The organism is Streptomyces polyrhachis, from assembly GCF_042663125.1.
GTDB lineage: Bacteria > Actinomycetota > Actinomycetes > Streptomycetales > Streptomycetaceae > Streptomyces > Streptomyces polyrhachii.
In genome coordinates this window covers 1-57,249 of record NZ_JBHSZO010000025.1, presented here as the reverse complement: position 1 = coordinate 57,249, position 57,249 = coordinate 1, and the positions used below count along the sequence as shown (strand labels likewise).

The window sequence follows — 57,249 nt, the reverse complement described above, 5'->3', positions numbered from 1 at the left end:
GGGCCGCGAGCGCTTCGCCGGGCACTTCACCGACCTCGCCGCCGCCCTCAGCGCCCCCTTCTCCCGCGACGCCCCCGAGGCCGAGCGCTTCGCCGCCGGCCTCTACGGACTGGCCGCGCTGGGCCGCGCCGACGGCGCCGCCCTGCGGCACGCCCTGCGCTCCCGCGGCGCCCTGCGCCTGCTGGAGGCCGCCTGCCGCGCCCCCGGCAGCGGACGCCTCGTCCAGGAGGCCCGACCGGTCGACCTGCTCGCCGCGATGGACCAACTCGCCGCCGCGCTGCGCCCGCTGTCGCTGCCCTGGTACGGGCGCGGCGCCCTGGCGGACGCGGACCTCTGCCACGCCCTCTCCGGCGGCACGGCCGCCCTGCCCGGCCTCCTCGCCCGCCACTTCCACGGCACCCCGCTGCTGGTCACGGAGTACGGCGTCCGGCTGCGCCGCCACTACCTCGCCCCCGACCCCGCCGTCCCCAGCGCCCCGGCGCGGGCGCTGGGTGCCGGCTTCGAGCGGCTGCTCGCGGGCGAGCTGTGCCGCCGGGCCGACCTGCTCACCCCCGGCAACGCCCACGCCCGCCGCTGGCAGCGCCGCCTCGGCGCGCCCGCCGCGCGCCAGCGCACGGTCTACCCGGGCATGGAGGCCGAGCGCTTCGCCGCGGTCGGCGAGGCGAAGCTGCCCAGCGCGCTCGCCGGGGAGGAGACGGGCGGCCCTGACGGCACCGGCGGCCCTGGCGGCCCTGACAGGGCGGTCGGCGGCGAGCGCGCCCCGGAGGGGCAGACGCTGGTCTGGGTCGGGCGCATCGAGCCCGCCAAGGACGTCATCGCGCTGCTGCACGCCTTCGCGGAGATCCGCCGCGAAGAGCCCGGCACCCGGCTGCTGCTCGTCTCCCAGGGCGGCGGCGGCCCGCGCAACACCGCGTACGAGGCGCACTGCCGGGCGCTGGCCGCCCAGCTCTTCCCCGACGAGGCCGCCGGAGCCCACGAGGTCGGCGACAACCCCGTCTCCTTCGAGGAGATCGGCGGCCCCGAGCTGCCCGACCCGGCCGCCGCCTACGCCGCCGGGGAGGTGCTCGTGCTCTCCTCCGTGGTCGAGGGCTTCCCGACCGGGCTGGTCGAGGGGATGTTCTGCGGCCGGGCCTCGGTCTCCACCGACGTCGGCGCGGTACGCGAGGTCATCGGCGGCACGGGCCTGCTCGTACCGCCGCGCAACCCCCGCGCGCTGGCGGACGCCTGCCTGGCGCTGCTGCGCGACCCCTCGCGCCGGGCCCGGCTGGGCGCGGCGGCGCGGGCGCGGGCGCTGGAGCTGTTCACCGTCGAGCAGAACACGGCCGCCTTCCGCGGCATCTACCTGGAGCTGATCTCCCACCGCGCCACTCCCCGTACGGGCGCCGCGCACCGGCCCTTCGCGCGCCCGGCGGAGGCGGCCGTCCGGGGCAACTGGACGGCCGGCCACCAGGGTCGGGGGACGGTGCCGCGCTGGTCGCGGCCGGCGGAGGGCGTGCACCGGGAGGGCCCGGCGGCCGGGCCGGCCGCCGGTACGGCGTCGTACGCGGGCGGGGGCGAGGCGCGATGAGCGGTACGCACAAGCGGCGGCCAGCCGGGGCACGGGCGGCAGAGCGGCCCCCCGTCGTAGCGGACGAGCACCCCGCGGCCACCGACGAGGAGCCCAAACCCGCCGACGAGTTCACCCAGAGCGCGGCGGACCGGCCGCACCCGGAGCCGTACGCCGTCGAGTCCGCCCCTGAAGCCGCGAGCGCCGTCGGGACGGCTACCACCGCCACCACGCCCGACCGCACCGCCACACTCGACCGCAGTGACGACCGCACTGATCGCAGCGACGACCACGCCGACCGCAGCGACGACCGTACCGACCGCACCGACCGCCGCAGGCCCGCCTCCCGGCGCGGCCCCGCCGATCCCGTACGCACCCTGCTGCACCGCCACCGCGAGCTGTGCGCCCGCGCCGTCGACCCCCTGGAGATCGCCGCCGGGCTGGAGGCCCGGGGCATCACCGACCGCACCGCCGCCGACTACCGCCACCGCGACGTCTTCGGCCTCGCGGAGGAGCTGTTCGCCCGCAGCCCCCGCGAGCCCGCGCCCCCCGCGCCCGCCCCCGACACGCCCCCGCTGGAGCCCGCCCGCGACGCCCTCCCCGGCGTGGCGGCGATCCTCACCGCGCTGGCCGCCGCCCGCACCGGCGGCGCGGGGCAGGCCGCCCTCGTCCTGCTCGGAGCCCTCGCGACCGCCGTCGCCCTCGGCGCCCTCCCCGCCCGCCTGGCCCCGGGCAGGCAGGCCCCGGGACGGCAGGCCCCGCACGGCGAGCCGCCGCGGACCGCCGCCCCCTTAGGCGTGGCCGGGCTGCTGGCCGCCCTGCTCTACGGCGACTGGCTCTTCGGCGAACTCCTCGCCGGCGCCGCCTCCGCCGCCGACTTCGCCGCCCCCCAGCCGCACCTCGCCGCCGTGGCCGCGCTCCTCGCCGCCCTCCCGGCCGCCTCCGCCGCGGCGCGGTGGTTCACCGTACGGGCCGAGGGGGCGCTGCGTACCAGCCGCGACCTCGACGAGTTCGCCGCCCGCGTGCGCCCGCTGCTCGCCGCCGCCACCGCGATGACCGCCGCCGCCGTCCTGGCCGCCGAGCTGCTCGCCCAGTCCCTGGCCGGCGGCAGCGCCGCCCTCACCTTCGCCGCCACCGCGCTGGGCGTCGCCCTCTTCGCCGCCCGGCTGCTCACCGCCCACCGCTTCGGCCCCCTGGCCGCCACCGCCCTCGCGGCGGCGGCGGCCGCCCAGGCGGCGGTCCCGCTGCTCGTCCTCACCGCCCGCCTGCCCGGCCTCGGCCCGGTGGGCCGCCCCGCGGAGCTGCTCGCCGCCGCCTGGGGCCCCCTCGCCGTACCGGCCGTGCTCAACGCCGCCGCGGCGCTCGTCCTCCTGACCCTCGCCGCCGCCACGCTCACCCGGGCCGGCGCCCACCGCACCACCCAGCGACCCGCACACCGCACCGCGTACCGAACCGCGGCGCACCGCTCAACGGCTCACCGCAAGGAGCACCAGGCCATGCCAGCCACGCCCCCCTACGACCGACGACCAGCCCTCCCCACCCACGGAGGTGCCCGATGAGGGTGCTCCTGCTCGGGGCGAACGGCTTCCTCGGCCGCTATGTCGCCGACCGCCTGCTCGCCGACCCCGCCGTCCAGCTCACCGCGCTGGGCCGCGGCGACGACGCCGACGTCCGCTTCGACCTGGCCACCGGCAGCCCCGGCGCCCTCACCCGGTTCCTGGACGCCGTCCACCCCGGCGTGGTCGTCAACTGCGCCGGCACCACCCGGGGCAGCGCCAAGGACCTGATCCGGCACAACACCGTCGCCGTCGCCACCGTCTGCGAGGCCCTGCGCCGCGCCAGCGTCAGCCCCCGCCTGGTGCACCTGGGGTGCGCCGCGGAGTACGGGCCCGCCCAGCCGGGCTCCTCCACCGCCGAGGACGCCATGCCCCGGCCCGGCGGTCCGTACGGGGTGAGCAAGCTCGCCGCCAGCGAGCTGGTGCTCGGCTCCGGGCTGGACGCCATCGTGCTGCGGGTCTTCTCGCCCGTCGGCCCCGGCACCCCGGCCGGCTCCCCGCTCGGCCGCCTCGCGGAGGCGCTGCGCCGGGCGATGCAGCAGGGCGACGGGGAGCTGAAGCTCAGCGGACTGGGCGCCCAGCGCGACTTCGTGGACATCCGCGACGTGGCCCGCGCGGTGCACGCCGCCGCGCTCTCCGCCGCCCAGGGCGTGGTGAACATCGGCAGCGGCCGCGCGGTCCGACTCCGCGACGCCGCCGGGGCGCTGGCCCGCGTCGCCGGCTACAACGGCGCGCTGCACGAGCTGGACGCGGGACTGGCCCGCAGCATCCCGCCGCAGGGCGGCATGGCCGAGCCGGTCGCCGGGGGCGCCGCCGCGTACCCGTACCCGGACGGCTGCGGGGCCTGGCAGCAGGCCGACGTGCGCACCGCCCGCGACCGGCTCGGCTGGCGCCCCCGGATCGTCTTCGAGGAGTCCCTCGCCGACATCTGGATGGAGGCGGCATGCCGGATCTGAGAGCCGGGGGAGCGCCCGCCCTGCGCCCGCCCCGCGCCCCCCTCGCGCCGCCCGTCCCCGTACAGCCGCCGCTGGGCCTGGGCATCCCCGGGTACGCGCATCCGCTCGTGGCGCCGCTGGAGTGGGGCGAGCTGGCCCGCGCCCCGCGCGCCGTGCACTGGTCCGTGCTGAACGTGGCCGGCTCGGGCGGCGGCCCCGGCAGCCGCCCCGACCCGCACTGCCTGCAGGCCGCCGGAGCGCTGCGCTGCGCGGGGGTGCGGGTGCTCGGGCAGCTCGACCTGCGCTGGGGGCGGCGGCCCTTCGGGGAGCTGATCACCGAGGCGCACCGCTACCTGGAGTGGTACAAGGTCGACGGCTTCTACCTGGAGCGCTGCCCCACCGAGCGCTCCCTGCTGCAGACGGTGCGCCGCACCTCCACCACGCTGGGGGCGCTGTCCCCCGGCGCGCACATCGTGCTGGCGCACGGCACCCACCCGTACCCGGGCTACGCGGAGGCCGCCGACCAGCTGGTGACCTTCGCCGGGTCGTGGACGGACTACCGCTGGTCGCAGGTGGCGGAGTGGACCGCCGAGCACCCCGCGGAGCGCTTCGTCCACCAGGTCCACGGGGTGCCCCGCAGCCATCTGGAGGAGGCCATGCGCATCGCGCGCTGGCACGGGGCGGGGACGGTCTACTTCACCGATCGGCGCAGCTGGGAGGCCATGCCCGGGTACTGGGACGAGATTGTCTCGCGGATCGGACGGCAGGTCTCGGAATGAGAAGCGCCGTGGCAGTGTTACGCGGAGAACACCGGTGCTTTGCCCCGCTGTCCCCGTCGCCCCACGCTGTCCACGCTACGGAGTCCCCGTGTCGCTGCCGCAGAAGCTGCCCGCTCTGGTCGAGCCGGCCGCCGACCTCACCGTTGACGAAGTACGCCGCTACTCGCGCCACCTGATCATCCCGGATGTCGGGATGGACGGCCAGAAGCGGCTGAAGAACGCCCGGGTGCTCTGCGTGGGCGCCGGCGGCCTGGGTTCACCGGCGCTGATGTACCTGGCGGCGGCGGGCGTGGGCACGCTGGGCATCGTGGAGTTCGACGAGGTCGACGAGTCCAACCTCCAGCGCCAGATCATCCACAGCCAGGCCGACATCGGCCGCTCCAAGGCCGCCTCCGCGCGCGACACGGTGCTCGGCATCAACCCGTACGTGCGGGTCGAGCTGCACGAGGAGCGGCTCGACTCCTCCAACGTGATGGAGCTGTTCGCCCAGTACGACCTGATCGTGGACGGCACGGACAACTTCGCCACCCGCTATCTCGTCAACGACGCCTGCGTGCTGCTGAACAAGCCGTACGTCTGGGGCTCGATCTACCGCTTCGACGGCCAGGCCTCGGTCTTCTGGTCCGAGCACGGCCCCTGCTACCGCTGCCTGTACCCGGAGCCCCCGCCGCCGGGCATGGTCCCCTCCTGCGCCGAGGGCGGCGTGCTGGGCGTGCTGTGCGCCTCGATCGGCTCGATCCAGGTGACGGAGGCCATCAAGCTCCTCACCGGTGCCGGCGACCCGCTGCTCGGCCGGCTGATGATCTACGACGCCCTGGAGATGACGTACAACCAGGTCAAGATCCGCAAGGACCCGGACTGCGCGGTCTGCGGTGAGAACCCGACGGTGACCGAGCTGATCGACTACGAGGCGTTCTGCGGCGTGGTCTCCGAGGAGGCGCAGGCGGCGGCGATGGGCTCGACCATCACGCCCAAGCAGCTCAAGGAGTGGATCGACGACGGCGAGGCGATCGACATCATCGACGTCCGCGAGCCGGGGGAGTACGAGATCGTCTCGATCCCGGGCGCCCGCCTGATCCCGAAGAACGAGTTCCTGCTGGGCAGCGCCCTGCAGGACCTCCCCCAGGACCGGAAGATCGTCCTGCACTGCAAGACGGGCGTCCGCAGTGCGGAGGTCCTGGCGGTCCTGAAGTCGGCGGGCTTCGCCGACGCCGTCCATGTCGGCGGCGGCGTGATCGGCTGGGTCAACCAGATCGAGCCGCACAAGCCCGTGTACTGACCCGTTGCGTGCGAGTGCCCCCGCCGACGCGACGTCGGCGGGGGCACTCGCGCGTGGGGGACGCGGGTCAGCCGCAGCTCTTGCCCTTCGGGGGCAGCGTGCCGGCCAGCAGGTAGGCGTCCACCGCCGCCGTCACGCACGCATCGCCCGTGCCGTACGCGCCGTGGCCCTCCCCCTCGTACGTGAGGAGCGTGCCCACCCCCGGGCCCAACTCGTCGACCATGCGCTGGGCGCCCTCGTACGGGGTCGCCGGGTCGCCCTTGCCGCCGACGACCAGGATCGGCGCGGCGCCCGGCGCGCTCACGTCCGGGTCGTTTGCCTCGCCGGCCACCGGCCAGTCGGCGCACCAGCCGGCGACGTCCCAGCCCAGGAAGGGGCCGAAGACGGGCGAGGCCTTCGTGAACTCCGCCAGCGACGCCTTCGCCTGCCGCGGCGTCGGGCGCTGTGCGGCGTCCGCGCAGTCCACCGCGCGCTGGGCGTGCATCTGGAGGCCGTAGCGGCCCGACTCCTCCCGGCCGTTGTAGGAGTCCGCCAGTGCCAGCAGCGTGCTGCCGCTGCCGGACTCCGCCTCCTCCAGCGCCTGGGTGAGCGTCGACCAGCCCGACTTGTCGTAGAGCGGGACGACGATCCCCGTCAGTGCCTGCCCCTCGGTGAGACCGCGTCCGCTCCCGGTGGGCAGCGGGCTGGAGTCGAGGCGGTCGAGGAGCCTCACCAGGCGGGCGGTGGCGGTCTTCGGGTCCTGCCCGCGCGAGGTGAAGTAGTTGTCGAGCGCCCGCTGGAAGCCGATCGCCTGGTTGAGCGCGTGGTGCTTCATGTCGGCGGTGGGGTCGACGATCGCGTCGATGGCCATCCGGCCGACGTTGCCGGGGAAGAGGTGGGCGTAGACGCCGCCGAGCTTGCTGCCGTAGGAGAAGCCGAAGTAGTTGAGCTTCTTGTCGCCCAGCACCTCGCGCATCAGGTCCATGTCGCGCGCCGCGCTGGTGGTGGCGACGTGCGGGAGGACCCTGGCGGACTCCTTCCCGCAGGCGCGGTTGAAGTCGCGGGAGGCGGTGAAGTACGTCTTCTCCTCCGCGGCCGTGTCCGGGGTGCTGTCCATCGCGAAGAAGGCGTCCAGCCGCTTGTCGGGCAGGCAGCGCACCCGTGAACTGCCCGCCACCCCGCGCGGGTCGAAGCTCACCAGGTCGTAGCGCTCGCGGAGCTTGCCGAAGAGCCGCGCGGAGTTGGGCAGCCCGCGCACCCCGGAGCCGCCGGGTCCGCCGAAGTTGAAGAGCAGCGAACCGGTGCTCTTGCCGTACTCGGCCTTCGCGCGGATCAGCGCGATGCCCATGGTCGCGCCGGCCGGCTTGGCGTAGTCCAGCGGCGCCTTCAGCGTCGCGCACTCCCAGCGGGTGCCGTCCGCGAGCCGCGCGGGCGGATGCTGCTGGGCGGGGGGCGCGCCGACGGGGGCCCCGCACGCCTTCCAGTCCAGCCGCTGGCCGGTCAGCGCGGCGGGCAGGGCCGGCGGTCCGGGGTCGGCGGGCTTGCCCTGCGCGGTGCTGCCCGGTGCGGCGGTGGGCTGCTTGCCGGGCCCGCCGGACCCGTCCGTGCAGCCGGTCGCGGCGAGCAGGAGTACGAGCGCCGCGGCCGCGGTGCGTATGTGCGCCTTCGTAGACATGTGCGAGCCCCCCGGGTGCGGCGTATGAAGGGGTGAGCCTAGCGCGGTGGCGGCCGGCCGCTCCGGGAGGGCTGTGCGGGGACTCCGCGGGGACTCCGGACCGGCCTACCGGCAGGTCGCGCCCTTCTCCGGCAGCGTCCCGTCGAAGAGGTACGCGTCCACCGACTCCCGTACGCAGGAACTGCCGCCGGTGTACGCGCCGTGCCCCTCGCCCTCGTGCGTCAGCTGGTAGCCCACCCCGGGGCCCAGCGCCCGTACCATCCGCTCCGTCCCCTTGAACGGTGTCGCCGGATCGTTGGTGGTGCCGACCACCACGATCGGCGCGGCACCCTTCGCACTCACGTCCGGGGTCTTCGCCGTCCCCTGCACCGCCCAGTCCGTGCAGCTCAGCAGCGACCAGGCCATGAACTCCCCGAAGGCCGGCGAGGCCGCGCGGAACTCCGGCAGCAGCGCGCGCACCTCGTCCGGGGTGGGCCGCTCCGAGGAGTCCTTGCAGCTGATCGCGGTGAAGGAGGACTGCAGGGTGCTGTAACGGCCCTTGTCGTCACGCCCGTTGAGCGCGTCGCCCAGCACCATCAGCAGCCGCCCGTCGTCGGTGTTCGCCTCCTCCAGCGCCTCGGAGAGGATCGGCCAGAAGTCCGCCGAGTACAGCGCCTGCGCGATGCCGCTGGTCGCCAGCGCCTGGGTGAGGCGGCGGTCGCCGATGCCGGGGAAGGGCTCCCCGTCCAGCCGCCTGATCAGCGCGGCGACCTTCTGCGCACCCTCGCGCGGATCCTCGCCCAGCGGGCACACCTCGCCCTGGGCGGCGCAGTCCTCGGTGTAGCTCTCCAGCGCCAGCTGGAAGCCCTTCGCCTGCGCCAGCGAGCGGTGGGTGGCGTCCAGCGTCGGGTCGATCGCGCTGTCCAGCACCGCGCGGCCGACGCGCTCGGGGAAGAGGTGGGCGTAGACGCCGCCGAGTTCGGTGCCGTACGAGATGCCGAAGTAGTGCAGCTTCCCGTCGCCGAGCGCGGCGCGCATCAGGTCCATGTCGCGGGCCGCGTCCTCGGTGCCGACGTAGGGGAGGACCGTGCCGGCGTTCTTCTCGCAGGCCCGGTTGAAGTCCTTCACCCCTCGCACGTACGAGCGCTCCTCCGACCGGTCGTCGGGGGTGTTGTCGGCGGCGAAGTACGCGTCGAGCTGCTTGTCGTCCAGGCAGCGCACCCCGTCGCTGGCGCCGACCCCGCGCGGGTCGAAGCTGACCAGGTCGTAGCGGGTGCGCAGGGTCTCGAAGAGGTGCGCGGTGCCGGGCAGCGTCTCGACCCCCGAGCCGCCGGGGCCGCCGAAGTTGAAGACCAGGGATCCGATGCGGTGCGCGGGGTCCGCCGCCCGGGTGCGGATCAGCGCGATGCCGATCTTCTCGCCGTCGGGCCTGGCGTGGTCCAGTGGTACGGGCAGCGTGGCGCACTCCCACGTCAGCGAGCCGGCGCCCTGCGCCTCCTGGGACGGGGCCGGCTCGCAGCGCTTCCAGTCGAGGGCGGCGGCGGAGTGCAGCGCGCTCTCGGCCCGGGTGGTGGTGGGGCCGCGCCCGGCGGGGGAGTCGGGGGAGCCCCCGCAGGCCGCCGCGGTCACGGCCAGCACCACGACCGCCGCCCCGGCAGCCAACCTGCGGGCGGTGGTCGTCCTGGCGCAGGCGGACGGCTGCACAAGCGGCTCCCCGGATACGGTGCGATGGCCTGGACGGCCATCGTGTGCCGGGGCTCCCAGCCGCGCGCTCCGGGCGGAGCAAACGAGTGAGTCGCAGGTCAGCGGCCCGTACGCCTGCCTCCAACAGCCTCCCGGGGGAGGGGAGTCAGCTGTTGAGCCGCGCCATGTCGACGAACTCGCCCGTCCCCGGCGCCCGCACCCGCCGCGCCGCGTCGAAGTCGGAGAAGGCGAGGGAGCTGCTCCCGGAGCCGGCCGCCTCCCCGCCGCGGCTGTCCAGGCGCAGGATGTACGGCGTGCCCTCGGTGGCCACCCAGGCGGTCGTGGAGCGGCGCCCGTCGACGCCGGTCACGGCGATGACCGGCCGCCCGCCGAGCGTGCCCTGCGCGCCCTTCCGCGTCCGCGCCCCCGCCCGCGCGGGAAGCAGCCCGGCGAGCAGCCGGTCCAGATCGCACAGGTCCCGGAACTCGCCCGCCCCCGAACGCCCGTCGAGCCGCAGCCAGCGCCCGGCGATCCGGCCCTCGGTGAGCTGCGCCTGCTCCCGGCCGCCCGCGTTGGCGACCAGGTAGCGCCGGTCGGGCTTCATGTACGAGGAGCCGCCGGCGACCAGGACCCGTACCCGCGAGGGAGGCGCCGCGGAGTCGATGGTCCCCACGCAGCCGCCCTCCCGGCCGAGGGACAGCCGCAGCTGCGAGCGCGGCCCCGCCACCGGCGCCAGGTAGCCCTCCACGGTCAGGGAGTCCGCCTCCCTCATCGCGGCGAGGGCGGAGCGCCCGATCTCCTCGGCGGACCGCTCGGCCAGCGGCACACCGCCGTCGGAGCAGCCCGTCAGCGCCGCGGTCAGCAGGAGGAGCGGCGCGGCGGCGGTACGAAACCGCGCCGCCGCGTGCGTACGGGCAGCCGGGGAGCGGCCCGGCGGACCGAAGGGGATGCGGAAGACCACCGGTCGCTCCTTGTTCACGGCTGGGCGCATCAGGGGGCGTCCCTGTGGGACGGATCTGACATCCGATCACACGGCGGGACCCCCGCCGCCGCGCCCTGCCGCGGCGCCCTCACTCCACGATCTGGCGGCCCTCCGGGCGCGCGCTGCAGGAGCTGCGGAAACCGCACGTCGAGCAGTGGGCGCCCGGCGTCGGGCGGAAGCGCTCGTCGAGGACGCGGGCGGCGGCGGTGGCGAGAAGTTCACCCGTCCAGGTGTCGGGCAGGGGTTCCTGGTGCTGGACGGCGGGCATCGTCTCGCCGCCCTCGCGGACCGGCGCGGGCAGCCGCAGGTGCACCAGCTCCGCCCCGCCGGACCGCGGTGTGCGCCCGTCGAACAGCTCGTCGGCGGCGCCCGCGGCGACGGCCGCCTGGTAGACGGCGAGCTGCGCGTTGCGCTCGATCTCGGCGCCGGAGGGCTTCTGCTTGCCGGTCTTGAAGTCCACCACGTACGCCCGGCCCTCGGCGTCCTCCTCCACCCGGTCCATCGAACCGCGCACCCGTACCTCGAACTCGCCCGCCTTCAGCGTCACGTCGAAGCCGTGCTCGGAGCCGACCGCCCGGCGCCCCCCGCGCTCCAGCACGTGCCAGCGCAGGAAGCGCTCCAGCGCGGCGCGCGCGTTCTCCTTCTCCTGCGCCGACTTCCACGGCGCGTCGAAGGCGAGCCCCTCCCAGACCGTGTCCAGCCGCTCCATCAGCACGTCCAGATCGGCGGGGGTACGGCCCGAGGCGACCTCGTCGGCCAGCGCGTGCACCACCAGGCCGAAGCCCTGCGCGGAGCTGGCCGGGGTGTCGGCCTTCACCTCGCGGCCCAGGAACCACTGCAGCGAGCACGTGTCGACCAGCAGCTCCAGCGCACTGCCGGAGAGCGCGACGGGCTGCTCGGGGTCGCGTACGGGCACGGCGTTGCGCGTCGGCTCGTCCAGCCCCCACCAGCGCTGCGGATGGGCGGCGGGGACCAGCGGCTGCCCGTCGTCGTTCAGCGCCGCCAGATAGGCCAGCCGGCGCGCCGCCGCCTCGCGCAGGCCCGGGTCGGCGTCGGGGTCGACGGTCGTGGCGCGCAACTCCGCGACCAGGGCGGTGAGGTTGAGCGGGCGGCGCGGGCGGCTCGCTATGTCCTTCGGCTCCACGCCCAGCTCGCCCAGGAAGCGCGAGGGCGTCTCACCGTCCTCCGCCGCCGCCTTCACCGCCGTGACGACCAGCCGGTCGCGGGCCCGGGTCGCCGCCACGTAGAACAGCCGCCGCTCTTCGGCAAGCAGCGCGCCCGGCGGGAGCGGCTCGGCGATGCCGTCCGGGGCGATGCGGTCGGCCTCCAGCAGCGAGCCGCGCCGGCGCAGGTCGGGCCAGAGCCCCTCCTGCACCCCGGCCACCACCACCAGGCGCCACTGCAGGCCCTTGGAGCGGTGCGCGGTCATCAGCCGGACGGCGTCGGGGCGGGCGGCGCGGCGGCTCAGCACGTCGGCGGCGATGTCCTGGCGGTCGACCTCCTCCAGGAAGTTCAGCGCGCCCTGCCCGCCCGCGCGCTCCTCGGCGCGGGCGGCGGTCTCGAAGAGCGCGCAGACGGCGTCCAGATCGCGGTCCGCGTTGCGCCCGCCCGCACCGCCGCGCCGGGCGGCCCGCTCCAGGCGCTGCGGCCAGGGCGTGCCGTCCCACAGCAGCCACAGCGCCTCCTCGGCGGTGGCGCCGCCGGCCAGCGCCGAGCGCGCGCCGGCCAGCAGCGCGGCGAGACGGCGCGCACCGCGACCGTGCGCGCCCTCGTGGGCGACCAGGCGGCGCGGATCGGCGAGGGCTTCGGCGACGAGCACGTCGGAGGGGCGCGGCACGGACCGGCCGCCGGCCCGCTCCTCCTCGCGCAGGGCGCGCCCGAGCCGGCGCAGGTCGGCGGCGTCCAGGCCGCCGAGGGGGGACATGAGGAGGGTGGTGGCGGTCTCGGCGTCGAGGGACGGGAGTTGAGACGTCGCGCCCTCAAGCTCCTCGCCCTCGGCGCCCTCTTCACTCTCCGGCGGCGGCTCCTCCCCAAGCTCTTCGAGGAGGGGATCCCCCCTCCCATCCGCTACGGGCGCCGCCTGCGCAGTCGCAACGGGCGCCTCCTCCGCCTCCGTTGCGGGCACCCCGCCGCGATCCGCCCCCAGCGCCCCCTCCGCCGCCACCCGCAGCGCCAGCAGCAGCGGCGCCACCGCCGGTTCGTGACGCAGCGCCAGATCGCCGCCGGAGACCTCCAGCGGCACCCCGGCGGAGGTCAGCGCGCGCCGTACCGAGGGGATGCTCCGGCCGCCCGCGCGCACCAGCACCGCCATCTCGCCCCACGCGATCCCGTCCTCCAGATGCGCCCGGCGCAGGATGTCCGCCACGTTGTCCAGCTCGGCGCCCGGCGTCGGGTACGTGTACACCTCGACCCTTCCGCCCCCGCGCACCGCGTCGAGCGCACGGTGGGCCTGGACCGTCTCGGCGGGCAGCAGCGGCAGCGGCATCCGGCGGGTCAGCTCGCGGGTGGCGTCCAGCAGCACCCGGCCCGAGCGGCGCGAGGTGCCCAGCACCGCCACGTCGGCGGGCGTGCCGTCGCGGCGCGGGAAGACGTGGGGGAAGTTCAGTATCCCGCCGATGTCCGCGCCCCGGAAGGCGTAGATCGACTGGTCGGGGTCGCCGAAGGCCAGCAGCGTGCGGCCCTGGCCGGCCAGCTCCCGCAGCAGCCGCACCTGGGCGGCGTCGGTGTCCTGGTACTCGTCGACGAAGACCGCGTCGTAGCGCGCGGCCAGCTGCGCCGACACCTCCGGACGCCGCGCCAGCACGGCGGCGCGGTGCACCAGCTCGCTGTAGTCCAGCACCTCCCGCATATCCAGCACGTCCAGGTACTCCGCGAGGAAGGCAGCCGCCGCCGCCCAGTCGGGGCGCCCCGAGCGCCCGGCGAAGGCGGCCAGCTCCTCGGGGCGCAGCCCCAGCTCCCGGCTGCGGGCCAGCACCGCGCGCACCTCGTCGGCGAAACCGCGCGTGGTCAGGCAGGCCCGCAACTCGTCGGGCCACGGAGTGCCGTCGCCCAGCAGGGCGCCCGGCCGGGCGGCCACTCCGGCCAGCAGCTCCCGTACGAACACGTCCTGCTCGGGACCGGAGAGCAGCCGCAGCGGCTCGGCGAAGAGGTCGGCACCCTGGTGCGCCCGCACCAGCGCGTAGCAGAAGGAGTGGAAGGTCGTCGCCTGCGGGGTCGCGGCGGAGCCGGCGCCCGAGCCCAGCCGCGCGGCCATCCGGTCGCGCAGCTCCACGGCCGCCGCCCGGCTGAAGGTGAGCACCAGGATCCGCTCCGGCTCGGTGCCCTTGCGGATCCGCTCGGCCACCGCCTCCACGAGCGTCGTGGTCTTTCCCGTACCCGGACCGGCCAGCACCAGCAGCGGTCCGGAATCATGGTCGAGCACCGCACGCTGCCCCCGGTCCGGGACAGGGGGCTCCGCCGCCACGACTGGTGTCTTGACCAGCCGGTACGGCGAAGTGGCCGCAGTCGCGGTGGGGGAGGGAGCGCTCACGTGTATCGCCTGTGCCGGTGGAGGTGCCTGGGTCCGAACGGTACTCCGTACGGCCCAGGGGAGGGGGTGCTTGCCGAGCCGCGGCGGCAGCGGTCGGCCCGGGGGTCAGTCGGGGGAGGGCCCGCGCAGAAGGTCGGGGAGATCCGTCACGTCGCAGTCCCAGCGGGCCTCCCGCAGGTCGAGGCGGGGTATGTGCCGCGCGGTCCCGGAGCCGCTGCCGCCGGAGCGGCCCGCCGCAGCCGTACGCAGCGGGGTCCCCTCCGCCCGGTAGTGCTCCAGCGCCCGCAGCTCCTCGCCGGGAAGCAGCCGCCCGTCCGCCCGCACGACCCGCCACCAGGGCACCGCCGCCCCGTACAGCGCCATCACCCGGCCGACCTGGCGCGGGCCGCCCTCGCCGAGCAGCCCGGCCACGTCGCCGTAGGTCAGCACGCGGCCCGGCGGGATGCTCTCGGCGGTCTCCAGCACCCGGTCCGCGTAGTCCGGGAGCTGTTCGGATCCAGGTTCGCTCATTCCGCACATGGTGCCCCATGCCACCGACAACCGACCCGGATGCATCCGGCCGGAGCCAGGTCATGCCACCATGCACCCGACGGCATCCCCACAGGAGCCGGCCGGTGATCCACGGCGCGACGGACGAGGGAGAAGCCATCACCAGGGGCGGTACGGACAAGGCCACCGGTGCGCAGCGGCGCGATCCGGCGCGGCCGCCTGCCCGCACCGCCGGGCCGGACGGCACGAAGGGCGCCGCGCAGGGGGGCGAAGGGGAGGCCGAGGAGCCGCTCCAGGCGGAGAGCGTGCCGGGCGACGAGCCGCTGCTGCCCGCCCGGGTGCACCGCCCCGCCGACCTGATCAGGCTGCTGCTGGGCGTCCTGGGCATCATCGCCGTCCTGGGCATCGCCGCGGTGGCCAACGCCACCACCGAGGGACTGGGCCAGGACATCAGCAAGGGGGCGCGCTCCGCCCCCTCCGTCCTGGTCAGCATCGGCGGCTTCGTCTCCAGCGTCGCCGTCCTCGTCGTCCCCGTCGCCTTCGCCATCGACCGGCTCATCAAACGCGACGGCCTGCGCATCGCCGACGGCGTGCTGGCGGCCGTCCTCGCGCACGGCGTCTCCCTGGGCATCTCCCTGTGGGTCACCGGCCACGCCCCCGAGGCGGTGCAGGTGGCGCTCACCCAGCAGGTGCCCGGCGGCGGGATAGGGGAGCGCACCGATCCGGTGCACGGCTACCTGGCGCCCGTGATCGCGTACATGACGGCCTCCGGACTCTCCCGCCGCAGCGGCTGGCAGGTCCTGATGTGGGCGGTCCTGATCCTCGACGGCGTCACCGTCCTCATCGGCGGCTACTCCACGCCCGTCGCGATGCTGCTGACCGTCCTCATCGGCTGGACCGTCGCCTACGGCACGCTCTACGCGGTCGGCTCCCCCAACGTCCGCCCGACCGGCCGCCACCTCCTCGCGGGCCTGCGCCGCCTGGGCTTCCGCCCGGTCACCGCGCACCTGCCGGAGGAGCCGCGGACCGAGGCGGACAGCGAGCACGAGAACCGCGGCCGCCGCTACCTCGTCACCCTGGAGGACAGCGCGGAGGCGCTCTCCGTCACCGTCATCGACCGCGAGCAGCAGGCCCAGGGCTTCTTCTACCGCGCCTGGCGGCGGCTCTCGCTGCGCGGCATCTACCAGCGCCGCAGCATCCAGCCGCTGCGCCAGCTGCTGGAGGAGGAGGCGCTGCCCGCCTACGCCGCCCAGGCGTCCGGCTGCACCACCCCGGAGCTGCTCGCCGCCTCCGAGCTGGGCCCGGACGCGGTGATGTTCGTCTACGAGTACGTGCCCGGCCGCACCCTCGACGCCCTGGCGGACGACGAGATCACCGACGGGCTGCTGCGCCAGACCTGGGACCAGGTGCGCACCCTGCAGGCGCGGCGCATCGCCCACGGCCGGCTGGACGGGGACGCGGTCCTGCTCAACCCCGCCGAACCCCAGGGACCCGACGGACCCCAAGTACCTCAAGGACCCCAAGGACCCCAAGGACCCCAAGCACCCCAGGGCACGATCTACCTCACCGACCTCCGCAGCGGCGAGATCGCCGCCGGCGACGTGATGCTGCGGATGGACATCGCCCAGCTGCTCGTGACGCTCGCCCTGCGCGTGGGCGCCGAACGCGCCGTCACCTCCGCCGTCCGCACCCTCGGCCCCGACGCGGTCGCCGACAGCCTCCCGCTGCTCCAGCCCATCGCCCTCACCCGCGGCACCCGCGGCACCCTGCGCCGGCTGGGGCGCGCGCAGAAGGAGCGCGAGCGGGAGGCCGTACTGGAGGCGTCCAAGGCCGCCAAGGGCATGGACCGCAAGTCCATGAAGGCCGAGAAGAAGCAGCTGGAGGACGCGCTGGAGAACGCCCGCGAGGACGACCTGCTCACCCAGATCCGCCACCAGGTGCTGCTGGTACGCCCCCAGGCGCCCGTCGAGCCCGCCCGGCTGGAGCGGATCAGCCCGCGCACGCTGATCAGCGTCATCGCCGGGGTCTTCGCCGCGTACTTCCTCTTCATCCAGTTCACCCACGTCGACCTCGACAAGATCGTCGAACAGGCGAACTGGGGCTGGGTGGCACTCGCGCTGCTCTTCTCCGCCGCGACCTATCCGGCCGCCGCGATGAGCCTGCTGGGCTTCGTCCCCGAACGGGTCTCCTTCCTGCGCACCGTCCTCGCGCAGGTCGCCGGCTCCTTCGTGAAGCTGGTCGCCCCCGCGGCCGTCGGCGGCGTGGCGCTCAACGCCCGCTTCCTGCAGCGGGCGGGCGTGCGCCCCGGCCTGGCGGTCGCGTCGGTGGGCGCCTCGCAGCTCTTCGGGCTCGGCTGCCACATCCTGCTGCTGCTGGTCACCGGCTACCTCACCGGTACGGAGCGCACCCCCTCCCTCTCCGCCTCCCGGGCCGTCATCGCGGGGCTGCTCGCGGCGGCCGTCCTGGTGCTGGTGTTCACCGCCGTGCCGATCCTGCGGCGGTTCGTCTCCACCCGGGTGCGCTCGCTCTTCGCCGGTGTCGTACCGCGCATGCTGGACCTCGTACAGCGGCCGAAGAAGCTCCTCGCCGGGATCGGCGGGATGCTGCTGCTGACCGCGTTCTTCGTGCTCTGCCTGGACGCCTCGATCCGCGCCTTCGGCGGCGAGCTGACCCTGCCGGCCATCGCGGTGGTCTTCCTGGCGGGCAACGCGCTGGGCTCCGCGGCCCCCACCCCCGGCGGTGTGGGCGCGGTGGAGCTGGCGCTGACCGCCGGTCTGACGGCGGCGGGGCTGAAGCCGGACACGGCGCTCTCGGCGGTGCTGCTCTTCCGGCTGCTGACCTTCTGGCTGCCGGTCCTGCCGGGGTGGGCGAGCTTCACGTACCTCAGCCGCAAGGGCGCGCTGTAGGGGTCCCATACCACCCCGCTTCCCGTACGTCCCACGCTCCGGGGTAGTGCACACCGCTGTCCGACCGCACGGCTAGGCTCTCCCGGTGCCCAGCCGTATCACCGACCCCGAGCAGCTCAAGCAGCTCCTCGGGATCCCCTTCACCCCGGAGCAGACGGCGTGCATCACCGCCCCGCCCGCCCCGCAGGTGATCGTGGCCGGAGCCGGCTCGGGCAAGACGACGGTGATGGCGGCGCGGGTCGTCTGGCTGGTGGGTACGGGCCAGGTCGCCCCCCAGCAGGTGCTGGGCCTGACCTTCACCAACAAGGCAGCCGGCGAGCTGACCGAGCGCGTACGCACCGCGCTGACGAAGGCCGGCGTCCTGGACCCCGATCTCCTTCCGGGCGCCGAGCAGGTCGAGGAGCCGCGGATCTCGACGTACCACGCCTTCGCCGGACAGCTCCTCCAGGACCACGGCCTGCGCCTGGGCCTGGAGCCCGGCGCCCGCCTCCTCGCCGACGCCACCCGCTACCAGCTCGCCGCCAAGGTGCTGCGCGCCGGCCCCGGCCCCTACCCCGCGCTCGTCAAACCCCTCGCCACCCTCGTCAGCGACCTGCTCGCCCTGGACGGCGAGCTGAGCGAGCACCTCGTCGCCCCCGCCGCCCTGCGCGCCCACGACCTGCGGCTGCTGCGCGAGCTGGCGGAGGTCCCCCTCGGCAACGAGGACCTGCGCAAGATCCCCCGCGCCGCGCAGGCCCGCCTGGAGCTGACCGGGCTGGTGGAGGCGTACCGCCGGGAGAAGCGCGGCCGCGACCTGATCGACTTCGGCGACCAGATCGCGCTGTCCGCGCAGCTCGCCGAGGGGCACCCGGCGGTCGGCCGGCAGCTGCGCGAGGAGTTCCGGGTGGTCCTCCTCGACGAGTACCAGGACACCTCCGTCGCCCAGCGGCGGATGCTCGCCGGCCTCTTCGGCGGCGGCCACGCGGTGACCGCCGTGGGCGACCCCTGCCAGGCCATCTACGGCTGGCGCGGCGCCTCCGTCGCCAACCTCGACGACTTCCCCGCCCACTTCCCGCCCGCGAGCCGCCACTCCCTGAGCGAGAACCGCCGCAGCGGCGGCCGCCTCCTGCGGCTCGCCAACGACCTCGCCGAGCCGCTGCGCGCCCGCCACGCCGGCGTCGAGGCCCTGCGCCCCGCCCCGGGCGCCGAGCACGACGGCGTGGTGCGCTGCGCCCTGCTGGACACCCACGAGGAGGAGCTGGCCTGGCTCGCCGACTCCCTCGCCCACCTCGTCCGTACGGGCACGCCCCCCGGCGAGATCGCCGTGCTCTGCCGCACCGCCGGCGACTTCGCCGCCATCCAGGGCGCCCTGGTCGAACGGGACGTCCCCGTCGAGGTCGTCGGCCTCTCCGGACTGCTGGACCTGCCGGAGATCGCCGACCTGGTCGCCATGTGCGAGGTGCTCCAGGACCCCACCGCCAACGCCTCCCTGGTACGGCTGCTGACCGGCCCGCGCTGGCGGATCGGCGCCCGCGACCTGGCGCTCCTGGGCCGCCGGGCCCGGCTGCTGGTGCACGTCCGCACCCGGGACACCGACGACCCCGACGCCCGCCTGACCGCCGCCGCCCAGGGCGTCGACCCGGCGGAGGTGTCCTCGCTGGCGGACGCGCTGGAGACCTTCGTCGACGGCGGCGAGGACGCCGAGGACGGCCTGCCCTTCTCCCCCGAGGCCCGGGTGCGCTTCGCCCGCCTGGCCACGGAGCTGCGCGAGCTGCGGCGCTCCCTGGCCGACCCGCTGATGGACGTACTGCACCGGGTGCTGGCGGTGAGCGGCCTGGAGGTCGAGCTGTCGGCCTCCCCGCACGCCCTGGCCGCGCGCCGCCGCGAGACCCTCGGCGGCTTCCTCGACACGGCGGCCCGCTTCGCCTCCCTCGACGGCGAGGCGACACTGCTCGCCTTCCTCGGCTTCCTGCGCACCGCCCAGCAGTACGAGAAGGGCCTCGACGCCGCCCTGCCCACGGACGGCGCGGACACCGTGAAGGTGCTCACCGCGCACAAGTCCAAGGGCCTGGAGTGGGACGTCGTCGCCGTCCCCGGCCTGGTCACCTCGCACTTCCCCAGCACCCGGGCGCGCGAGGCGTGGACCGCGCACGGCAGCGTGCTGCCCCACTCCCTGCGCGGCGACGCGGACACCCTGCCCGGGACGGGTGAGTGGACGGCCAAGGGGATGAAGGAGTTCCGCTCGGAGCTGCGCGAGCACGCCCGGACCGAGGAACTGCGCCTGGGATACGTCACGTTCACCCGCCCCCGGCGGATGCTGCTGGGCTCCGGGCACTGGTGGGGGCCGACGCAGAAGCGCCGCCGCGGCCCCTCGCCCTTCCTCGACGCCCTGCGCGAGCACTGCGAGCGCGGCCACGGCGAGGTGGAGGCATGGGCCGCCGAGCCGCCCGAGGACGCCGAGAACCCGGCGCTGGCCGAGGGCGGCGCCGAGCGGCTGTGGCCGCTGCCGCTGGACGAGGCGGCGGCCGAGCGCCGGCGCGCGGCGGCGCGGGCGGTGGAGACGTACCTGGCGGAGCACGCCGGCCCCGAGCCGGCCCCCGCGCACAGCGCCCACCCAGCGCCCGCCCACCCCGCGCCCTCCCTCCCCGCCCCCCGCCGCGAAGCCGTACCCCCCGAGCCCGAGACCGCCCGCCGGCTCGCCTCCTGGGACCGCGACATCGAGGCCCTGGAGACCGAGCTGCGCGCCTCCCGCGCCACCTCCTTCGACGTGCCGCTGCCGCGCACCCTCACCGCCTCCCAGCTGCTGCACCTGGCCGCCGACCCGGACGGCTTCGCCCGCGAGCTAGCCCGCCCCCTGCCGCGCCGCCCCCAGCCCGCCGCCCGGCGCGGCACCCGCTTCCACGCCTGGGTGGAGTCGCGCTTCGAGGAGCTGCCGCTGCCGATGCTCGGCCCCGACGAGCTGCCCGGCGCGCAGGACTGGCTCCCGCAGGACGACGGGGGGATCGCCGACGAGCGCGACCTCGCCGAGCTGAAGGAGGCGTTCGAACGCAGCACGTACGCCCGGCGCACCCCCTTCCGCGTCGAGGCCCCCTTCCAGCTGACGCTGGCCGGCCGGATCGTGCGCGGCCGCATCGACGCCGTCTACCGCGACGGCGCGGAGCGCTTCGAGGTCGTCGACTGGAAGACCGGCCGCGGCGGCGGCGCCGACCCCCTGCAGCTGGCGGTCTACCGACTGGCCTGGGCCGACGAGTGGGGCATCCCCCCCGAGGACGTCTCCGCCGCCTTCCTGTACGTCCGCACGGGCGAGGTCGTACGGCCCCAGGGACTGCCCGGACGGGCTGAGCTGGAAGATCTGCTGTCGGGTGAGGGCCCTATGCTCGGGGTATGAGCAGCGCCCCGGACAACGCCGTCCGTACCTTCGTCGCGGAGGAATTCCCCTCCCTCCTGGCCGACTTGAGCGAGTGGATCCGCATCCCGTCCGTCTCCGCCGACCCGGAGCGCGCCGCCGACGTGGCCCGCAGCGCCGCCTGGCTGGTGGGAAAGCTCACAGCGACCGGCTTCCCGACCGCCGAGGTCTGGACACCCCCAGCGGTCGAGGGCACGCCCCTCCCCGCCGTCTACGCCGAGTGGCCCTCCGGCGACCCGGACGCCCCCACCGTCCTGATCTACGGCCACCACGACGTCCAGCCCGCCGCCCGCGAGGACGGCTGGCGCACCGAGCCCTTCGAGCCGGCGGTCCGGGACGGCCGGCTGTACGGGCGGGGGGCGGCCGACGACAAGGGCCAGGTCCTCTTCCACACCCTCGGGGTCCGCGCCCACCTGCACGCCACCGGCCGCAGCGCCCCCGCCGTGAACCTCAAGCTCCTCATCGAGGGCGAGGAGGAGTCCGGCTCCCCGAACTTCGCCGCCCTCGTCCGCGAGCACGCCGCCCGCCTCGCCTGCGACACCGTGATCGTCTCCGACACCGGCATGTGGGCGAAGGACACCCCCACCGTCTGCACCGGCATGCGCGGCCTCGCCGAGTGCCAGATCACCCTGCGCGGCCCCGCCCAGGACATCCACTCCGGCTCCTTCGGCGGCGCCGTCCCCAACCCGGCGACCGAGGCCGCCCGCCTCGCCGCCGCCCTCCACGACGAGGACCGCCGCGTCGCGATCCCCGGCTTCTACGACGGCGCGGTGGACCTCACCGACCGCGAGCGCGAACTCCTCGCCCAGCTCCCCTTCGACGAGGAGCGCTGGCTGGCCACCGCCCACTCCCGCGCCGCCCTGGGCGAGGCCGGCTACTCCACCCTGGAGCGGATCTGGGCCCGCCCCACCGCCGAGGTCAACGGCATCGGCGGCGGCTACCAGGGACCGGGCGGCAAGACGATCATCCCCGCCGGGGCGTTCCTGAAGCTCTCCTTCCGCCTCGTCGCCGGCCAGGACGCCGAGCGGGTACGCAAGGCGGTCGAGGAGTGGGTCGCCGGACGGCTCCCCGCCGGCATCGACCACGAGACCACCTGGACCGGCACCACCCGCCCCTGCCTCACCCCCCTCGACGAGCCCGCCCTGCAGGCCCTCACCCGCGCCATGGGCCGCGCCTTCGAAACGGACATCCGCTACACCCGCGAGGGCGGCTCCGGACCGGCGGCCGACCTGCAGGACGTGCTGGGCGTCCCGGTGCTCTTCCTCGGGATCTCCGTCCCCTCGGACGGCTGGCACGCGCCCGATGAGAAGGTGGAGCTGGACCTGCTGGCCAAGGGCGCGGAGACGGCGGCCCTGCTCTGGGACGAACTGGCCGGCGGCGCCGCGGAGCACACCACAGGGGGAGCGAAGTGACCACCATCAGCAGCGGTACGGCGTACGGCATCGGGCCGGTCGCGCTGACCGGCGGCAGCGGCATCGACCGCGCCGCCCACCACCGCCTCGACGAGGCGTGGCTCGCCGCCGCCTGGAGCCATCCCACGACGCGGGTGTTCGTCGTCTCCGGCGGCCAGGCGCTGATCGACGACACCCCCGACGGCCGCACCGCGCTGGTCATGACACCGGCCTTCGAGGCCCCGCCCACCGAGCAGCACCGCTACTTCCTGGGCACGGACCCCGACGGCGTGCGCTACTTCGCCCTGCAGAAGGACTCGCTCCCGGGGCGGATGGACGACTCCGCCCGCCCGGCGGGACTGCGCGAGGCGGGCCTGCTGCTCGGCGACCGGGACGCGGCGCTGCTGACGCACGCGGTGGCGCTGGAGAACTGGCAGCGCACCCACCGCTTCTGCTCCCGCTGCGGCGAGCGCACGGCCATCGCGGCGGCCGGCCACATCCGCCGCTGCCCGGCCTGCGGCGCCGAGCACTACCCGCGTACGGACGCGGCGGTCATCATGGCGGTGACGGACGCGGACGACCGGCTCCTGCTGGGCCGCCAGCTGCACTGGCCCGAGGGCCGCTTCTCGACACTGGCGGGCTTCGTGGAGCCGGGCGAGACGATCGAGCAGACCGTGCGGCGCGAGGTCTTCGAGGAGGCCGGCGTCGAGGTGGGCGAGGTGGAGTACGTCGCCAGCCAGCCCTGGCCCTTCCCCGCCAGCCTGATGCTGGGCTTCCTGGCCCGCGCCACCTCCACCGAGGTGCGGGTGGACGGCGAGGAGCTGCACGAGGCGCGCTGGTTCTCCCGCGAGGAGCTGCGGACCGCGTTCGGCACCGGGGAGGTCCTGCCCCCCTCGGGGATCTCGATCGCGGCCCGGCTGATAGAGCTCTGGTACGGCGAGCCGCTGCCCACGGCGCGGCCCTGGTGACGCGGGTGGGCCGGGCGCCCGTCCGAGCGCCCGGCCCGCCCCCCTTCGTACCTCAGCTGTCCAGAGCGGCCTTGACCTGCGCGATCGAGGGGTTGCCCAGGGCGACCGACTCGCCGCCCGACGCGGGCACCACGACCACGGTCGGCACCAGCTGGTTGCCGTTGTTGACGCTCTCCACCAGCTTGGCGGCGTCCGGGTCGTGCTCGATGTTGACCTCGGTGAAGGCGATGCCCTCGCGGTTCATCTGGCCCTTCAGCCGGGTGCAGTAGCCGCACCAGGTCGTGCTGTACATCGTGACGGTGCCCGCCATGGCTTCGCGCTCCTTCGGATCGACGTGCGTCTTCAGCACCGATCAGAACACACGCGCACGCCCTCTGATTCCCGCCGCCGCGCAGGTCACGGCCCGACCGCCGCTTCGACCGCCGGTGCTCACCGCGCGAGCGCGGCGCAGGCCAGCAGCACGGCGGCGACCACGCACAGCAGCGTCCGCACCGCGTGCAGCCGCAGCCACCGGGCCTCGAACGCCTCCCGGGCGGCGAGCCGCTCCTCGGGGGTGGCGACGGGGGCCTTGCCGAGCGCCTCGTTGAGCGGGATGTTGCCGGCGACGGTGACGAGGTGCGCGAGCACCGTGCAGCCCAGCGCCAGGGCGGCGAGCAGCTTCTCCTCGGCGAGGACGACGGCGAGCAGCGGCCACAGCACGATGCCCAGGAACAGCACGAGGAACCACGGATTGACGATGACCTGGTTGATGCGCCGCATGACGGCGGTGAACTCGGCGTCCGAGCCCCGGCCCAGCGTGGGCATGATGATGAACTGGAAGGCGTACATGACACCGGCGTAGAGCCCGGTGGTCACGACGGCCAGCACGAGCACGGCGGATGTCATGGGCCACACCCTGCCACGCACGCCCGACCCGCGGCCAGGCAATTGCCAGGGCCGCGGCGGGCATTGGTCGTACGAACGCCGCGGCCTGTGGACAACGGGTCCCGGGCGCCTCCCCCGACCTGGCAGCATGGCGGGGTGACAGCAGTACCCCACGCCTCCGGCCCCTCGCTCTTCTCGCAGTTCCCGTCCGTCCCCGAGTCGCCCGACGCCGTGCTCGAAGGACTGGACCCGGAGCAGCGGGAGGTCGCGACGTCCCTGCACGGGCCGGTCTGCGTGCTGGCGGGCGCGGGGACGGGCAAGACCCGCGCCATCACCCACCGCATCGCCTACGGGGTGCGGGCCGGCATCCTGCAGCCCTCCAGCGTGCTGGCGGTGACGTTCACCAACCGGGCGGCGGGCGAGCTGCGCGGCCGGCTGCGCGCTCTGGGCGCGGAGGGGGTGCAGGCGCGGACCTTCCACTCGGCCGCCCTGCGCCAGCTGCAGTTCTTCTGGCCCAAGGCGGTGGGCGGCGAGCTGCCCCGGCTGGTCGAGCGCAAGATCCAGCTGGTCGCGGAGGCGGCGGCGCGGGCCGGCGTCAAGCTGGAGCGCGGCGAGCTGCGGGACACGGCGAGCGAGATCGAGTGGGCCAAGGTCACCCAGACCGCCCCGGACGACTATCCGGCCGCCGCGGCCGCGGCCGGGCGCCTGCTGCCGCGCGACGCCGCCGAGCTGGCGGGGATCTACCGCGCCTACGAGCGGCACAAGTCGGAGCGCGGAGTGATCGACTTCGAGGACGTGCTGCTGCTGACGGTGGGCGTCCTGCAGGCCCGGTCGGACATCGCCGAGCAGGTCCACCAGCAGTACCAGCACTTCGTGGTCGACGAGTACCAGGACGTCAGCCCCCTCCAGCAGCGCCTGCTGGAGCTGTGGCTGGGCGGCCGGGACGGACTGTGCGTGGTCGGCGACGCCAGCCAGACCGTCTACTCCTTCACCGGCGCCACCTCCGACCACCTGCTCGACTTCCGCCGCCGCTATCCGCACGCCACGGTGGTCAAGCTGGTGCGCGACTACCGCTCCACACCGCAGGTGGTCCGGCTCGCCAACGGCCTGCTCGACCGCGCGCACGGCAGGGCCGCGGAGAACAGACTGGAGCTGGTCTCCCAGCGCCCGAACGGCCCCTCCCCGCAGTACGTGGAGTACGCGGACGAGCCCGCGGAGGCCGAGGGCGCCGCCCGGCGGATCGGCAAGCTGATCGACAGCGGCGTCCCCGCCGGCCAGATCGCCGTGCTCTACCGGATCAACGCCCAGTCCGAGGTCTACGAGCAGGCCCTCGCCGACCGCGGCATCCCCTACCAACTCCGCGGCGCCGAGCGCTTCTTCGAGCGCCCCGAGGTCCGCGAGGCGGAGACCGCCCTGCGCGGCGCCGCCCGCGCCGGCGGCAACGACGCGCTGCTGGACGACGCGGGAGACCTCGCCTCCCAGGTGCGGGCGGTGCTGGGCACCAAGGGGTGGCATCCGCAGGCCCCGGCCGGCTCGGGGGCGGCGCGCGACCGCTGGGAGTCGCTGGCGGCGCTGGTGCGGCTGGCGGAGGACTTCGGCCGGGCGAAGCCCGGCGCGACGCTCGGCGACCTGGTCGCCGAGCTGGACGCCCGCGCCCAGGCGCAGCACGCGCCGACGGTGGACGGCGTCACGCTGGCCTCGCTGCACGCGGCCAAGGGCCTGGAGTGGGACGCGGTGTTCCTGGTGGGCCTCACCGAGGGCATGCTGCCCATCGCCTACGCCAAAACGGCCGACCAGGTGGAGGAGGAGCGCCGGCTGCTCTACGTCGGTGTGACGCGGGCGCGCGCGCACCTGTGCCTGTCCTGGTCGCTGGCGCGCTCGCCGGGCGGGCGCCCCCGCCTCCCCTCGTCCTTCCTGGACGGCCTCAGGCCCGGCAGCGGCGGCCGGGCGGGGCGGGGCCGGTCCGGCGGGGACGAGTGGGGCGGCGGCGTCGAGTGGGGCGGCGGCACGCCGCCCGGCGGGGGCGGGGGGTCGTCGCGGCGGGAGAGCGGGCTGCTGTGGACCGGGCCGCGCACCCTGGGGCGCTGCCGGGTCTGCCGCAAGACGCTGACGCGGGCCGGTGAGATCAAGCTGATGCGGTGCGAGGACTGCCCCGGCGAGCTGGACGAGGCGCTCCACGAGCGGCTCCACGAGTGGCGTGCGGAGCAGGCCCGCTCGATCGGTCAGCCGGCCTACTGCGTCTTCACGGACAAGACCCTGCTGGCCATCGCCGAAGCAACTCCAGGCAATTCGTCCGAATTGTCCGCTATTTCGGGCGTGGGGGCGAGAAAACTGAACAGATTTGGCGCCGATGTACTCGCCATCTGTGCAGGTCAGGAGCCCTGTGGGGGCTCCGGCGACGAGGGTTGAGCCAAAATAACCCCGTAAATAGTTTGCGCTGCCCCTGGGAAGGCTCATAGCCTTCCGAGCACGGAAGCAAGCGGTTCCCGAACCGAAGCTTCCGTGCTGTACTGATAGCTGCCCGCGGCGACTTTCGCCGCACCGAGACGCCGAGAGGAGGCGAGTTCCGTGAAGATCCTGGTCAACAAACTGGCTGGTCGTCCCATGACCGCCTCCTGCCTGCTCGCCGCGTCCGAGCGTGGACTTCGCGGGACCGGTGTGTCCGGTTCCCGTGGCGCCCGCGTGCTGGGCAGCGCCTTCGGTTCGGCCGTCGTAGCACGACCGACCGGGGCACTCGTGGCAGCGCAGGTGAAGGCCGAGCAGGCCTATGCCGGCGTCATCGCGGGTGCCGGCCTCCAGGAGCAGACGTGGGTCTTCGACGGCTTCGGCGCCGTCATTCCGACGGATGCCGGCAATGAGCAGCACCGCAAGATGCGGGCCAACCGCGGCCCTGAACCCTGGCAGGAACCATCTTGATCGACACGATCGAGACGGCACCTTCCAGGGCCGCGGACCCCGACCGGGATCCGCGGCCCTTTTGTTTGCCAGCACACCGCTCCACCCGTCAGAAGAACCACCGAACGGAAGGCACAACGTGTCCACCCCAGTACACGCTCCCTACCTCCCCCCCGCTGACACCCCACAGCACCACCCGGACCTGGAGGTCCCCTTGACCCAGCCGACCACGCTGACCGCACTGACCGAGCTCGACGAGCGCATCGAGAGCCTCGGCGAACTCGTCCCCTGCCGGACCTACGACCCCGAGGTCTTCTTCGCGGAGTCCCCGGCGGACGTCGAGTACGCCAAGGCCCTCTGCCAGACCTGCCCCGTACGCGAGGCCTGCCTCACCGGCGCCAAGGAGCGGCGTGAGCCGTGGGGCGTCTGGGGCGGCGAACTCTTCATCCAGGGCGTCGTCGTGGCCCGCAAGCGGCCCCGCGGGCGTCCGCGGAAGAACCCGGTCGCGGCATGAACACCCCCGGCACCATCTCCCGTCCCCTCGCGCACGATCCCGAAAAGCAGGTCCCCTCGATGAACCCGTCCCCTCTCTCCCTGATCGCACGACCCGAAGCCGGCGCCTTTGACGAGCGCCAGAACAGGAAGCTGGAAATGCAACTCATGCCAGAAGCGCTCGCCCGTGCCCAATATTGCGAGCGCAGGCGCGAAGCCGAGAACGAGCGCCGGGCGCTGGCGCTGGTGGCCGCCCGACGGCTGCAGCGCCGCGCGGAGCGCACCCAGATGCGAGCCCGCCGCGCGCTGGCGATGGCGGTCATGAACTGACCGGTACGCCCACCGGGTCGAGGCCCCCGCCGCCGCACCGCTCGTAGCGCGGCCCGCGACCCGCCGCACCACCCTCAAGGGGGTCCTCCCGGTCACCGGGAGGACCCCCTTCGCACGTGGCGCACCCGACTGCGACCCGACTCCGAGGCGGAGGAGCCGGCCGTCAAACCGTCGCGTCGGCCAGGTCCTCCACCTCGGGGTCGGCGAAGCCCGGGAGCCACGCGGCCAGCTCCTCGCGCATCCGGACCGTCGCGCCGAGCTGGCACAGCACCCCGATCGTGGAGAGCGTCACCCGGTGGATCAGCAGATACGAGGGCGGCAGGTTCAACTGCTTGCCCAACTGGTGGGCGGGGGAGCGGGGATCGGCTATCCGGGCCGCCTGCGTACGCATCCAGCCGCGGGTGAAGGTGAACTCCGCCACCGCCGCCGGCTCGATGATCGGCTCCAGGTACTCCAGCACCGCGTCCGGGTCCAGCGTGATCGTCGGCTTGACGAAGCCCTCCGCGCGCAAGGTGTCGTAGACCTCCTGCGCCTCGCCCGCCAGGGTGAGCCGCAGGGACTCGCCGATCGTCTGCGGCAGCCCCTCCGGCAGCCGGTCGACCGTGCCGAAGTCCATCACGCCCAGCCGCCACTCCTCGGGCGGACCCTCCTTGATCAGCCGGAAGTTCCCCGGATGCGGATCCGCGTGCAGCAGTCCCGTGCGGGCGGTCCCGGCGAAGAGGAAGCGGGCCAGGAGCTGCCCCACCCGGTCGCGCTCCTCCTGGCTGCCGTCCGATATGAGCGAGGCCAGCGGGACCCCGTCCATCCACTCGGTCACCAGCACCTGATCCGCCTGATGCACCACGTCCGGCACGAACACGTCCGGATCGTCCGCGAACTCGGCCGCGTACGCCTTCTGCGCCTGCGCCTCCAGCGCGTAGTCCAGCTCCTCCGAGACCCGGTCGCGCAGCTCGTCGATGAGCGGCTTGACGTCCATCCCGGGGATGAGCGGCCCCAGCAGCCGCGAGAAGCGCGCCAGTTGGGCCAGATCGCTCAGCAGGGCCTCCCCGGCCCCCGGGTACTGCACCTTCACCGCCACCTCCCGCCCGTCGTGCCAGACGGCCCGGTGGACCTGGCCGATGGACGCCGCCGCGGCCGGGGTGTCGTCGAAGGAGAGGAAGAGGTCGCGCCAGTCCTCGCCCAGCCGCTCGGCCAGCGCCCCGTGCACGGAGCGCACCGGCATCGGGGGCGCGGCCTCCTGCAGCTTCGTCAGCGCCGCGCGGTAGGGCCCGGCGACGTCCTCCGGCAGCGCGGACTCGAAGACCGAGAGCGCCTGCCCGAACTTCATCGCGCCCCCCTTCAGTTCACCCAGCACCCGGAACAACTGCTCCGCCGTGCGCTGCTGCAGCTCCCGGGCCACGATCTCGGCCGAGCGTCCGCCGATGCGCCTGCCCAGGCCCCAGGCCGAGCGTCCGGCGAAACTCAGCGGCAGCGTCGCGAGCTTGGCCGTCCGCGTCACAGCCTTGCGAGGAAGATCAGACACGTGCCCCTCCAGCTTCCTGTCCGGCTCCGACGGACCCGGCCGTTGTCGAAACCGCTGCCGGCACCCTTGCCGGCAGCGCTGTCCCCACCGCCCCGCAACCACACCCCGGGAACGGCTCCAGTCTGCCCACCTCCGGATCGAGACCCGGCAGCGCCAGCTCCAGGCGGGCTCCGGTCACCGGCGGCAACCCCCCGTCCAGATACGTGAGTACATGACTCGCGGTGAGCCCCGCCACCAGCGCCGCCAGCGCCACGTCGCAGGACTGCACGCCCTGCCGCCGGCCCCCCGAGCGCCACTGGGCCAGCAGCCGGGGCCATTCGGGCTCCTCCGCCGCGCGCGCCGCCGCCAGGCAGCCCGCGCAGGCCGTCCCACCGGGGAGGACCAGCGGCCCCACCACCCCCGTCGCCTCCAGCACCCCCGCGTACAGATGGGGAACCCCCGCCGCCATCAGCTCGGCGGCGGCGTCCGGATCGGGGGCGTAGGCGGCGAAGCCGTCGCGCGGCGCGAGCACCACCAGCGCGGGACCCGCCGCAGCCGTCGCGCGCTCGCCCGCCGGGCGCCCCGCGCCCGGCGGCTCCGGGGCGGCGGCGCGGACCGCGCGCCGGGCGGAGACCTCCCGCCGCTCGCCCACCTGCTGCGGCGCATGGCCGCCGGGCCCCACGTCCCAGGGCTCCACACAGCCGCCGTCGCGCACCTCCACCCGCCCCACGCCCGCGGCCGACAGCAGTGCGGCCACGGCCGCCCCCACCCGCCCCGCCCCGCGCACCTGCACCTGCAGCGCACGCCGCGCGGCCAGCCGCTCCAGACCCCCGCAGGCGTCCGGATGCAGCACGGAGAGCGAGGCGAGATCCGGCCGCAGCCGGTCCAGCGCGCCGGCCCGCTCCCGCAGCCGGGCCGCGCCCGGACCTCCGCCGGTGGCATCCATGAGCAGGCCGGCCCCGGCGAGGGCGGAGAGCAACTGGTCGGCCGCTCCCTCCCGCAGCCCCAGCGCCGCCGCCTCCTGGCGGACCAGCGAGAGACCGCGGGCGCCGGTGAGCCGGTCGAGCAGTATCCCCGTGTCCGGATCGAGCGGGCCGAAGGTCACCGCCGTGGCGCGCGTGACACCGAACTGGACGGTCTGCCCCGACCGCCAGGCCCTGCGCAGCGCGGGCCGCAGCATGGGGTGCGGCTCGACGCCCCCGCCGCGCCGCTCCCGCCCGCCCGCGTCGGAGCACACCGCCCGTGCCGCCTTCCGAACCTCACCCATGGCTCCCCCGTCCGTCCCGGGCACGCCTCGGCGCACCCGTCCGACTCAGCGAGTGGCGAACGCCCCTCGCGGGCAACACTCTGCACCGCCGGCCGCGACCGGGCCGTGAGTTACCCACAGGGCCGGGTCATTGGTCGTACAACTCAACGCGCAGAGCGGAGGATGTGCCTCCCATCCCGGCGTCCAGCCTCATCTTGAACGTGTTCAAGATGAGGTGTCAATGGGTGGCCCCCGACGATCGGACCCCCGTGCGGCGGGCGGCCGGGCCCGTCGGGGCCGCCTGGCCCGGTGCGGGTTGGCCGGAGGTTTTCGTCAACCACCGCGCATCGGAAGGTGATTCATCCCCCTATTGCCCCCAACGTCGGTGGAGCGGATGCGCGGATCGTGTGCGCGAGGGCCGCGATCTGGCCTCTGGCCGGGACTTTCACCTGCGGGAAGAGGTAACGTCGAGACGTGCCTGCCGACCATCAGCACAGCGCCGCAGGACCGAAGACCGCGAGCGCGGTGGAGGTCCGGCGCAGCGCGCGCAGGCGCAGGACCGTCTCGGCGTACCGCGACGGGGACCGCACCGTGGTCCTGATCCCCGCCCGGATGAGCGAGGCGGAGGAGCGGCGCTGGGTCGAGGTGATGCTCGGCAGGCTGCAGGCCCAGGAGCGCCGGCGGATGCCCGGCGACTCCGAGCTGGCCGCCCGCGCCCGGCAGCTCTCCGCGCAGTATCTGGGCGGCGGTCCGCAGCCCACCACCGTGCGCTGGGTGACCAACCAGAACACCCGCTGGGGCTCGTGCACCCCCGACGAGGGCACCATCCGCCTCTCGCACCGGCTCAAGGGAATGCCGGAGTACGTCGTGGACTACGTACTGCTGCACGAGCTGGCCCACCTGCTCGTCCCCGGCCACGGCCCCCGCTTCTGGAAGCTGCTGGAGGTCTACCCCAAGACCGAGCGGGCCCGCGGCTACCTGGAGGGTGTCGTCGCGATCGAATCGCTGCCGTTCATTCCCGGCCAGTCGGACAAGGGTTAGGCTGACCGACGCGGGGCCGGGGGGCAGCACGGGTACAGGAGTGCGGCCCGGCGCACGCGGCAGACCAACGGATTGCAAGCCCGGAGGGGGACGGTCGTTCGGCATGAGCAGGCAATTCCAGCGTGGCCACAAGGCCAGGATCAGTGACCTGACGGCAGGGACGGATCTGTACATCGGTGTGCAGATCGCCGGCCCCGGATTCTCGTTCGACATCAGCTGCTTCGGCCTCGACGCGAACGAGCAGCTCTCGGACGACCGCTACTTCGTCTTCTTCAACCAGCCGAAGTCGCCGGAGGAGTCCATCCAGCAGCTCGGCCCGCAGTCGGGCGACACCCAGTCCTTCCGCGTCACCCTCGACCGGGTCCCGGACGCGATCCGCCGCCTCTCCTTCACCGCGACGATCGACGGCGCCGGGACGATGTCCCAGGTCGCCCCCGGCTATCTGCGGATCGTGGCGGGCGGCGAGGAGGTGGCGCGCTACGCCTTCGACGGCTCGGAGTTCAGCACGGAGCGGGCCGTCATGATCGGCGACCTCTACTTCAAGGACGGCTGGCGCTTCGCCGCCATCGGCCAGGGCTTCGACGGCGGCCTGGACGCGCTGCTGAAGAACTTCGGCGGCGAGGTGCTGGAGGAGCAGCAGCCCGCCCAGCCGGCCGGGCAGACCCCCGGCTTCGCCCCGCCCCCGGCCCCGGCGGCCCCCGCGCCCGCCTTCGGCGCACCCGCCGCCCCGGCCCCGGCCTTCGGCGCCCCGGCCCAACCGCCCGCCCCGGCCCCGGCCTTCGGCGCCCCGCCGCAGGCCCCAGCCCCCGCCTTCACCCCGCCCCCGGCGCCCGTACCGCCCCAGGCACCCCCCGGCCAGTTCGCGCCCCCGGGAGCCCCGCCCGCCCCGCCGGGCCAGTTCGGCCCGCCCGGCGGCGCCCCGGGCCAGTTCGCGCCGCCCGGAGCCCCGCCCGCCCCCGCGGTCGGCGGCGCCCTCCCCAACCCCTTCGGCGGCCCGCCCCCCGGCGGCGCCCCCCAGCCGGGCCAGCCCGGCGCCTACGCCGTCCCGCAGGCGGCCCCCCTCGGCCTCGCCAAGGCCATGGAGCCCTACCGCGAGACCCCGACCGGCCAGCGCTGGGCGCTGCAGAACGCCAAGCTGGTCCGCGCCGACATCGGCATGGGCCAGAACCAGGGCGTGCTGGCCCGCCAGGGCAGCATGGTGCTCTACCAGGGCAAGGTCGAGTTCGGCTACAAGTCCTCCGGCGTCATCGGCCGCGTCACGCAGAACGCCACCGGCCAGGAGATGCAGCTCATGCGCTGCACGGGCCGCGGCCAGATCTTCTTCGCGGACAACGCCTCCTACCTCCACCCCATCGAACTCCAGGGCGACGCCATCTGCGTCTCCGCGGAGAACGTCCTGGCCTTCGACGAGACCCTCCAGTACGAGGTCAAGCGCGTCGAGGGCCACGGCATCCCCGGCGGGGCCCTGTTCACCATGCAGTTCTCCGGTACGGGCACGGTGATCGTCAAGACCCACGGCACCCCCGTGGTCCTCCCCGTCACCCCCACCACCTACAGCGACAGCAACGCCATCGTCGCCTGGTCGGCCGCCGCCCAGGTCGTCCTCTCCAGCCAGGTCCGCCTGCGCCGCACCGCCTACCCCGGCCACAGCGGGGAGACGGTCAACCTCCAGTTCCGGGGCGCCCCCGGCAACTTCATCGTCGTCCAGCCGTACGAGGTCTAGAGGAGCCCGCCGTGGACCAGCAACTCATCGCGGGCTACGCCCCGACCCCGATCACCGCCCGGATGGAGAACCACGGCAGCGCCATGCTGAAGACCGTGCTCCAGACCGGCGCCGACCTCTACGCCCGCGCCGGCTCGATGGTCGCCTACGAGGGCTTCGTCCAGTACGAGCCCAACCCGCCGGCCCTGCGCCAGGCAGCCGCCCAGTGGCTGACCGGCGAGGGCGCCCCGCTGATGAAGTGCAGCGGCGACGGCGTGCTCTACCTCGCCGACTACGGTGCGGACGTCGTCTGCCTCAACCTCAACAACGAGGCGGTCTCCGTCAACGGCACCAACCTCCTCGCCTTCGACGCCCACCTGCAGTTCGGCGTGGAGAAGGTCAAGGGCCTGGCGCGCTTCGCCGGCCAGGGCCTGTGGAACGTCCAGATCGCCGGCACCGGCTGGGTGGCGATCACCTCGCGCGGCACGCCGATCGTCGTGGACTGCTCCAGCCGCGGCGACGACGAGACCTACGTCGACCCGGACGCCCTGGTCGCCTGGTCCACGGACCTGAAGGTGAAGGCGAAGAAGACCGTCAAGATGGGCGCGCTCATCGGACGCGGCAGCGGCGAGGCGTTCCAGATCGGCTTCTCCGGCCGCGGTTTCGTGGTCGTACAGCCGAGCGAGGACTCGACCGACCGCCTGCGGGTCCGGGGCTGAGGGGGAGAGGGAAGACATGCAGAGTCCGCTTTTCGCACACGTCGAGAACCAGTCGCAGGAGCGCTACGCCCTGCAGAACGCGCAGCTGCTGCGCTGCCATCTCGACGGGCAGAGCGACCTGTTGGCCCGCAAGGGCTCCATGGTCGCCTACCAGGGAATGATCGACTTCGACGGCGAGTACCAGGGCAACGCCCGCCGCTCGCGCCAGCGGATGGCCGGCGAGAGCCTGGAGCTGATGCGCTGCTCGGGCCAGGGCACCGTCTACCTGGCCAACCTCGCCCAGCACCTGCACGTGGTCGAGGTCGACCCGGGCGGCATGACGGTGGACAGCTCCTACGTGCTGGCGATGGACTCCGGGCTGAACTGGGACGTCGTCGCCGTGGACAGCCAGTACGGCATCTCCGGCTCGGGGAAGTTCAACCTGGAGATCACCGGGCGCGGCAAGGTCGTGCTGATGACCTCCGGCAAGCCGCTGATGCTCTCGGTGACCCCGGAGCGCTACGTCAGCGTGGACGCCGACGCCATCGTCGCCTGGACCAGCGCGCTGCGCGTGCAGATGCAGTCGCAGACCTCCTCCTCGGGGGTCTGGCGGCGGCGCGGCAACACGGGCGAGGGCTGGGAGCTGTCCTTCCAGGGCCACGGCTTCGCGCTGGTCCAGCCCAGCGAGCAGCTCCCGCCGCAGCACGCGGTGCTGGGCCAGGGCGCGGCGGCGCAGTTCGGCCTGGGTCAGCAGGGCGCCCGCGGCGGCAACCAGGGCAACATCTTCAGCAACCGCTGAGCTGGGCCGTACGCACCGAGGGGCCCGCGTCCGACGACGCGGGCCCCTCGGTGCGTATCCGCCCTGTCCGGGCGTACGTCAGTCGCCCAGCCGCTCCCGCGCCGCCCGCACCAGCAGGGCGACGGAGGAGTCTCCGAGGCGCTCCGCCTCGTCGTAGGAGAACCAGCGCAGGTCCAGCGACTCGTCGCTGATCTCCGGCTCGGCGCCCGCCGGGGCCAGCGCCGCGTACTGCACGTCGAAGTGCTGCGTGCACGGGCCCGGGATCGGGTGGCGGTCGAGGCGGACGGGGCCGCCGCCCAGCAGCACCAGCCCCGTGATGCCGGACTCCTCCCAGCCCTCCCGCAGCGCGGCGTCCTCCAGCGTGGCGTCCTCCGGCTCGCAGTGGCCGCCCATCTGCAGCCACATCTCCAGCTTGCGGTGGAGCGTGAGCAGCACCCGCCCGCCGGCCGGGTCGACCACCAGCGCGCTGGCCGTCAGATGGCCGGCGCCGCAGCCCTTCCCCATGCCGTCGGGATGGTCCGCCAGATGCTCCAGGTAGGCGTCGCGCAGCTCCGGCTGGCCCGCGTACTCCTTCAGCACCAGCATCGCGTCGTCGTACAGACTCACTTGCCCTGCTCCTCCTCGCCGGCGCCCGGACCTTCCGGCGCCGCACCGCCGCCTGCCGCGCCGGTGTCCTTCGGCGGCGCGGTGTCCTCGGCCGTCCCGCTCGCCGCCGCGCCCAGCATCCTGTCCAGCTCGGAGAAGTCCGGCTGCTCACTGTGGACGAAGCCGTCGGGGTCGTCCAGGTCATGCGCGGTGGGCAGCATGTCCGGGTGCGCCCACAGCGCGTCGCGGCCGTCCGTGCCCCGGGCGTCCGCCAGTGAGGCCCACAGCCGGGAGGCGTCGCGCAGCCGGCGCGGCCGCAGCTCCATGCCGATCAGCGTGGCGAAGGTCTGCTCCGCCGGACCACCGCTCGCCCGGCGGCGGCGCAGCGCCTCGCGCAGCGCGTCCGCCGAGGGCAGCCGGGACGCGGCGGCCTCGTGCACCACGGCGTCCACCCAGCCCTCGACCAGCGCCAGCGCCGTCTCCAGCCGTGCCAGGGCGGCCTTCTGCTCGGGGGTGTCCTGCGGCTGGAACATGCCCTGCTGCAGCGCGTCCTGCAGCTCCTCGGGCCGCGAGGGGTCGAGCTGGCCGACCAGGTCCTCCAGCTTGGCCGTGTCGACCTTGATGCCCTGGGCGTAGCCCTCGACCGCACCGAAGAGATGCGCCCGCAGCCACGGCACGTGCTGGAAGAGCCGCTGGTGGGCGGCCTCGCGCAGCGCCAGGTAGAGCCGCACCTCCTCCTCGGGCAGGCCCAGGCCCGCACCGAAGGACCGTACGTTGAGGGGCAGCAGCGCCGCCTTGCCGGCTGGGCCCAGCGGCAGCCCGACGTCCGTCGAGCCGAAGACCTCGCCGGCGAGCACCCCCACGGCCTGCCCGATCTGCTGGCCGAACATGGCGCCGCCCATCGAGCGCATCATGCCGATCAGCGGGCCCGCCATGGCCTGCATCTCCTCGGGCAGGACGCTCCCCATCGCCGTACCGACGCGCTCGGCCACCGGGTCCACCAGCTCCCGCCAGACCGGAAGCGTGGCCTCCACCCACTCGGCGCGGCTCCACGCCACCGTCGAGGCGGCGCCCGAGGGCAGCGCCGTCGCGCCGTCCAGCCACAGCTCGGCCAGCCGCAGCGCCTCCTCGACGGCCTGGCGCTCCGAGGCGCCGACGCTCGCGTCCTTGACGCCGTCCGGGGTGCCCTGGGCGACGGCCTGGCGGGCGACCTGCTTGGCCATGTCCCAGTTGACCGGCCCGCCCTCGTAGCTCAGCATCTGGCCGAGCTGCTGGAAGGCGGCGCCGAGGTCGGCCGGGTTGAAGTTGCCGGGGACCCCGCCGGGCGGCCCGGGCATACCCGGCATCCCGCCCATGCCGAACAGCGCCGCGAAGGGATTGTCGCCGGCGCCCCCGCCGAAACCGAAGGGGTTCTGAGCAGGCCCCTGGTCCTTCTTGCCCTCGTCGTCGTCACCGGGCTCCGAAGGGAGTCCGAATCCGAATGGGGTGTCACTCACGGTGTCCTCGGCTCGTCAGGCCGCCGTCGATCCAGGGCCGGCAGCTGTGCCCTCCAACACATCCAGCCTAGGCGCTTCCTCGGACAACCCGGCCCCGCGGGGGCGAGCGGCCCCCTTGGACAGCGCCGGGGCTCCCACACCGGCCGGGCGGCTGGGGCAGGATGGGGTGGACCTACTGCAGACAACAGCTGGAGCCGCCCGGTGAGTTCCCCGGAACCGAACGTTCGCGGAGCGCGAACCCCCCGAGACACCGCAGCGGCCGAGCCCGCGGGCCTCGCCGAAACCCCCGCCGAAACCCCCGCGCCCGCCGCCCCCAGGTCGGAGGGGCGCCACGGCCCGGTGGTGGCCGTCACCGGCGCGGCGACGGGGATCGGCGCCCTCCTCGCGGCCCGGCTGGCCGAGTCCGACGAGGTCGGACGGCTCGTCGCCTTCGACGAGCGCCGCGGGGAGACCGAGGCGGCGCAGTGGCACGTGATGGACGTACGCGACCCCGCGATCGCCGAGAAGCTCTCCGGCGTGGACGTCGTGGTGCACCTGGCCGTCGACGTCAACCTGGAGACCGACCCCGTAGCCCGTACCGCGTACAACGTGCGCGGCACGCAGACGGTGCTCACCGCGGCCGCCGCCGCGGGCGTGCACCGGGTGGTCCTCCTCACCTCCGCCATGGTCTACGGCGCCCTCCCCGACAACCCGGTGCCGCTCTCGGAGGACGCCGAGCTGAACGCCACGGAGGACGCCACCGGCGTCGCCGACCTGCTGGAGATCGAACGCCTCGCCAAGCGCGCCCCCCGCGCCCACCCCGGACTCAACGTGACGGTGGTGCGCCCCGCCGCCCTGGTCGGCGGCGTGGACACCCCGCTGACCAGGTACTTCGAGTCCCCCCGGCTGCTGGTGGTGAAGGGCTCGCGGCCGTGCTGGCAGTTCTGCCACGTGGCGGACCTCGCCTCCGCGCTGGAGTTCGCCGCCCTGGGCAAGGCGGAGGGGGAGCTGGCGGTGGGCTGCGAGGGCTGGCTGGAGCAGGAGGAGGTGGAGGAGCTGAGCGGCATCCGGCGCATGGAGCTGCCCTCCGCCGTCGCCGTGGGCGCCGCCGCCCGGCTGCACCGCCTGGGGCTCACCCCCTCCCCGGCCGGCGACCTCGCGTACACGATGCACTCCTGGGTGGTCAGCGGCTCGCGGCTGCACGACGCGGGCTGGCGCCCGCAGTGGACGAACGAGGAGGCGCTCGCCGCGCTGCTGGCGGAGACCTCGGGCCACCACACGGTCGCCGGCCGCCGCCTCGGCCGCAAGGACGCCACGGTCGCGGGGGCCGCGGGCGCCACGGTCGCCCTGCTCGGCACGGCCGCCGCCGTACGCCAGATCCGCAGGGCCCGCCGGGGCAGGATCTGAGCCCCGCGCACGGCCCGTCGGGCAGGATGGGCGGTATGGAACACACACCCGACCACCCCGGTGAGCAGGCCGCGGCCGACCCGATCCGGCTGCTCGCCATCCGCGAGACGCCCCTCTCCCTCGACGAGGTCCACGCGGCCGTCGCGGACGACTCCGCCGGCGGCACCGCCTTCTTCGTCGGGACCGTACGCAACCACGACGGCGGCGCCGACGTGGACGCCCTCGGCTACTCCTGCCACCCCTCGGCGGAGGCGGAGCTGCGCCGGATCGCGGAGAAGATCGCCGCCGAGTACCCCGTACGGGCGCTCGCCGCCGTCCACCGGGTCGGCGAGCTGGGCATCGGGGACATCGCGGTCATCACCGCCGTGGCCTGCCCGCACCGGGGGGAGGCGTTCGAGGCCTGCCGCAAGCTGATCGACACCCTCAAGCACGAGGTGCCGATCTGGAAGCACCAGAGGTTCTCCGACGGCACCGAGGAGTGGGTCGGGGCCTGCTGAGCTGCACCGTCCGGGGCGGATACGGGCGCGGTGTCAAGCACGGTGCGGGGCGCGGCGCCGGACGGCACACGAGTTGCGTAACCCCCGGCAAGGCCAGAGCGTTGCCTTGAGGGACGGTTTCGTACCCGGGGCGGGAGCCGCGGGCACGGGGCTGCGACCCCGACGGCTTCGAGCGGAGCCGCAGAGGTCCGCAGAGGTCCGCAAAGGCCCGCAGGGGTCTGAGAAGGCACGCGAAGGCACGAGAGGGAGAGAGCGCCGACATGGCCGCGATTGCATGGCTGGTGATCCCCGTGGTGTCCGCCGGGGCGGCGGCGATATGGGCGGGCTGGGCCACGCGGAACAAGTCCACCGGGGACAGCGCCGAGCTGCAGGGCTACGAGCGTTTCCGGGAGGCCATGGAGCGTACGCACTCCGGATCGCACTCCCGTTCCGGAGCCGCGTAGGCGTCCCGTACTGTCGACCCCATGCCACGCCGCACCGCGACGCTGCTCGCCGCCACGCTGACCCTGATGGTCATGGTCTTCGTCCTGGCACTCGCCCCCTCGCCCTACGCCGAGATGTCCCCGGGCCCGACGGTCAACACCCTGGGCGACCACGACGGCGAGCCGGTGCTGCGGATCGAGGGCCGCAAGACGTACCCCGCCACGGGCAACCTCAACATGACGACGGTCCGCGTCACGGGCGCGGACTACCGGATGAGCTTCGTCGAGGCGGTCGCGGGCTGGCTCTCCGGCAACGACGCGGTCGTCCCGCACGACACCCTCTACCCGCAGGACAAGACGGCCGAGGAAGTCGACCAGGAGAACGCCGAGGAGTTCACCGCCTCGCAGGAGAGCGCCAAGGTCGCGGCGCTGCGCGAGCTGGACATCCCGGTCCGCTCCTGGGTCATCGTGCGCACCGTCGTCAAGGACAGCCCCGCCGAGGGCGAACTGCACGCCGGGGACGCCATCGTCGCGGTGGACGGCACGCCGGTCGCCGAGCCGGGAGACGTCGCCAAGCTGGTCACCCAGCACAAGCCGGGCGAGGAGACCACCTTCTCCGTGATCCCCGCCAAGCGCGCCCAGGCGGCGAAGAAGGCCGGGAAGAAACCTTCCGGCAGGGCCGAGGACGTCACCATCACGACGATGAAGGCCCCCGACGACCCCCGGCGGGCCATGGTCGGCATCCAGGCCGGCTCCGACCACGCCTTCCCCTTCGAGATCGACATCAAGCTGGCCGACGTCGGCGGCCCCAGCGCCGGGCTGATGTTCTCGCTCGGCATCGTCGACAAACTCACCAAGGGCAGCCTGACGGGTGGGAAGTTCGTCGCGGGTACGGGCACGATCGACGACGGCGGGCACGTCGGCCCGATCGGCGGCGTGGGCCTGAAGACGATCGGCGCCCGCCAGCAGGGCGCGGAGTTCTTCCTCACCCCGAAGGAGAACTGCGCCACCGCCGCCGCCGACCCCCCCGAGGGCCTGACGCTCGTGGAGGTGGCGACGATCGACGACGCGCTGGACGCGCTGACGGACATCCGCGAGGGCGACACCGACCAGCTGAAGACCTGCCGGGCGGCGAAGAGCTGACACGGCAGGACACGACGGGAGGGGCGGCCGGACTCCGAGTCCGGCCGCCCCTCCCGTCGTACGCGCAGGCCCTCCGATACGGGCCCGCGCGGCAACAGCCTCTCAGTCCTGCAGGGTCGCCGCGAGCGCCGCGGCCAGCCCCGGCACCAGGTCCGCGCCGGTGAGCACCTCGCGCGCCGAGTCCTTCTCACGCAGCCGCAGCGCGCACTCCCGGCTGCCGTCGCGCAGGACGGCCACGGTCATCCGGACCTCCTGGCGCTCCGGATGGGCGGCCACCCAGTCGGTGAGCGCCTGCCCGTCCAGCCCCTCGGGGATCGCGCTCTCGGCGGCGGGCGGCAGCATCAGCCGCTCGACCGACAGCGCGCACCCGGCGACGCTCGGCGGCCACGCCACGGTCGCCAGGAACTCGTCCAGCGCCTTGTCGTCGGGCAGTTCCTGCTGCTCCACGGGTGTCAGCGGCGAGGTCGCCGGGTCGTCGGCGCCGCCCAGCCCGAGCTGGGAGGCCAACTTCGGCTCCCGGGTGCGCAGCCGGGCGGTGTCGACCAGGGCGAAGAGCCGGACCGGCTGGTCCCAGCCGAAGCCCGCCGTGTAGTCGTCGATCTCGAGGACGGCACGCGTGAGGGGACTTGCCGCGAATGCCGTGCCGTCGGTGGGAAGGTTGGACATACTCGCCATCCTCCCCTATCCGGTCCTGTCCGGGCTTGTGCCCCCCACTGGGGAACTAGGTAAAGCACGAGTAAGTTGCACCAGTAAGCCATCCGTGTCACGGCACGGTCCATGGCGAGCGCGGAGCAGGACCCCTGCGACGCCACAGACGTACGAACCACCGCCGACAACCCCTTACTTCCAGAGGTGCGCACCCTTGGCTTTCCAGATGCCGGACCGCGGCTCAGGCCCGTCGAGGCCACGGATCAATCTCAGCCGGCCGTCCCGGCGCATGCGGACCCTGATGATGACGCTGGGCGCACTGGCGGTGCTGGCCATCCTCTTCGTCATGTTCGCCGGGTTCTGGACGGACTGGCTGTGGTACCGCTCGGTGCACTACTCCTCCGTCTTCACCACCCAACTGTGGACGAAGACCGGGCTGTTCTTCGTCTTCGGCACCCTGATGGCGCTGGCGGTGGGGTTCAACATGTGGCTGGCCTACCGGCTGCGCCCGCCGCTCTCCGCGATGTCGATGGAGCAGGAGAGCCTCGACCGCTACCGGATGGGCATCGCCCCGTACAAGAAGTGGCTGCTCATCGGGATCGCGCTGCTCGTCGGCCTGATCTCGGGAGCCTCCGCCTCCGGTCAGTGGCGCATCTGGCTGATGTGGGTCAACGGGGTGTCGTTCGGTGAGAAGGACCCGCAGTTCCACAAGGACATCTCCTTCTACGCCTTCGACCTGCCCTGGTACCGCTTCCTGCTGGGCTTCGGCTTCGCCGCCGTGGTGCTCTCGCTGATCGCGACGGCACTGGTGAGCTACCTGTACGGGGGCCTGCGCGTCTCCAGCCCCGGTGCCCGCGCCACCGCGCAGGCCACGATGCACCTGGCCGTGCTCCTCGGGGTGTTCGTCGCGCTGAAGGCCGTGGCGTACTGGCTGGACCGCTACGGACTGGCGGTGAAGTCCAGCGGCCTGCGCTCGACGGACTCCTGGACGGGTCTGAGATACGTCGACGCCAACGCCTACCTCCCGGCCAAGACGATCCTCTTCGCCATCGCGATCATCTGCTCGCTGCTCTTCTTCGCCACGCTGTGGCGGCGCACCTGGCAGCTGCCGCTGATCGGCCTGGGCCTGATGGTGCTCTCGGCGATCCTCATCGGCGGCCTCTACCCGGCGATCGTGCAGAACTTCCAGGTCAAGCCGAACGAGCAGGCCAAGGAGGCGCCGTTCATCAAGAAGAACCTGGAGGCGACCAAGCGGGCGTACGGCATCGACCGCGCCACGGTCGAGGACTACAGCGGCAACGCCGACGAGCCCGACGCGGCGCTGCGCCAGGAGGTCGACCGCACGGCGAACATCCGGCTGCTCGACCCGAACATCGTCTCCGGGACCTTCCAGCAGCAGCAGCAGGTCCGCAAGTACTACCAGTTCCCCGAGACCCTCGACGTCGACCGCTACCAGGACCAGGACACGGTGCTGGGCCTGCGCGAGCTGAACGTGGACGGCGTGCCGGGCGAGCAGAACTGGATCAACCAGCACTTCAAGTACACCCACGGCTTCGGCGTGGTCGCCGCCAAGGGCGACGAGGTGGTGGACGCCGGCAGCCCGGACTACACCGAGTCCGACCTGCCGCCCGTCGGCGACCTCGGCCCGTACCAGCCGCGGGTCTACTACGGCGAGAAGACGACGCAGTACTCGATCGTCGGCGGTCCCCAGAAGGAGATCGACTACGTCAAGGACGGCGGCGCGGAGATCGAGTTCAGCTACACCGGCAAGAGCGGTGTCAGCCTGGACAACCCGATGAACCGCCTCGCCTACGCGCTCTCCTTCAGCGAGCCGCAGATCATGTACTCCGGGGCCATCGGGGAGGGTTCGCGGATCCTGTACAACCGCACGCCCAAGGAGCGCGTCGAGGCGGTGGCGCCGTGGCTGACGATCGACGGCGACCCCTACCCGGCGGTGGTGGACGGCCAGATCCAGTGGATCGTGGACGCGTACACGACGAGCAACGGCTACCCGTACTCCTCCCGTACGACGCTGGGGGACACCACCTCGGACTCGCTGACGCGGGTGGACCGCCAGCGGGAGCTGATCGCCCAGCAGAACCGGGTCAACTACATCCGCAACTCGGTGAAGGCGACCGTCGACGCCTACTCGGGCGAGGTGAAGCTCTACGAGTGGGACACCGAGGACCCGGTGCTCAAGACGTGGAAGAAGGCGTTCCCGGGCACGGTGCTGGACCGCTCGGAGATCAGCGCCGCGCTGATGGACCACCTGCGCTATCCGCAGGACCTCTTCAAGGTGCAGCGCGAACTGCTCACGCAGTACCACGTGAAGACGGCGAACCAGTTCTACTCGGGCAGTGACCGCTGGTCGGTGCCCAACGACCCCACGCGCGAGCGCGGCGACCAGAGCGCGGTGCCGCCGTACTACCTGACCATGCGGATGCCGGACCAGAAGGAGCAGGTCTTCTCGCTGACCACGACCTTCACCCCGGCGGGGCGCGACAACCTCGGCGCCTTCATGGCGGTGGACGCCGACGCGCGCAGCAAGGACTACGGCAGCATCCGGCTGCTGAAGCTGCCGTCCAGCAACCCGCCGGACGGTCCCAAGCAGGTGCAGTCGAAGTTCAACTCCGACAAGGACATCGCGGAGACGATCCGGCTGCTCAAGGGCGGCGACTCCGAGGTGGAGTACGGCAACCTGCTGACGGTGCCGCTCGGTGGCGGCCAGCTGTACGTGGAGCCGGTGTACATCAGGGGCAAGGAGCTGAACCTGCCGCTGCTGAAGCTGGTGCTGGTGCGGTACGGCGACAAGATGGCCTTCGAGAGCACGCTGGACAAGGCGCTGGACGTGATCTTCGGCGAACGTCCTCCGACGACTCCGGGCACGGAGGAGCCGGGCACGCCCGAGAAGCCGGACACCCCGCCGTCGGCGGACCAGTCCCTGTCGGACGCGGTCCAGGACGCGCTGGACGCGTACCGGGCGGGCGAGGAGGCGCTGGAGAAGAAGGACCTCCAGGGCTACGCACAGGCGCAGGAGGACCTCAAGGAGGCCCTGGAGCGGGCGGGCAGGGCCCGGGAGACGGGAACGGCCGGTACGGACGGCTAGCGGCGCCCGGCGGGCGGGCGGCGTCCATCGGACGGCCGCCCGCCCGCCGGGAAAACCGTGGCGAACCCCCGCGCGTCGGCGTGCTAAAGTTGTGAACACAACGACGCGGGGTGGAGCAGCTCGGTAGCTCGCTGGGCTCATAACCCAGAGGTCGCAGGTTCAAATCCTGTCCCCGCTACTTGCACGAAGGCCCCCGGCAGACGCGAAAGCGCAGCCGGGGGCCTTCGCCTTTCCCACGGGACCTTCGATCGCCTTTCCCACGGGACCCTCGATGCGCCCCTCCGCGGAATCCTCCATGCGCCTCCCCCACGCGGACGATCCACGCGCCCCTCCACGGGGGCCACCCACACCCCGCCCCCCATTCGCACTCCCCAGCCAGCCCAGCGTCGCGGAGCGACGCAGCCCCCCTGTCGCGGAGCGACACAGCCCTTGCCGCGGAGCGACACAGCCCTCCCGCAGAGCGGCAAAGCCCCCCCACGGACACGGAGTGGCACCACCCCACCCAACTCCCCCCACCCTCTACGATGCACAAAGACCACACCCCCCAACTCCCGCCCCTCACCCCCGCGTTTATGTTTCGTACACGCGAACGTCAACCCATCTAAGGCAAGTTCGCCGTATCGAGCGAACCTGAAGCATCAGTGTTTCGCGGACCGAGTTGTCGGGAAGTCGACAAAACGCTGTAGTGACCTTCCGGCTGCGGTATACCAGGTGTACGCGGGTTGCAGGTGATGCGACGATGAAGCTCATGGGGGATGAGACAAGGGTGTTGGACGCCCATCGGCTGACCAGCGAGGGCGCACGGGGAGGGATGACGGCCGGGACCCTGGCCGGAATCCGTCGTACCGGTGACGCCGCGCTCGGCCCTGCCCGCAGCGCGCACAGCGCCGTGGGCGCCGAACTGCTGCGCCGCGGCGACCTCGACGGCGCCGAGCCGCACCTGCGCGCCGCCACCGCCGACGGCGACCGCGCCGCCGCCAACAACCTCGGCGTCCTGCTCCACCAGCGCGGCCTCGCCGAGGAGGCCGCCCAGTGGTGGCGGATCGCCGCCGTGGCCGGCTCCGCCGCCGCCGCGCACGCCCTCGGCCGGCACTACCGCGAGCGGGGCGACGAGCCCGCCGCCGAGTACTGGCTGCGCCAGTCCGCCGAGAGCGGCCACGCCCTGGGCGCCTACGCCCTCGCCGACCTGCGCGAGCACCGGGGGAGCGAGGACGCCGAGCGCTGGTTCCGGGCCGCCGCCGACCAGGGGCACCGCGAGGGCGCGTACCGCCTCGCCCGGATCCTCGACCGGCGTTCCCGGCGGGTGGGCCCCGCGAGCGGCCTGCTGCCCGGCCAGCGCGGCGCGGACGGGTCCGGCGGGGCGGCCGACCCGGCCGACCCCGACACCCTCTCCCGCGTCCGCGAGCCCGAACTCGCCGACGAGGCCGAGCAGTTCTACCGCCAGGCCGCCGCCCGCGGCCACCGGCGCGCCGCCCTGCACCTGGGCACGCTGCTGGAGGAGCGCGGCGAGACGGCCGAGGCACAGCGCTGGTACCTCGCCTCCGCCAAGGACGGCGAGCCCCGCGCCGCCTGCGCGCTCGGCTTCCTGCTGCGCGACGCCGGCGACGACTCCGGCGCCGCGCTGTGGTGGCGGCGCGCGGCCCAGGACGGCGACGGCAACGCCGCCAACGCCCTGGGCGCGCTGCACGCCGACCGCGGCGACGCGGCGAGCGCCGAGCTCTGGTACCGCGAGGCGCTGGAGGCCGGCGACGTCAACGGCGCGTACAACCTGGCCCTGCTGTACTCCGCGCAGAGCGGCGCCGTGAAGGGCGAGCAGGCCGAGCAGTGGTACCGCCGCGCCGCCTACGCCGGGCACCGTGAGGCGGCCAACGCGCTGGCCGTGCTGCTGCTGCAGCGCGGCGACGCGGCCGGGGCGGAGCCGTGGTTCTCCAAGGCGGCCGAGGCCGGCAGCGTCGACGCGGCGTTCAACCTCGGCATCCTCCACGCGGGCCGCGGCGATGTGCGCACGGCGCAGTCCTGGTACGAGCAGGCCGCCGGGGCCGGGCACTGCGAGGCGGCGCTGCAGGCCGGCATCGCGGTGCTGCGCGAGGACGGCCCCGGGCCGGAGGCCGCGCGGCTGCTGCGCCTGGCGGCGCAGGGCGGCAGCGCGGAGGGCGCCTTCCGGCTGGCCGCCCTGCTGGACGAGGCGGGCGCCGGTGCGTCCGGCGGGTCCGGTGAGTCCGGCGAGTCCGGTGAGGAGGCCGAGCAGTGGTACCGCGTGGCCGCCGAGCAGGGGCACCGGCGTGCGCTGGTACGGGTCGGCATGTGCGCGGCGGCGCGCGGCGACGCGGAGGAGGCGGCGCACTGGTACCGCGCGGCGGCCGAGGCGGGCAGCCGCAACGGCGCCTTCAACCTGGGCCTCCTGCTCGTACGCGAGGGGCGTGAGTCCGAGGCGGTGCTGTGGTGGCGGCGCGCGGCGGAGGCGGGCCACGGCCGCGCGGCGCTGCGGCTGGCGCTGATCGCGGCGCGGCGCGGGTCGCTGGCCGAGGGGCAGGAGTGGGCGTCCCGGGCGGCGGAGCTGGGTCCGGCGGAGGTGGCGTCGCGGGCCGCGCGGCTGCGCGACGCGCTCCAGCGGGAGCTGTCGGCGTGACGGGCGCGACGGGCGCGACGGGGTGGCACCGGGTCGGTGCCACCCCGTTTGGCCGTCCGGTTCCTGGCGGCCGCAGGTGGAGCGGGAGCCTGGCCTTGCGTGTCGCTACCGGAAGGCCCTTGCGACCATGGTTTGCATTGCTCAGAGGTCTGGGTTATGGTTGAGACACAACGACGCGGGGTGGAGCAGCTCGGTAGCTCGCTGGGCTCATAACCCAGAGGTCGCAGGTTCAAATCCTGTCCCCGCTACCAAAGACAGAAGGCCCGGAATCGCAGGATTCCGGGCCTTCTGCCGTGTGTCCCGCAGGCGCTACGAGCGCAGCTGCGCCGCCTCCTCCCGGCGGGGTGCCCAGCAGCGGAGGATGTCGCGGACGGAGACGACGCCGGTCGGCTCGCCGCGCTCCAGCACGATGAGGTGGCGGAAGCCCCCGTGCGACATCGCCTGCGCCGCCTCCTCCAGGGTCCAGGCCGGGGAGGCGAAGACCACGTCCGTCGTGGTGTGGGCGTGCGCCGTCTCGTGGTCGGGGCTCAGGCCCGCGCCCACGGCGTTGAGGATGTCGCGCTCGGTGAGGATCCCGAGTCCGAAGTCGTCGGGGTTGAGCACCACCGCCGCGCCCACCCGGCGGGCGGCCATCAGGGCCGCGGCCTGGCGGAGGGTGTGGGCGGGGCCGATGGTGAGGACGACCGTGCTCATGGCGTCGCGTACGAGCATGTGGCGGAGCCCCTCTCGGTCGGGATCGGGCGCCAGAGGTCCCCGTTCAGAGTCCCATGGGGGGAAAGACCCAACAAGAGGCCCGACAACGCCCGTTGGGGCGCGCGACAACAGGTGGCGGACGGCGCGCGCCCCCGGCTGTGCGCCCCCGCTCAGTCCCCGAGGTGGTCCAGCAACTCCTCGTGCAGCAGGCCGTTCGACGCCGCCGCGTCGCCGTTGTGCACGCCCCGCACGCCGTTCAGGCCGGTGAACGTGCCGCCCGCCTCCTCGACGATGATCGCGTTCGCCGCCATGTCCCACAGCGACAGCTCCGGCTCCGCGCAGGCGTCCACCGTGCCCTCGGCCACCATCATGTACGGCCAGAAATCGCCGTACGCCCGCGTGCGCCAGCACTCCCGGCTCAGGTGCAGGAAGCGGTCGAGCCGGCCGCGCTCGTCCCAGCCGGTGAGCGAGGAGTAGGCGAAGGAGGCGTCGGAGAGGCGGTCCACGGAGGAGACGCGCAGCCGGGTGGCCTGCGAGAGGCTGCGGCCCGTGTACGCACCGCCGCCGCGCACCGCCCACCAGCGCCGGCCCAGCGCCGGGGCGGAGACCACGCCGACCACGGGCTCGTAACCCTGCTCGCCCGGGACCATCAGCGAGATCAGCGTGGCCCAGACGGGGACGCCGCGCACGTAGTTCTTCGTGCCGTCGATGGGGTCGATGATCCAGCGGCGCGGGCCGACGCCGTCCAGGCCGTACTCCTCGCCCATCACCGCGTCGCGCGGGCGCGAGCGGCGCAGGGCCGTGCGGATCAGCTCCTCGGTCGCCTTGTCCGCCTCGGAGACGGGCGTCAGGTCCGGTTTGGTCTCGACCTTCAGGTCGAGCGCCTTGAAGCGGGCCATCGTCGTCGCGTCGGCCTGGTCCGCCAGCACATGGGCCAGGCGCAGATCATCGTGGAAGTCCGCCATGGGCGCACACTATCTGGCGCCGGGCCCGGACGTACCCTCCGGTAGCCCCCGGCTTGGCCGCGGGGACCCTTGACAGCTTCTGCGGGTGAGTCAATTCTGGGCCCACGGCGGCTGGTCGGAGGCGAGGATGCCCACAGCGCGAGAAGGACTGCTCGACGCCGCCTACGCGGCGCTCGGCGACCGGCCCTGGGCCGGGGTGCGGATGGTCGACGTGGCCGCGGCCGCCGGGGTGTCCCGGCAGACCCTCTACAACGAGTTCGGCAGCAAGGACGGCCTCGCGCAGGCCCTGCTCCGGCGGGAGGCGGCGGCGTACCTCGCCGGTGTGGAGCGGGCGTTGGCGGACGCCGAGCGCTCCGGCGCGGACATCGCGGGGCGGCTGGCGGCGCTGGGGGAGTGGACCCTGCGCACGGCGCGCGCCAATCCCCTCGTACGGGCCGTGCTGACCGGCTGCTGGGGCGCGCGGCTGCCGGTGCCGCAGCGGTCGGCGCGTACGGCCCTTCCCGGTCAGCGCGGTGCCGGTCAGCGTGGCCCCGGTGTCGCGGCGCCGGTGGAGTCGCCGGCGGAGATGGTCGACAAGGTGTGCGAACGGGCGGTCGCCGCGCTCGCGGTCGACTGGCCGGGCGGTGCGCAGCCGGCGGCGGTCTGCGAGCACTTCACGCGGATCACGCTGAGCCTGGTGGTCGCGCCCGGTGCGAAGGGGGACGGGCTGGCGGAGACGGCGGCCGCGCTGCTGGCCGGCCCTTCCTCAGTGGCCGCCGGAGCCCGAGAGCTGCAGGCCGATGACGCCGGCGACGACCAGTGAGATCGACACGATCTTGAGCGTGGAGACGACGTCGCCGAGGAAGGCCATGCCGTAGATCGCGGTGCCCGCCGCGCCGATGCCCGTCCAGACCGCGTAGGCGGGGCCCACGTCCAGCTTCTTCAGGGAGAGCGTCAGCAGGCCGAAGCTGCCCAGGGCGAAGGAGGCGAAGGCGATCGTGGGCCACAGGCGGGTGAAGCCGTGGCTGAGCTTGAGGCAGACCGCGAAACCGGTCTCGAGGATTCCGGCCACCACCACCAGGAGCCATGCGACCGCCATTGCCCCTGTGCCTCCTCGCCGTTGACCGTGGTGCGATTATGCATCTGCCGCGCGACGGGCGTGGGTAAACATCGCCGATCGTTTCCCGGCCGTCACCGAGGGGCCGGGGCCGGTGGTGTGCCGGTCAGTCGCCCTCGTGGCGCTCGCGGGTGGCCAGCAGGCGGCGCAGGGAGTACAGGCGGTCCGGGTCCGCGTGGCCCTCCGCCACGTAGGCGTCCAGGGCGCAGTCCGCCTCGTCGTGGGTGCACGCGCGCGGGCAGTTCTCCGTACCGGGCTGCAGGTCGGGGAAGGCCAGGATGACCCGCGAGGGGTCGACGTGCGCCAGGCCGAAGGACCGTACGCCCGGGGTGTCGATGACCCAGCCCTCGTTGCCGGGCAGCGGGAGGGCCAGGGCGGAGGTCGTGGTGTGGCGGCCGCGGCCGGTGACCGCGTTGACGATGCCCGTGGCGCGCTGGTGGGCCGGGACCAGGGCGTTGACCAGGGTCGTCTTGCCGACGCCGGAGTGGCCGACGAAGGCGGTGATCCGGCCGTCCAGCTCGGCCCGTACCCGCTCGACCCCGCTGCCGTCCGACAGCTCGTCCTTGCGGGTGGCCACCGCGCGCACGCCCAGGGGGGCGTAGGCGTCGAGGAACTTCTCCGGGGGCGCCAGGTCCGCCTTGGTCAGGATCAGCAGCGGCTCCAGGCCCGCGTCGTACGCGGCGACCAGGCAGCGGTCGATCAGGCGGGGGCGCGGCTCGGGGTCGGCGAGGGCGGTGACGATCGCCAGCTGGTCGGCGTTGGCGACGACCACCCGCTCGTACGGATCGTCGTCGTCCGCCGTGCGGCGCAGCACCGAGGAGCGCTCCTCCACCCGTACGACCCGCGCCAGCGAGCCCTCGTCGCCGGAGAGGTCGCCGATGACCGCCACGCTGTCGCCGACCACGATGCCCTTGCGGCCCAGCTCGCGGGCCTTGACCGCGGTGACCGTCCGGCCCTCGATCAGGCAGGTGATCCGGCCCCGGTCGATGGTCAGGACGAAGCCGGGGACCGCGTCCTCGTGCTTGGGGCGGTTGCGGCTGCGCGGCCGGCTGCCGCGCCGGTCGGGGCGGCTGCGGATGTCGTCCTCGTCGGTGTTCTTCCCGTAGCGGCGCATGAGGGGGTCAGGCGCTCTCGCCGAGCATGGCCGCCCACAGCACGGGGAAGTCCGGCAGGGTCTTCGCGGTCGTCGCTACGTTCTCCACCTCTACACCTTCCACCGCCAGGCCGATCACCGCGCCCGCAGTGGCCATCCGGTGGTCGTCGTAGGTGCGGAAGACGCCGCCGTGCAGCGGGCGGGGGCGGATGCGCAGGCCGTCGGCCGTCTCGGTGACGTCGCCGCCCAGGCCGTTGATCTCCTTGGTGAGCGCGGCCAGGCGGTCCGTCTCGTGCAGCCGCAGGTGGGCGACGCCCCGCAGGGTGGAGGGGGAGTCGGCGAGGGCGGCCAGCGCCGCGATGCCGGGGGTCAGCTCGCCCACGTCGCCCAGGTCGAGGTCGACGCCGTGGACGCGGCCCGTACCGGTGAGGGTCAGGCCCCGGTGGGTCAGCTCGCAGGAGCCGCCCATCGCGGTGAGGATCCCCCGCAGCGCGTCGCCGGGCTGTGTGGTGTGCTCGGGCCAGTCCGGGACGGTGACGCGGCCGCCGGTGATCAGGGCGGCGGACAGGAAGGGCTGGGCGTTGGACAGGTCCGGCTCGATCGTCAGGTCGCGGCCCAGCAGGGCGCCGGGGGCGACGTGCCAGACGTTCGGCTCGCCGCCGTCCTCCGGGGTGGAGACCTGGGCGCCGGCGGCGCGCAGCATCTCCACCGTCATGCGGATGTGCGGCAGCGAGGGCAGGCTGCGGCCGGTGTGGCGCAGCCGCAGGCCCTGGTTGAAGCGGGGGGCGGCCAGCAGCAGGGCGCTGATGAACTGCGAGGAGGACGAGGCGTCCACCTCCACCGCGCCGCCGTCCAGGGCGCCGCCGCCGTGCACCGTCAGCGGCAGCGCGCCGCGGCCGCCGTCGTCGATGCGGGCGCCCAGGGTGCGCAGGGCGTCGATGACGCCGTGCAGGGGGCGCTCGTGGCTGCGCGGGTCGCCGTCGAAGCGCACGTCGCCGTCGGCGAGGGCGGCGACGGGGGGCAGGAAGCGCATCACGGTGCCGGCGTTGCCGACGTCCACGCCCGCCGGGCCGCGCGGGGCGGCGGGGATGACGCGCCAGACCTCGCCGGTGCCGTCGGGGCCCACGCCCTCCTCGATGCCCACGCCCAGGGCGCGCAGGCCCTCGGCCATCAGCGCGGAGTCGCGCGAGCGCAGCGGGCGGCGCAGCCAGCCGGGCTCGGCGGCCAGGGCGGCCAGGACGAGGGCGCGGTTGGTGACCGACTTGGACCCGGGCACGGTGACGGTCGCCGCTACGGGGGCGGCGGCGGTGGGAGCGGGCCAGAGTCCGGGGGTGTCGGTCATGCGGTCCACCTTAGAGCGTTCCCGGGGAGGCAACTCCGGGCGCGGGGGTGGAACGTGGGTGGGCTCGGTTCGTACGACGTGCGCTTATGCGACGAGCAGCCGGGCGCCGCCGGCCAGGGCGCCCAGGGAGACCGCGTAGAAGAGGAGCAGCCAGAGGGCGGCGGGGGTGCGGGTGAGGCGGGCGAGCTGGTCGGCGTCGGAGTCGGGGGCGCGGCCGTGGGCGCGCTTGCGCTGCAGCTCGTGTACGGGGCGCACGCCGCCGATCAGGAGCAGCCAGACGGCGGCGTAGGCGAAGACCGCCTGGACCTCGGCGTCGGCGAACCAGGAGATGAGGAAGAACGCGGCGCCGGTGACCAGCACCGACAGCACGCCGTAGGCGTTGCGGATCTTGGGCAGCATCAGCGCGAGGAGGGCGATGGCGCCCCACAGCAGCGCGGTGATGTGGCCGGCGGCCAGCAGCCAGGCGCCGGCGAGGCCCAGCAGGGCCGGGGCGGTGTAGCCGGCCGCGGCGGTGAGGACCATGCCGGGGCCGTGCGGCTTGCCGCGGCTGACGGTGAGGCCGGAGGTGTCGGAGTGCAGGCGGATGGCGGTGAGCTGGCGGCCGCTGAGCAGGGCGACCAGGGCGTGGCCGCCCTCGTGGGCGATGGTGACGGCGTTCCTGAGGAGGCGCCAGGGGGCGGGGGAGAGGACTGCGGCGAGGGCCGCCGCCGCGGTGGCGGCTATCAGCCAGGAGGTGGGGGCGGCCTGGGTGCCGGTGACGCGGTCCCAGAGGTCGGCGAGGCTGGTGTCGTCGTCGGTCATGGGGCTCCCCCGGTCGGTGGGTGGACGGCATGGTGGTCGGTGTGGTGGACGGCGTGGTGGCCGGTGTGGTGGTCGGGAAGTGTGCCATGGCTTTCCCGGCCGGTTGTCGGAGGGGCGTGGCAGGGTGGGGGCATGTGCGGACGGTTTGCTGCGAGTCGTAAGGCCGAGGACCTGGTGGGGATCTTCGACGTGGCCGCCTGGGATCCGGTCGAGGCGATCGAGGCCGACTACAACGTCGCGCCCACCAAGGACGTGTACGCCGTGCTGGAGCGGCCGTTGCGCGATTCCGAGGACCCCCGGCCGGTGCGGCAGCTGCGGACCCTGCGCTGGGGTCTGGTGCCCTCGTGGGCCAAGACCCCCGAGGCCGGCGTGAAGATGATCAACGCGCGGGCCGAGACCGTGGCGGAGAAGCCCGCCTACCGGCGCGCGTTCGCCTCGCGGCGCTGCCTGCTGCCCGCCGACGGGTACTTCGAGTGGGTCACCGCGCAGGGCGAACTGCGGTTGGAGCAGGAGGGGAAGCGCAAGCGGGCGCGCAAGCAGCCCTACTTCGTCACCCCGGCCGACGGGTCGGTCTTCGCCATGGCCGGGCTGTTCGAGTTCTGGCGGGACCGCACGCGGGCCGACGACGACCCCCGCGCCTGGTGGACCACCTGCACCGTGATCACCACGGAGGCGGAGGCCACGCCGCTCGCGGGCGGGCCGGCGGGGGAGGACGGGCCGCGCACGCTGGCCGAGATCCACCCCCGGATGCCGCTGATGCTCACCCCGGACCGCTGGGACGCGTGGCTGGACCCGGCCAACGCGGACCTGGAGGAGGTCAAGGGGCTGCTGGTGCCGCCGCCGGCCGGGCTGCTCACGGCGTATCCGGTGTCCACGGCCGTGAGCAACGTGCGCAACAACGGCGCGGAGCTGGTCAAGGCGCTCGAAGGGCCGGAGGAGGGGGCGCTGTTCTGAGGCTTCCACCCACGGCTCCCGTGAAGCAGGAGTCGGTTTCCACGCCCGTCGGCGAGGGGCGTATCAGCTGGTATCCCGCCGAGAACGCGCGGCTGGTGCTCGCGCTCGGGCACGGGGCCGGGGGGAGCGGGCCGTCGCGGGACCTGCTGGCGCTCGCCGGGCGGCTGCCCCGCGCGGGTGTCACCGTCGCGCTCGTGGACCAGCCCTGGCGGGTGGCCGGGCGGAAGGTCGCGCCCGCGCCCAGGACGCTCGACGCGGCCTGGCGCGCGCTGTGGCCCGCCCTGGCCGCGTCCGGAGCGCCCGTGGTCGCCGGCGGGCGCAGCGCCGGGGCGCGGGTGGCCTGCCGTACGGCGGGGGAGCTGGGCGCGCGGGGTGTGCTGGCGCTCGCGTTCCCCCTGCACCCGCCGGGGAGGCCCGAGCGCAGCCGGGCCGGGGAGCTGCTCGGGGCCGGGGCGGACACCCTGGTCGTCCAGGGGGAGCGCGACGCCTTCGGGCGGCCGGCCGAGTTCCCGCCGGGGACGCGGCTGGTCCCCGTGCCGTGGGCCGACCACTCCTTCGCCGTGCCGAAGAGCGCCGGGATCGGGGCGGACGGGGCACTGGAGGTCCTGGTGGACGGGGTGGCGGCCTGGCTCAGGGGGCTCTGAGCCGCCGCCGGGCGTTCGTCCGCACCGATGCCGGCACCGCCGCCGGCATCCGCCCGTACTCCCGGGAATGCCATGCCCGCCCCCCGTGTTGTGATCAGCGTTCCCACGACGTACGCGCCAGGAGGAGGCCCCCGGATGCCCGGAGTCATGTGCGTGTCCCCGCCCAAGGCCCAGACCGGGGCCCAGACCGCGGCCCAGACGGCGGCACAGCCCGGAGCCGGCGGACCGCAGGGCGGTGCGGCGCTCGGGTGGCTCGCCGGCGAGTGCGTTCACCCTGGGAAGAACCGGGCGGCGGACGGGGGCGAAGGTCGTCTATTCTCCGAATCGAGCAGGGAGACCGCGGCGCGGCCCGCCGCCGGTCTTGTCGAGGTTGTGGAGGAGGTGGGTCTCGTCACTGGGACCGACGCGGGCGGTCAGCCCGCGGCAGAGCCGGAGACCCCCGAGGGCGCCCCGGCGGAGAGCGCCGCCGAGCGCAGCGCCCGCTTCGAGCGCGACGCCCTGGAGTTCCTGGACCAGATGTACTCGGCCGCGCTGCGGATGACCCGCAACCCCGCGGACGCCGAGGACCTGGTGCAGGAGACGTACGCCAAGGCGTACGCCTCCTTCCACCAGTTCCGGGCCGGGACGAACCTCAAGGCGTGGCTCTACCGCATCCTGACCAACACGTTCATCAACTCCTACCGCAAGAAGCAGCGCGAGCCCCAGCGCAGTGCCGCCGAGGAGATCGAGGACTGGCAGCTCGCGCGCGCCGAGTCGCACATGTCGACCGGGCTGCGCTCCGCCGAGGCCCAGGCGCTCGACCACCTGCCGGACTCCGACGTCAAGGAGGCCCTCCAGGCCATCCCCGAGGAGTTCCGCATCGCGGTGTATCTCGCGGACGTGGAGGGCTTTGCCTACAAGGAGATCGCGGACATCATGGGGACACCCATCGGGACGGTCATGTCCCGGCTGCACCGGGGCCGCCGGCAGCTGCGCGAGCTGCTGGAGGACTACGCGCGCGAGCGCGGTCTCGTTCCCGCCGGCGAGGCGGGCGGCGCCGGGGAGAAGGCCAGTGCGGGAAAGAAGGGCGCGAGGTCATGAGCTGCGGAGAGCCGCACGAGACGGACTGCTCGGAGGTCCTCGACCATCTCTACGAGTATCTCGACAAGGAGATGCCGCCGAGTGACTGCGAGAAGTTCCAGGAGCACTTCGACGAGTGCTCCCCCTGCCTGGAGAAGTACGGCCTGGAAGAGGCCGTGAAGAAGCTCGTGAAGCGCTGCTGCGGGCAGGACGACGTACCGACGGACCTGCGTGCCAAGGTCATGGGCCGGATCGAGCTGATCCAGTCCGGCGAGCAGGTGCCGCAGACGCCGCTCCTCCCCGAGGGCGCCGCGCCGCACCCCGCCTGACCCTGCCCGCCCCCACCTGCCCCGGCTCGCCCCCACCTGGCCCGTGGCTCAGCAGGGCGTCGCCCTCGGTACGCGCGGATGACCCGAAGGGGGTAATCCCTGGTAAACCCCCTCGGGTTGGGCGTCCGCGCCCCTATTCTCCTCACCCGGAGCCCTGCCCGGGGGCTCCCTGCCCGCTGGGCGGGCGCCGGACGGGGAGGAGCGTGGCGTCATGCGGATGCCCGCCGGGGGCTGGGCCCTCGTCCTGGCCGCGACGGCGGCCGCCGCGCTGTGCGCCGCCCCCGCCGCCGTCCCCGTCCTCCCCGGCGCCCCGGCCCGTACGGACTGGGGCGCGCTCGTCCTCCTCGCCGGGCTGTACGCGCTGTGCGCGCTGCTCTGGCGGCTGATGCGCGGCGACCCCGGCGGCCCCTCCGGCTTCTACCCGGTGCTGCTCGCCGGGGCCTTCCTGCTCCACCCCGCCGAGGCGGCCCTCGTCGCCGTCCCCGGCGCGCTCCTCTCGCCCGTCCGGGGCTCGCCCGCCGCCCCGCGCCGTATCTGGCGCGCCGCCCAGCTCGCCCTGGCCTGCGCCGCCGCGGCCGGGGTCTGCCGGCTCGCCGGCCCCGAGCGGCTGGCGGCGCCCGTCTTCCCGCGGCTGCTGCTCCAGGGGCTGGCCGTCGCGCTGGCCTTCTGCCTGGTCCTCCTCGTACTGGAGGCCGCCGTGCTCGTCACCGCCGAGCGCCGCCCGCCGGTCGCCGTCGTGCGCCAACTCACCGGCGACCTGCCCGCGTACGTGGTGCACGGACCGGCCGGGCTGATGATGGCGGTGCTCTGGCGCAGCTCCTACGGGCCCTTCAGCTCGCTGCTCGTCCTGCTGCCCATGTACGTCTCGTGCTGGGTCTTCGCCCAGTACCACCGCGAGCGCGCCGCCCACCAGGCCACCATCCGCGCCCTGGTGCAGGCCGTCGACATCAAGGACCGCTACACCCGCGGCCACAGCGAGCGCGTCGGCCGCGCCTCGGTGCTGATCGGCCGCGAGCTGGGGCTGGCGGAGGAGCGCCGGGAGGTGCTGCGCTTCGCCGGCATCCTGCACGACGTCGGCAAGCTGGGCGTGCCCACCCGCATCCTGCGCAAGGACGGCCCGCTGACGGACGAGGAGCGCCGCGTCATCCAGCTCCACCCCGAGTACGGCCACGAGATGGTGCGCGGCATCGGCTTCCTGGAGGACGCCCGCTCGGCGATCCTCCACCACCACGAGCGCCTCGACGGGCGCGGCTATCCCTACGGGCTGGCGGGCGAGGACATCCCCGAGTTCGCCCGTGTCGTCGCGGTCGCCGACGCCTTCGACGCGATGACCTCCACCCGCAGCTACCGCCGCGCGCGTGCCGTCCCCGCCGCGCTGGCGGAGCTGGAGGCGTGCGCGGGGCGGCAGTTCGACCCCCGGATGGTGGGCGCGCTGGTGCGGGCGATCGGCCGCCACGGATGGCACGCGGAGGTGACCTCGGACGAGGCGGCGGCCCCTCTTCCCGACCTTCCCGACCCCCCCGACCCGCCCGCCGCGGCCCCGGCCCGTACGGAGGCGGAGCTGCCCGCCCCCCGGCGCACGGGCAGCGCCTCCCCGGCGGCGGACACCGGACGGCCCGACGCCCCCACCGACACCCCCAGCACCGCCCCCAGCGGCGGCCCCGGATGACGGCCGTCCCCGCGCCCCGCGCGCCGGGCGGCGACGCCCCGGCGCCGGCCCCCGGCACCGTCA

At 74.3% G+C, this 57,249-nt stretch carries 47 protein-coding genes and 2 tRNA genes (1 of these 49 only partly in view); 31 read left to right on the top strand and 18 right to left on the bottom strand.

The genetic code is table 11. From position 1 onward, the window contains the following. The 5 genes from ACFQLX_RS16890 to moeZ form a co-directional block, all read left to right on the top strand. Positions 1–1,567, top strand: the 3' portion of a protein-coding gene (locus ACFQLX_RS16890; protein ID WP_386415938.1) for a DUF3492 domain-containing protein. The gene continues 239 nt to the left of window position 1, outside the view; only the last 1,567 of its 1,806 coding nucleotides appear in the window; its start codon lies beyond the left edge, outside the window; it ends in the stop codon at positions 1,565–1,567. After that, positions 1,564–3,105: a hypothetical protein gene (locus ACFQLX_RS16885; protein ID WP_386415936.1), complete on the top strand. Its 1,542-nt coding sequence runs from the start codon at positions 1,564–1,566 to the stop codon at positions 3,103–3,105. The genes ACFQLX_RS16890 and ACFQLX_RS16885 overlap by 4 nt, the downstream gene beginning before the upstream one ends. Then, entirely contained in the window at positions 3,102–4,058 is a 957-nt protein-coding gene (locus tag ACFQLX_RS16880; protein WP_386415933.1) for an NAD-dependent epimerase/dehydratase family protein, read from the top strand. The genes ACFQLX_RS16885 and ACFQLX_RS16880 overlap by 4 nt, the downstream gene beginning before the upstream one ends. After that, positions 4,046–4,816, top strand: coding sequence for a spherulation-specific family 4 protein (locus ACFQLX_RS16875; protein ID WP_386415931.1), 771 nt, complete (start codon positions 4,046–4,048; stop codon positions 4,814–4,816). The genes ACFQLX_RS16880 and ACFQLX_RS16875 overlap by 13 nt, the downstream gene beginning before the upstream one ends. A gap of 106 nt (positions 4,817–4,922) precedes the next feature. Beyond that, the gene (gene moeZ / locus ACFQLX_RS16870) at positions 4,923–6,095 is read left to right on the top strand and encodes an adenylyltransferase/sulfurtransferase MoeZ (RefSeq protein WP_386416024.1); all 1,173 of its coding nucleotides are present in this window, start codon (positions 4,923–4,925) and stop codon (positions 6,093–6,095) included. Positions 6,096–6,162: 67 nt separating this feature from the next. Here the strand turns inward: moeZ and ACFQLX_RS16865 are convergent, their stop codons facing one another. The 5 genes from ACFQLX_RS16865 to ACFQLX_RS16845 all read right to left on the bottom strand — a co-directional run bounded on the left by ACFQLX_RS16865 (position 6,163) and on the right by ACFQLX_RS16845 (position 14,432). Then, positions 6,163–7,749: an alpha/beta hydrolase gene (locus tag ACFQLX_RS16865; protein ID WP_386415929.1), complete on the bottom strand. Its 1,587-nt coding sequence runs from the start codon at positions 7,747–7,749 to the stop codon at positions 6,163–6,165. Positions 7,750–7,854: 105 nt separating this feature from the next. Continuing rightward, on the bottom strand, positions 7,855–9,432 hold the full coding sequence (locus tag ACFQLX_RS16860; RefSeq protein ID WP_386415926.1) for an alpha/beta hydrolase: 1,578 nt from the start codon (positions 9,430–9,432) through the stop codon (positions 7,855–7,857). 145 nt (positions 9,433–9,577) lie between these two features. Then, complete coding sequence (locus tag ACFQLX_RS16855) at positions 9,578–10,402, bottom strand: hypothetical protein (RefSeq protein ID WP_386415924.1); 825 nt, start codon at positions 10,400–10,402, stop codon at positions 9,578–9,580. Between the two features lie 79 nt (positions 10,403–10,481). After that, on the bottom strand, positions 10,482–13,928 hold the full coding sequence (locus ACFQLX_RS16850; RefSeq protein WP_386416022.1) for an ATP-dependent helicase: 3,447 nt from the start codon (positions 13,926–13,928) through the stop codon (positions 10,482–10,484). Positions 13,929–14,027: 99 nt separating this feature from the next. After that, a complete protein-coding gene (locus ACFQLX_RS16845; protein ID WP_386415922.1) occupies positions 14,028–14,432 on the bottom strand; it encodes an MGMT family protein in 405 nt (134 codons plus the stop codon). A gap of 62 nt (positions 14,433–14,494) precedes the next feature. Here ACFQLX_RS16845 and ACFQLX_RS16840 point away from each other — a divergent pair, with 62 nt between their 5' ends. The 4 genes from ACFQLX_RS16840 to nudC all read left to right on the top strand — a co-directional run bounded on the left by ACFQLX_RS16840 (position 14,495) and on the right by nudC (position 23,061). Beyond that, positions 14,495–17,317, top strand: coding sequence for a flippase-like domain-containing protein (locus ACFQLX_RS16840; RefSeq protein WP_386415920.1), 2,823 nt, complete (start codon positions 14,495–14,497; stop codon positions 17,315–17,317). A gap of 85 nt (positions 17,318–17,402) precedes the next feature. Beyond that, entirely contained in the window at positions 17,403–20,684 is a 3,282-nt protein-coding gene (locus ACFQLX_RS16835) for a UvrD-helicase domain-containing protein (RefSeq protein ID WP_386415918.1), read from the top strand. Continuing rightward, positions 20,681–22,114: a M20/M25/M40 family metallo-hydrolase gene (locus ACFQLX_RS16830; RefSeq protein WP_386415917.1), complete on the top strand. Its 1,434-nt coding sequence runs from the start codon at positions 20,681–20,683 to the stop codon at positions 22,112–22,114. The genes ACFQLX_RS16835 and ACFQLX_RS16830 overlap by 4 nt, the downstream gene beginning before the upstream one ends. 5 nt (positions 22,115–22,119) lie before the next feature. Next, on the top strand, positions 22,120–23,061 hold the full coding sequence (nudC, locus tag ACFQLX_RS16825; RefSeq protein WP_386416020.1) for an NAD(+) diphosphatase: 942 nt from the start codon (positions 22,120–22,122) through the stop codon (positions 23,059–23,061). A 52-nt stretch (positions 23,062–23,113) separates the two neighbouring features. On the opposite strand, the gene ACFQLX_RS16820 is transcribed toward nudC, so the two are convergent. Both ACFQLX_RS16820 and ACFQLX_RS16815 read right to left on the bottom strand, forming a co-directional pair. Next, positions 23,114–23,371: a glutaredoxin domain-containing protein gene (locus ACFQLX_RS16820; protein ID WP_386415915.1), complete on the bottom strand. Its 258-nt coding sequence runs from the start codon at positions 23,369–23,371 to the stop codon at positions 23,114–23,116. A gap of 119 nt (positions 23,372–23,490) precedes the next feature. After that, positions 23,491–23,946, bottom strand: a complete 456-nt coding sequence (locus tag ACFQLX_RS16815) for an anthrone oxygenase family protein (protein WP_386415914.1) — start codon at positions 23,944–23,946, stop codon at positions 23,491–23,493. A 135-nt stretch (positions 23,947–24,081) separates the two neighbouring features. On the opposite strand from ACFQLX_RS16815, the gene ACFQLX_RS16810 reads away from it, so the two are divergent. The 4 genes from ACFQLX_RS16810 to ACFQLX_RS16795 all read left to right on the top strand — a co-directional run bounded on the left by ACFQLX_RS16810 (position 24,082) and on the right by ACFQLX_RS16795 (position 27,642). Further along, positions 24,082–26,334, top strand: a complete 2,253-nt coding sequence (locus ACFQLX_RS16810; protein WP_386415912.1) for an ATP-dependent DNA helicase UvrD2 — start codon at positions 24,082–24,084, stop codon at positions 26,332–26,334. Positions 26,335–26,493: 159 nt separating this feature from the next. Further along, entirely contained in the window at positions 26,494–26,841 is a 348-nt protein-coding gene (locus tag ACFQLX_RS16805) for a hypothetical protein (protein WP_386415910.1), read from the top strand. 118 nt (positions 26,842–26,959) lie between these two features. Beyond that, complete coding sequence (locus ACFQLX_RS16800) at positions 26,960–27,334, top strand: WhiB family transcriptional regulator (RefSeq protein WP_386415908.1); 375 nt, start codon at positions 26,960–26,962, stop codon at positions 27,332–27,334. Beyond that, positions 27,331–27,642, top strand: a complete 312-nt coding sequence (locus ACFQLX_RS16795; RefSeq protein WP_386415906.1) for a hypothetical protein — start codon at positions 27,331–27,333, stop codon at positions 27,640–27,642. Before ACFQLX_RS16800 ends, ACFQLX_RS16795 begins: the two co-directional genes overlap by 4 nt. 163 nt (positions 27,643–27,805) lie before the next feature. Here the strand turns inward: ACFQLX_RS16795 and ACFQLX_RS16790 are convergent, their stop codons facing one another. Then, complete coding sequence (locus ACFQLX_RS16790; protein WP_386415903.1) at positions 27,806–29,164, bottom strand: ABC1 kinase family protein; 1,359 nt, start codon at positions 29,162–29,164, stop codon at positions 27,806–27,808. Further along, positions 29,157–30,323, bottom strand: coding sequence for a ThiF family adenylyltransferase (locus ACFQLX_RS16785; protein WP_386416018.1), 1,167 nt, complete (start codon positions 30,321–30,323; stop codon positions 29,157–29,159). Before ACFQLX_RS16785 ends, ACFQLX_RS16790 begins: the two co-directional genes overlap by 8 nt. A gap of 540 nt (positions 30,324–30,863) precedes the next feature. Between ACFQLX_RS16785 and ACFQLX_RS16780 the strand changes: the two genes are divergently transcribed. The 4 genes from ACFQLX_RS16780 (at position 30,864) to ACFQLX_RS16765 (ending at position 34,629) form a co-directional block, all read left to right on the top strand. Beyond that, positions 30,864–31,430, top strand: a complete 567-nt coding sequence (locus ACFQLX_RS16780) for a M48 metallopeptidase family protein (RefSeq protein WP_386415901.1) — start codon at positions 30,864–30,866, stop codon at positions 31,428–31,430. A 103-nt stretch (positions 31,431–31,533) separates the two neighbouring features. Continuing rightward, positions 31,534–33,153 (top strand): TerD family protein, encoded by a 1,620-nt coding sequence (locus ACFQLX_RS16775; protein WP_386415899.1) that lies wholly within the window; start codon positions 31,534–31,536, stop codon positions 33,151–33,153. Between the two features lie 11 nt (positions 33,154–33,164). Then, a complete protein-coding gene (locus tag ACFQLX_RS16770) occupies positions 33,165–33,851 on the top strand; it encodes an AIM24 family protein (protein ID WP_386415897.1) in 687 nt (228 codons plus the stop codon). A 16-nt stretch (positions 33,852–33,867) separates the two neighbouring features. Further along, on the top strand, positions 33,868–34,629 hold the full coding sequence (locus ACFQLX_RS16765; protein ID WP_386415895.1) for an AIM24 family protein: 762 nt from the start codon (positions 33,868–33,870) through the stop codon (positions 34,627–34,629). Positions 34,630–34,707: 78 nt separating this feature from the next. Here ACFQLX_RS16765 and ACFQLX_RS16760 read toward each other — a convergent pair whose 3' ends face one another. Further along, positions 34,708–35,235, bottom strand: coding sequence for an NUDIX hydrolase (locus tag ACFQLX_RS16760; protein WP_386415893.1), 528 nt, complete (start codon positions 35,233–35,235; stop codon positions 34,708–34,710). After that, on the bottom strand, positions 35,232–36,710 hold the full coding sequence (locus ACFQLX_RS16755) for a zinc-dependent metalloprotease (RefSeq protein WP_386415891.1): 1,479 nt from the start codon (positions 36,708–36,710) through the stop codon (positions 35,232–35,234). The genes ACFQLX_RS16760 and ACFQLX_RS16755 overlap by 4 nt, the downstream gene beginning before the upstream one ends. Before the next feature lie 201 nt (positions 36,711–36,911). On the opposite strand from ACFQLX_RS16755, the gene ACFQLX_RS16750 reads away from it, so the two are divergent. The 4 genes from ACFQLX_RS16750 to ACFQLX_RS16735 all read left to right on the top strand — a co-directional run bounded on the left by ACFQLX_RS16750 (position 36,912) and on the right by ACFQLX_RS16735 (position 40,158). After that, on the top strand, positions 36,912–38,096 hold the full coding sequence (locus ACFQLX_RS16750) for an NAD-dependent epimerase/dehydratase family protein (RefSeq protein WP_386415888.1): 1,185 nt from the start codon (positions 36,912–36,914) through the stop codon (positions 38,094–38,096). A 35-nt stretch (positions 38,097–38,131) separates the two neighbouring features. After that, positions 38,132–38,593, top strand: a complete 462-nt coding sequence (locus tag ACFQLX_RS16745; RefSeq protein ID WP_386415887.1) for a molybdenum cofactor biosynthesis protein MoaE — start codon at positions 38,132–38,134, stop codon at positions 38,591–38,593. A gap of 260 nt (positions 38,594–38,853) precedes the next feature. Beyond that, on the top strand, positions 38,854–39,036 hold the full coding sequence (locus ACFQLX_RS16740) for a hypothetical protein (protein WP_386415886.1): 183 nt from the start codon (positions 38,854–38,856) through the stop codon (positions 39,034–39,036). A 21-nt stretch (positions 39,037–39,057) separates the two neighbouring features. After that, the gene (locus ACFQLX_RS16735) at positions 39,058–40,158 is read left to right on the top strand and encodes a YlbL family protein (RefSeq protein WP_386415884.1); all 1,101 of its coding nucleotides are present in this window, start codon (positions 39,058–39,060) and stop codon (positions 40,156–40,158) included. 102 nt (positions 40,159–40,260) lie between these two features. On the opposite strand, the gene ACFQLX_RS16730 is transcribed toward ACFQLX_RS16735, so the two are convergent. Beyond that, complete coding sequence (locus ACFQLX_RS16730; protein ID WP_386415881.1) at positions 40,261–40,824, bottom strand: PPA1309 family protein; 564 nt, start codon at positions 40,822–40,824, stop codon at positions 40,261–40,263. Positions 40,825–41,032: 208 nt separating this feature from the next. Between ACFQLX_RS16730 and ACFQLX_RS16725 the strand changes: the two genes are divergently transcribed. From ACFQLX_RS16725 to ACFQLX_RS16710, 4 genes are all read left to right on the top strand, one after another. Beyond that, on the top strand, positions 41,033–43,912 hold the full coding sequence (locus ACFQLX_RS16725; protein WP_386416016.1) for a UPF0182 family membrane protein: 2,880 nt from the start codon (positions 41,033–41,035) through the stop codon (positions 43,910–43,912). A gap of 104 nt (positions 43,913–44,016) precedes the next feature. After that, positions 44,017–44,090: transfer RNA gene (locus tag ACFQLX_RS16720), tRNA-Met, on the top strand. 561 nt (positions 44,091–44,651) lie between these two features. After that, a complete protein-coding gene (locus ACFQLX_RS16715; protein WP_386415879.1) occupies positions 44,652–46,541 on the top strand; it encodes a tetratricopeptide repeat protein in 1,890 nt (629 codons plus the stop codon). Positions 46,542–46,715: 174 nt separating this feature from the next. Then, a tRNA-Met gene (locus ACFQLX_RS16710) sits at positions 46,716–46,792 on the top strand. Between the two features lie 58 nt (positions 46,793–46,850). Here the strand turns inward: ACFQLX_RS16710 and ACFQLX_RS16705 are convergent. Together ACFQLX_RS16705 and hisN are read right to left on the bottom strand one after the other, a co-directional pair. Next, positions 46,851–47,252, bottom strand: a complete 402-nt coding sequence (locus ACFQLX_RS16705; protein WP_386415876.1) for a CBS domain-containing protein — start codon at positions 47,250–47,252, stop codon at positions 46,851–46,853. 152 nt (positions 47,253–47,404) lie between these two features. Beyond that, entirely contained in the window at positions 47,405–48,199 is a 795-nt protein-coding gene (hisN, locus tag ACFQLX_RS16700; protein WP_386415874.1) for a histidinol-phosphatase, read from the bottom strand. 127 nt (positions 48,200–48,326) lie between these two features. Between hisN and ACFQLX_RS16695 the strand changes: the two genes are divergently transcribed. Beyond that, complete coding sequence (locus tag ACFQLX_RS16695; protein WP_386415873.1) at positions 48,327–49,001, top strand: TetR/AcrR family transcriptional regulator; 675 nt, start codon at positions 48,327–48,329, stop codon at positions 48,999–49,001. Here the strand turns inward: ACFQLX_RS16695 and ACFQLX_RS16690 are convergent. The 4 genes from ACFQLX_RS16690 to ACFQLX_RS16675 form a co-directional block, all read right to left on the bottom strand. Next, on the bottom strand, positions 48,945–49,277 hold the full coding sequence (locus tag ACFQLX_RS16690) for a DMT family transporter (protein ID WP_386415871.1): 333 nt from the start codon (positions 49,275–49,277) through the stop codon (positions 48,945–48,947). The two genes, ACFQLX_RS16695 and ACFQLX_RS16690, sit on opposite strands and share 57 nt — an antisense overlap. 124 nt (positions 49,278–49,401) lie before the next feature. Next, positions 49,402–50,409 carry a ribosome small subunit-dependent GTPase A gene (gene rsgA, locus ACFQLX_RS16685; protein WP_386415868.1) on the bottom strand — a complete coding sequence of 336 codons (1,008 nt, stop codon included), beginning with the start codon at positions 50,407–50,409 and terminating at the stop codon, positions 49,402–49,404. 7 nt (positions 50,410–50,416) lie between these two features. Next, the gene (aroA, locus tag ACFQLX_RS16680) at positions 50,417–51,730 is read right to left on the bottom strand and encodes a 3-phosphoshikimate 1-carboxyvinyltransferase (protein WP_386415866.1); all 1,314 of its coding nucleotides are present in this window, start codon (positions 51,728–51,730) and stop codon (positions 50,417–50,419) included. A gap of 84 nt (positions 51,731–51,814) precedes the next feature. Beyond that, positions 51,815–52,531 (bottom strand): M50 family metallopeptidase, encoded by a 717-nt coding sequence (locus ACFQLX_RS16675; protein WP_386415864.1) that lies wholly within the window; start codon positions 52,529–52,531, stop codon positions 51,815–51,817. Positions 52,532–52,663: 132 nt separating this feature from the next. Between ACFQLX_RS16675 and ACFQLX_RS16670 the strand changes: the two genes are divergently transcribed. The 5 genes from ACFQLX_RS16670 (at position 52,664) to ACFQLX_RS16650 (ending at position 57,186) form a co-directional block, all read left to right on the top strand. Continuing rightward, entirely contained in the window at positions 52,664–53,485 is an 822-nt protein-coding gene (locus ACFQLX_RS16670) for an SOS response-associated peptidase (protein WP_386415861.1), read from the top strand. Between the two features lie 20 nt (positions 53,486–53,505). After that, the gene (locus ACFQLX_RS16665; RefSeq protein WP_386415859.1) at positions 53,506–54,129 is read left to right on the top strand and encodes an alpha/beta hydrolase family protein; all 624 of its coding nucleotides are present in this window, start codon (positions 53,506–53,508) and stop codon (positions 54,127–54,129) included. A 381-nt stretch (positions 54,130–54,510) separates the two neighbouring features. After that, positions 54,511–55,209 (top strand): sigma-70 family RNA polymerase sigma factor, encoded by a 699-nt coding sequence (locus ACFQLX_RS16660; RefSeq protein ID WP_386415856.1) that lies wholly within the window; start codon positions 54,511–54,513, stop codon positions 55,207–55,209. Beyond that, the gene (gene rsrA / locus ACFQLX_RS16655) at positions 55,206–55,517 is read left to right on the top strand and encodes a mycothiol system anti-sigma-R factor (RefSeq protein WP_386415853.1); all 312 of its coding nucleotides are present in this window, start codon (positions 55,206–55,208) and stop codon (positions 55,515–55,517) included. Before ACFQLX_RS16660 ends, rsrA begins: the two co-directional genes overlap by 4 nt. Positions 55,518–55,728: 211 nt before the next feature. Next, the gene (locus ACFQLX_RS16650) at positions 55,729–57,186 is read left to right on the top strand and encodes an HD-GYP domain-containing protein (RefSeq protein WP_386415851.1); all 1,458 of its coding nucleotides are present in this window, start codon (positions 55,729–55,731) and stop codon (positions 57,184–57,186) included. Positions 57,187–57,249: the final 63 nt, after the last annotated feature.

Coding starts and splice junctions, on each gene's coding strand:
- ACFQLX_RS16885 (WP_386415936.1), top strand. CDS start 1,564: ATGAGCGGTACGCACAAGCGGCGGCCAGCCGGGGCACGGGCGGCAGAG.
- ACFQLX_RS16880 (WP_386415933.1), top strand. CDS start 3,102: ATGAGGGTGCTCCTGCTCGGGGCGAACGGCTTCCTCGGCCGCTATGTC.
- ACFQLX_RS16875 (WP_386415931.1), top strand. CDS start 4,046: ATGCCGGATCTGAGAGCCGGGGGAGCGCCCGCCCTGCGCCCGCCCCGC.
- ACFQLX_RS16865 (WP_386415929.1), bottom strand. CDS start 7,749: ATGTCTACGAAGGCGCACATACGCACCGCGGCCGCGGCGCTCGTACTC.
- ACFQLX_RS16855 (WP_386415924.1), bottom strand. CDS start 10,402: ATGCGCCCAGCCGTGAACAAGGAGCGACCGGTGGTCTTCCGCATCCCC.
- ACFQLX_RS16845 (WP_386415922.1), bottom strand. CDS start 14,432: ATGAGCGAACCTGGATCCGAACAGCTCCCGGACTACGCGGACCGGGTG.
- ACFQLX_RS16840 (WP_386415920.1), top strand. CDS start 14,495: ATGCCACCATGCACCCGACGGCATCCCCACAGGAGCCGGCCGGTGATC.
- ACFQLX_RS16830 (WP_386415917.1), top strand. CDS start 20,681: ATGAGCAGCGCCCCGGACAACGCCGTCCGTACCTTCGTCGCGGAGGAA.
- ACFQLX_RS16820 (WP_386415915.1), bottom strand. CDS start 23,371: ATGGCGGGCACCGTCACGATGTACAGCACGACCTGGTGCGGCTACTGC.
- ACFQLX_RS16815 (WP_386415914.1), bottom strand. CDS start 23,946: ATGACATCCGCCGTGCTCGTGCTGGCCGTCGTGACCACCGGGCTCTAC.
- ACFQLX_RS16795 (WP_386415906.1), top strand. CDS start 27,331: ATGAACACCCCCGGCACCATCTCCCGTCCCCTCGCGCACGATCCCGAA.
- ACFQLX_RS16785 (WP_386416018.1), bottom strand. CDS start 30,323: ATGCTGCGGCCCGCGCTGCGCAGGGCCTGGCGGTCGGGGCAGACCGTC.
- ACFQLX_RS16775 (WP_386415899.1), top strand. CDS start 31,534: ATGAGCAGGCAATTCCAGCGTGGCCACAAGGCCAGGATCAGTGACCTG.
- ACFQLX_RS16765 (WP_386415895.1), top strand. CDS start 33,868: ATGCAGAGTCCGCTTTTCGCACACGTCGAGAACCAGTCGCAGGAGCGC.
- ACFQLX_RS16745 (WP_386415887.1), top strand. CDS start 38,132: ATGGAACACACACCCGACCACCCCGGTGAGCAGGCCGCGGCCGACCCG.
- ACFQLX_RS16740 (WP_386415886.1), top strand. CDS start 38,854: ATGGCCGCGATTGCATGGCTGGTGATCCCCGTGGTGTCCGCCGGGGCG.
- ACFQLX_RS16735 (WP_386415884.1), top strand. CDS start 39,058: ATGCCACGCCGCACCGCGACGCTGCTCGCCGCCACGCTGACCCTGATG.
- ACFQLX_RS16730 (WP_386415881.1), bottom strand. CDS start 40,824: ATGTCCAACCTTCCCACCGACGGCACGGCATTCGCGGCAAGTCCCCTC.
- ACFQLX_RS16725 (WP_386416016.1), top strand. CDS start 41,033: ATGCCGGACCGCGGCTCAGGCCCGTCGAGGCCACGGATCAATCTCAGC.
- ACFQLX_RS16715 (WP_386415879.1), top strand. CDS start 44,652: ATGAAGCTCATGGGGGATGAGACAAGGGTGTTGGACGCCCATCGGCTG.
- ACFQLX_RS16705 (WP_386415876.1), bottom strand. CDS start 47,252: ATGCTCGTACGCGACGCCATGAGCACGGTCGTCCTCACCATCGGCCCC.
- hisN (WP_386415874.1), bottom strand. CDS start 48,199: ATGGCGGACTTCCACGATGATCTGCGCCTGGCCCATGTGCTGGCGGAC.
- ACFQLX_RS16695 (WP_386415873.1), top strand. CDS start 48,327: ATGCCCACAGCGCGAGAAGGACTGCTCGACGCCGCCTACGCGGCGCTC.
- ACFQLX_RS16690 (WP_386415871.1), bottom strand. CDS start 49,277: ATGGCGGTCGCATGGCTCCTGGTGGTGGTGGCCGGAATCCTCGAGACC.
- rsgA (WP_386415868.1), bottom strand. CDS start 50,409: ATGCGCCGCTACGGGAAGAACACCGACGAGGACGACATCCGCAGCCGC.
- aroA (WP_386415866.1), bottom strand. CDS start 51,730: ATGACCGACACCCCCGGACTCTGGCCCGCTCCCACCGCCGCCGCCCCC.
- ACFQLX_RS16675 (WP_386415864.1), bottom strand. CDS start 52,531: ATGACCGACGACGACACCAGCCTCGCCGACCTCTGGGACCGCGTCACC.
- ACFQLX_RS16670 (WP_386415861.1), top strand. CDS start 52,664: ATGTGCGGACGGTTTGCTGCGAGTCGTAAGGCCGAGGACCTGGTGGGG.
- rsrA (WP_386415853.1), top strand. CDS start 55,206: ATGAGCTGCGGAGAGCCGCACGAGACGGACTGCTCGGAGGTCCTCGAC.
- ACFQLX_RS16650 (WP_386415851.1), top strand. CDS start 55,729: ATGCGGATGCCCGCCGGGGGCTGGGCCCTCGTCCTGGCCGCGACGGCG.